The organism is Nocardioides bruguierae (assembly GCF_023656415.1).
Taxonomy (GTDB): domain Bacteria; phylum Actinomycetota; class Actinomycetes; order Propionibacteriales; family Nocardioidaceae; genus Nocardioides; species Nocardioides bruguierae.
The window spans coordinates 1-57,172 of the sequence record NZ_JAMOIL010000005.1; the positions used below are offsets into that span (position 1 = coordinate 1).

A 57,172-nucleotide genomic window follows, 5' to 3' on the forward strand; every position below is an offset into this window, starting at 1 on the left:
GGCCCTCCCGTGGGAGGTCCGGGCGCCGCGCTGCTCGGTGCTCGTTGCTCGGTGCTCGTCGCTCGGTGGGTTACTCCGCCGGGCTCTCGTCGGAGCGGATGTCGATGCGCCAGCCGGTGAGGCGGGCGGCGAGGCGGGCGTTCTGGCCCTCCTTGCCGATCGCCAGGGAGAGCTGGAAGTCGGGCACGACCACCCGGGCCGAGCGGGTCGCGGCGTCGACGACCTCCACCGAGGAGACGCGCGCCGGGGACAGCGCGCTGGCCACGAAGACCGCGGGGTCCTCGGAGTGGTCGACGATGTCGATCTTCTCCCCGCCGAGCTCGGACATCACGTTCCGCACGCGCTGCCCCATGGGGCCGATGCAGGCGCCCTTGGGGTTGACGCCCGAGACGGTGCTGCCGACCGCGATCTTCGTGCGGTGGCCGGCCTCGCGGGCGATGGCGGCGATCTCGACGGTGCCGTCGGCGATCTCCGGCACCTCGAGCGCGAAGAGCTTCTTCACCAGGTTCGGGTGCGAGCGCGACAGCGTCACCTGCGGGCCGCGCATGCCCTTGCGGACGCTGACGACGAGGCACTTGATCCGGTCGCCGTGGCGGTAGGCCTCCCCCGGCACCCGCTCGCCGACCGGGAGCAGCGCCTCGAGCCGACCCAGGTCGACGAGCACGTCGTCGGGGTTGCGGCCCTGCTGGATGATGCCGGAGACGATGTCGCCCTCCTTGCCGGAGAACTCACCGAACTTGATGTCGTCCTCGGCGTCGCGCAGCCGCTGGAGCATGATCTGCTTCGCGGTCGTCGCGGCGATCCGGCCGAAGCCGGCCGGGGTGTCGTCGAACTCGCCGATCTTGTTGTCGTCGTCGTCCAGCTCGGCCGCGAGGACGCTGACGTGCCCGGTCTTGCGGTCCAGCTCGACGCGGGCCTGCTCGTAGGCACCGGGCGACTTCTGGTAGGCGGTCAGCAGCGCCTGCTCGATCGCCTCCACGAGCACGTCGAGCGGGATCTCCTTCTCCCGCTCCAGCGTGCGCAGGATGCTCATGTCGATGTCCATCAGGCGTCCTCCTCCGTGCGGTTGAACTCGATCTGGACGAGGGCCTTGGTCACCTCGTCGAACGCGACGGTGCGGGCGCTGCCGGAGACCTCCAGCTCGGCACCGGCGTCGTCGCTGCCGGTGAGCCGACCGGTGACCGTCGTGCCGTCGGCGAGGACGACCTTCACCAGGCGTCCGACGTTGCGGCGCCAGTGGCGCGGCAGGGTCAGCGGACGGTCCACCCCGCGCGAGGTGACCTCCAGCGTGTAGGGCTGCTCCCCCATGACGGTGCTCGCCTCGTCGTCCAGCACCGCGGAGATGGCGCGGGTGGCGTCGGCGACGTCGTCCAGGGTCAGCCCGCCGTCGGTGTCGACGGCGACGCGCAGCAGGCGGCGCTTACCGGCCGGGCTCAGCTCCACGGCCTCCACGTCCAGCCCCAGGTCCGACAGAGGCCCGGTGATCGCGGCCTCCACCCTGTCCCTGGTGGTGTCCTGACGGTTGCTCACGACCGTGCGACCTCCGGTGTTCTCTTGTGGGGCGGTACTGCGTGCGGCGGCCGGCTCGAGCCGGCCCCGCGTGCGGCATCAGACTAACGCGCTTTGCGCGGCCTGCCACGTCGCCGCCGACGGCGGGCGGGTCCGCGACCGCGGGTACCCTCCCCGCGTGCCCGCTCCCCTGCTCGACCGACGGTCCCTGCTCGCCGCGGCCGCCCGCCTCGGCGTGGGACTGGCCGGCGCGGCCGCCCTCACCTCGTGCGGCACCCTGCCCGGCAGCAACCGGACCGCCGGCGGCACGGCGAGCCCGACCACGACGTCCTCGGCCGGGGGCATCACCGCGGGGAGGGACGCGGACGTCGAGCGCGTGGCCGAGGCGACGACGCTGCTGAGCGGGCTCGCGTCCGCAGGCCGTGCCACGCTCGGCACCCTGCCGTCCGCCGACCGGGCGGCCGCCCGGCGCCTCGTGCGCCTGCACGACGCCCAGGTCGCGCGCCTCTCGTCCGAGGAGACACCGGCGACGACCCCGGCGACCACCCCGGACGCCCCCGCGGGCCGGCGCAGCCTCGGGCGGCTGCGGCGGCAGGAGGCGTCCGCGCAGCGCGACCTGCTCGCGCTGGCGACCGCTGCCGACAGCGGCGCCCTGGCCCGCCTGCTGGCCGGGCTCGCCGCGGGGCTCTCGCAGGCCGCCGTCCTCGATCCTCTCGGCGGGCCGGCCTCGGTGCCGTCGTCGGCCGCCGTGCCGGACCTGACCGGTACCGCCGCGGACGACCTCCTCGCCCAGGACGGGGTCGACGCGCTCCAGGCCGCCCTGGCCGCCGAGCACGCCGCCATCTGGGTCCTGGCCTCGCTGGGCGCCGCGACCTCGGTGAGCACGCAGCCCACCCAGTACCTGGCGCTCCAGGCCGCCTCGGCCGCGCACCGCGACCGCCGCGACGACCTCGAGGACGCCCTGCGGAGCCTCGACGTGGACCCCGTCGGCTCCGCCGCGGCCTACGACCTGCCGTCCCTGCGGACCCCCGCCCGGGTGCGGACCGCGGCCCGCGACCTGGAGTCGGCGACCGCCGAGGCCTACGGGTACCTGACGGCCGTGACCACCGGGAGCCTGCGCCGCTGGGCGGCGGGAGTCGTGGCGGACGCCTCCGTGACGTCGCTCGTCATCGGCCCGGCGGCCGGCGCCCGCCCCACGGGCCTGCTGGCCTGAGCGCCCCCGCGTCGCGGGACGCCTCCGGACGCACGAGACCGCGGTGTCGGCCGGGAGGGCCCGAGATCCTCCCGGCCGACGACCGCGGTCGTCGCTCTCCTGCCCCCTCTCCTGCCGAGGGGAACCCCGGACGGTGCCTCAGGTTCCTGCGTTGCAGGACCGTGCACCGGCCGGGCCCCGAGGGGGCATCAGTGCGTCACGCCCGGTAGGCGGTCCACATCTGGCTCATGCGGGTCGACTGACCGGCGGTGAACTCCAGGTAGCAGGAGTCGTAGGAGTAGTCCATGAAGTTGTGGATCGGGTCGGTGCCGGGCAGCGAGCAGGAGTCGCGCCCCTCGGGGCAGCCGGTGGTCGAGCTGGACTGGGCCGGGGTGTCCTCGACCTCGTCGTTGGTGGTCGTGCAGCCGCCCTGGAACGTGTGGTAGAGCCCGAGCCAGTGGCCGGCCTCGTGGGTGGCCGTCTCGCCCTCGCTGTAGTTCGCGCTGGAGCCGCCGGGCAGCGAGTCGAAGTGGACCCGGATGCCGTCGATCGCACCGTTGCGGGCGTAGTCCCACGGGAAGGTGGCGATGCCGAGATAGTCGAAGTCGACGAGCCACATGTTGAGCGCGTTCGCCCCGCCCTGGCGGGTCTGCTTGCGGTAGGTCGAGGACTGCTTGTCCTGGTGCCAGCGCGTGTTGTCGTAGCGGTCGATGCCGGCGAGGGTGAAGGTGAACCCGGTGTCCGTGGCGCTCGCGGACTTCTGGCCGCCGTAGGAGCCGTTGAGGACGTCGATCTGCGCGGCGATCTGCGCGTCGGTGACGTCCCCGTTGCCCTTGCTGTCCCGCATGACGTGGACGTAGACCGGGATGTCGCCCGAGGCGGTGGCCGCGGCGGCGGCGGTGAGGTCCTGCGTCTTGCGCGCGGCCTTCAGCTGCTTGGTGAAGCGGCTCTCGATGCGGGCCTGCTCGGCGGCGCTGATCTCACGGTGGTCGACGCCGGTGTGCGAGCCGCGCGCGGCCTCGGTGCCGTCGGCGGCACCCTCGATGCAGGCCTCGGACGAGGCGGAGGCACCGGTCGCCGCGGGGACGGCGGCCTGGGCCGGCGCGGCCAGCATGCTGCTGGTGAGCGCGGCGGCGGTGAGGGAGAGCGCGGCACCGGTCGCGAGGCGCGCGATCCGGGTGCGGGCGGGCAGGTGGGGCATGGTCCAGGGCCTCGTCTTCTTCTCCGCGGACGCATGCCTCCTGTGGCATGCCTGTCCGAGTCCTGTGGTCGCCCAGCGCGACCGTGGGGAGCAGCGTGCAGGACGACGTCCGCCAAAAGTGCGGTATGCCTGGTGCATCTTCTTCCCCTGCAGGAACCTGCAGAAATTCCGTCCAACCATCCCGGACGAGACGGGAGATCTGGCGGTCCGGTGTCACGTAGCGTCTCGTCCGTGACCTCCCGCGCGGCGCTCGTCGACGTCTTCGGCACGGTGCTCACGGTCGACCTCGAGCACTGCGCGCGGTCGCTCGTCGCGTCCTGCGGGCTGGGCGTGGAGGACCTGCTCACAGTGCTCCTCCCCCGCGCCGGGGACCTGATGACGGGGCGTCTCGCGCCGCTCCACCTCTTCGAGGCCGTGCTCGCCGGAGCGGGCAGGGACGTGGCGCAGGCATCCGGCCTCGTCGTCCGGGACGCGGCTCTGCTCGTGGAGCACGCCGTCGTGCACCACGACACCGTGCCCTTCCTGACCGCGCTGCGACAACGAGGCGTGCGCACCGCGCTCGTGAGCAACTGCGCACCGAACGCGCGCACGCTCCTCGAGGCCACCGGCCTGGACGACCTGGTCGACGCCGTCGTCCTCTCGTGCGAGGTGGGCAGCGCCAAGCCGGACGCCGGCATCTACCGTGCGGCCCTGACGGCGCTCGACGTGCCTGCCGGCGACGCCCTGCTCGTCGACGACCAGGCCGGCTACTGCGAGGGCGCGCGGGAGGTCGGCATCGACGCGGTGCGGATCACCCGGGGCCAGCCGCCTCGCCCCGGCGAGGTCGCGTCCCTGCTCGAGGTGCTCGACCTGTTCTGAGTCGGCGGGCGGTCACGACCAGTCGGCGACGATGTCGCGCAGGTCGGCGAGCGAGTGCGCCACCGCGTCCGGTGTGCCCTCGGTGTGGCCGACCTGCTCGGCCGGGATGCGGCTGTGGGGCACGTGCACGGCACGCAGGCCGGCGTTCTGGGCGCCCCAGACGTCGTCGAACAGCCGGTCCCCCACGTAGACGCAGCGGGCCGGGTCGGTGGCGCCGACCGCGTCGAGGGCGGCTGCGAAGGCCCGGGGGTCGGGCTTGGTCCAGGTCAGCTCGCTGGAGTAGACGTCGCCGTCGAGCAGGTCGAGGACGCCGTCGCGCGCGAAGAAGCCGCGGTGCCACTCCCGCGGCCACAGGGTGTTGGACAGGACGCCGACCTTGATGCCCTGCTCCCGCAGCCATGACCACAGCGGGCCGACGTCGGGATCGGTCAGCGTGTGCGGCTCCCAGAACTCCTGGTAGGCCGCGAGCAGTGCCGGGTCGTGGTCGAGGCCGGCCTCGTCGAAGAGGTCGGCCACCGTGGCGGCGCGCTGCTCGTCGCGGGTGCGGCCCCACACGATGGGCCCGGCGGCGTGCAGGCGGGCGGCCGCGTCGGCGTGGGCGGCCAGCGCCGCCGGCGTCCCGTCGTCGTGGCCGTGGACGTGACGCACCGCCTGCGCCAGCGCCAGCGACTCGGCGTGGAAGTCCACGTCGTGCCAGGCCGTGAGGGTGCCGCCCCAGTCGAAGACGACGGCCTCGATGCCGCCGCCGGTCGCGCTCATGCGCGACCGCCCTCGAGCAGGGAGCCCCCGTCGAGCATGGAACCGGTGTCGAGCATGGAACCGGTGTCGAGGTAGCGCTGGTGCCAGGAGAGCGCCTCGTCGAGCAGGTGCGGCGTGTGCCGGGCCGTGGGCCGCTCGCGACGGGCGCGACCGACGTAGTCGCGCAGCTGGTCGCGGAAGTCGGGGTGGGCGCACCTCTCGATCACCACGTCGGCGCGGGCCGAGGGCGAGAGGCCGCGCAGGTCGGCCAGGCCCTGCTCGGTGACCAGCACGTGCACGTCGTGCTCGGTGTGGTCGACGTGGCTGGCGAACGGCACGATCGAGGAGATGGCGCCGCCCTTGGCCGTGGAGGGGCTGACGAAGAAGTTCAGGTAGGCGTTGCGGGCGAAGTCGCCGGAGCCGCCGATGCCGTTCATGATGCTCGAGCCCATCACGTGCGTGGAGTTCACGTTGCCGTAGACGTCCGCCTCGATCATCCCGTTGATCGCGATGACGCCGAGCCGGCGCACGAGCTCGGGGTGGTTGGAGATCTCCTCGCTGCGCAGCAGGATGCGGCCCTTGTAGGCGCCGACGTCGCTCATGAACCGCTGCACCCCGGTCGGCGAGAGCCCGAACGAGGTGGCCGAGACGCCGGTGAGGGTGCCGGAGTCGAGCAGGTCGAGCAGGCCGTCCTGGATGACCTCGGTGAACGAGGTCAGGTTCTCGAACTCGCTGTCCGCCAGCCCGGCCATCACCGCGTTCGCCACGTTGCCGACGCCGGACTGCAGCGGCAGCAGGGTGGCCGGCATGCGGCCGGCGCGGACCTCGTGGCGCAGGAAGTCCACCAGGTGCTCGGCCATGGCGCGGTCGTCATCGCCGGGCACCGAGAGCGGGCTGTTGCGGTCCGGGGCGTCGGTCTCGACGACGGCGACGACCTTGTCGGGGTCGACGCGCAGGTAGGGGTCGCCAATGCGCTGCATCGGGTGCGTGAGCTGCAGGGGCGCGCGGAACGGGGGCAGGCGGGTCCCGTAGTAGACGTCGTGGAAGCCCTCGAGGTCGCGGGGCTGCCAGTGGTTGACCTCGAGGATCACCTTGTCCGCCTGGTCGAGCCACGTCTTGTTGTTGCCCACCGAGGAGGACGGCACCAGCAGCCCGTTCGGCAGCACCGCCGCGACCTCGACGACCGCCACGTCGAGGTGGCCGTAGAAGCCGAACCACATGTGCTGGGCCGAGTGCGAGAGGTGGGCGTCGACGTACTCGACCTCGCCGGCGTTGATCTCGCGGCGCAGGGTCGGGTCGGAGTTGTAGGGCAGCCGCTTGGAGATCCCGTGCGCCTCGGCCAGCACTCCGTCGGCCTCGGGCGCGGTGGACGCCCCCGACCACAGGCCCACCCGGAACTCCTCCCCCGCCTCCCGGGCTGCGTGCATCCGGGCGGCCAGCGCGGAGGGCACGGCCTTGGGGTAGCCGGCACCGGTGAAGCCGGAGATGCCGACGTTGTCGCCGGGGCGGATCAGTGCCGCGGCCTCCTCGGCCGTGGCGGTGCGGCCTGCGAGCCGGGGACAGGTGATCCGGGACGTGACAGGTGTCGGCACGGTCACAGTCTGCTCCTGCAGGCGGTGACCGTGCCGACGGGGTCCATCAGGCGGTGCGCACCAGGTCGACCAGGTGGGCGACCACGTGGTCGGCCGCGAGCGCCTGCTTCTCGCCGGACTTCCGGTCGCGGACCTCGACGGTGCCGTCGGTGGCCAGGTTCTTGCCCACCACGACGATCGTCGGGACGCCGATGAGCTCGGCGTCCTTGAACTTCACACCGGGGCTGATCTTGCCGGTGCGGTCGTCGTAGAGGACCTCGACGCCGGCCTGGGACAGCTCGGTGGCGATCCGGTCGGCCGCGGCGAAGATCGCCTCGTCCTTGCCGGCGGCGACCAGGTGGACGTCGGCGGGGGCGACGTGGCGGGGCCAGCACAGACCGATCTCGTCCAGGGTGCCCTCGGCGATGGCGCCGACAGCGCGGCTGACGCCGATGCCGTAGGAGCCCATCGTGACGGTGACGAGCTTGCCGTTCTCGTCGAGCACCTTGAGGTCGAGCGCCTCGGCGTACTTGCGGCCGAGCTGGAAGACGTGGCCCATCTCGATGCCGCGGGCCAGCTCCAGCGGGCCGGAGCCGTCGGGGGCGGGGTCGCCGGCCTTGACCTCGGCGGCCTCGATGGTGCCGTCGGCGGTGAAGTCGCGGCCGGCCACCAGGTCCAGGACGTGCTGGCCGGGGCTGTTGGCGCCGGTGACCCAGCGGGTGCCCTCGACCACGCGCGGGTCGACGAGGTAGCGGATGCCCGACTCGGACTCCTCGCCCAGGATCGTCCTGCCGTCGTAGGCGGGGCCGATGTAGCCCTTGACCAGGGCGGGGAACTCCTTGAGCTCCTCGTCCGTCATGGGCTCGACCTCGATGGGCTCCAGCTGGCCCTCGAGCCGCTTCTGGTCGACCTCGCGGTCGCCCGGCAGGCCGATGGCCAGCGGCTCCTTGGTGCCGTCCGGGTGCTTGAGCATGAGCAGCACGTTCTTGAGCGTGTCGCCGGCCGCCCAGGGACGGTCCTCGCGCGGGTGGGCCGCGTTGAGGTGGTCGACCAGCGTGGCGATGGTCGGGGTGTCGGGGGTGTCCTCGGCGTGCGCGGCGGGCGCGTCGTCGAAGGGCACGGGCTCGGGGGCCAGCGTGGTGACGGCCTCCACGTTCGCCGCGTACCCGCCGGGGCTGCGCACGTAGGTGTCCTCGCCGACGTCCGCCTTGGCCAGGAACTCCTCCGAGCGCGAGCCACCCATGGCGCCCGAGGTCGCCTTGACGATCGCGTAGTCGAAGCCGAGCCGGTCGAAGATCCGCACGTAGGCGTCGCGGTGCGCCTGGTAGCTGGCCTCGAGGCCGGCGTCGTCGACGTCGAAGGAGTAGGAGTCCTTCATGACGAACTCGCGGCCGCGCAGGATGCCGGCGCGGGGGCGCGCCTCGTCGCGGTACTTGTTCTGGATCTGGTAGATCGAGAGCGGCAGGTCCTTGTACGAGGAGTACAGGTCCTTGACGGTGAGGGTGAACATCTCCTCGTGCGTGGGCCCGAGCAGGTAGTCGGCGCCCTTGCGGTCGACGACGCGGAAGAGCGAGTCGCCGTACTCCGTCCAGCGGTTCGTGGCCTCGTAGGGCTCGCGGGGCAGCAGCGCGGGGAACGTCAGCTCCTGGGCGCCGATGGCGTCCATCTCCTCGCGGACGATCGCCTCGACCTTGCGCAGCACCTTCAGGCCCAGCGGGAGCCACGTGTAGATGCCCGGCGCCGCACGGCGGACGTAGCCGGCGCGCACGAGCAGCTTGTGGCTCGGCACCTCCGCGTCCGCCGGGTCCTCCCGGAGGGTCCGCAGGAACAGGCTGGACATGCGCATGATCATGGCGCTGAGACTACGGCCCGGGTCGGGCTCGTTCCCACTCGGTTACCCGTCCCAGGTGCGGCGGGCGTCGGGGCAGGCCTGTCGCGCCCGCACGCCCGCTGGCAGTCTCGCTCGACACCGGAGGTGCCGGCCTGTCAGGGGGAGACGTGGGACGAGTGGTGCGAGGACGAGCGTCAGGGCCCGGGAGGCCGGCGCGGCTGCTGACCGCGGGCCTGGTGGCAGTGCTGACGACGGCGCTCCTGGTGGGGCTGCCGTCGCCGGTCGCCGGGGACGACGAGCCGCTCGGCATCCCCGTCCACGACCTGCGGCCCGAGCGGCTCGAGCGCGGGCCCGACCGCACCGACGCGCACGTCGAGCTGCGACGGTTCACGATGGGCAGGACCATCCTGCACTTCGAGGGCCGGGCGCGCGTCCTCGTGGGCGCGGCACCCCTCGACCACAGTGAGGTCGCGGTGGTCGCGGTGCGCTCCCACGGCGTGTGGGACAAGTACCGGATCAACCCGAACGGGGGCTTCGCCCGCCTCCCGCTGGTCGGCAGCCCGTGGCGGTTCCGGCTCTCGGACGACGGCAGCACCCTGTGGCGGGTCGTCCACCGGGACCGGTGGCGCGACCGCCACCTCGTCGAGGTCTTCTCCACCGCGGGCGGCAGGCGCGTGGCCTCCCGCTTCTTCCCCGAGTCCTCGTGGGTGCTCGCGGGCGACGGGTCGCGGTACCTGATCAGCACCCCGGAGGGGACCCGGATCTGGAACATCGAGCGGGACACGGTCCGTGCGCACGTCCCGGTGCCGGGGCAGCCCACCTGGGTCCGGTGGAGCGCCGACCGGGTGCTCACCCGGGAGGACACGGGCACGTTCCCCGGCTGCTTCGTGCTCCGCCCGCTCACCGACCCCGAGGTCGAGCTGTGGCGTGAGTGCGAGCGCGGCATCTACGACGTCTCACCGGACGGCGCGCTGGTGCTGACCAAGAACTTCGACGTGGACGGGGAGCCCCGCGAGCTGCGGCTGCACGACGACCACGGCACCCCGCTGGCCGACTTCGACCTGGGCTACGGCTGGATCCACTCCGTGTGGTGGGAGTCGGACGACACGTTCGTCCTGGACGTCTCCGGCATCGAGGCGCGCTCGGCGGTCCGTTGCACCGTCGACGGGTGCGAGCGCGCCGACCGGCTGATGCTCAGCCACGCGTGGTGACCCGGGTCCACCCTCGGTTGCAACCACCTGCCCGTCGGCGGCGTCCTGTCACTGGGAGCCCGGCACCTCGGGCTCCGTCACCGGAGGCATGAACCCCGCTCGGAGGACCGCCGTGCACCACTCACCGCTCGCCACCCTGCTCACTGCCCCGCGCCTGCGCCGCGGCCTGGGAGCCCTCGTCACCGCCCTGCTCGCCGCGCCGCTCGCCGGCGCCGCGGGGCTCCCCTCCGCGTCGGCCGCTGACGCACGCGGCGTCCCGGTCGTGGACGTCCGCCCGCAGCAGCTCGAGCGCGGCGTGGACCAGCGCCTGCCGCACCTCGACGGCAGGTTCCTCGTCATCGGCGGGCAGCGGGTGCGGCTGGTCGGGGACCAGCGGGTCCTCGTCGGGCACGCCGGTGACGGCGAGGACACGCTCGCGGTCGTCGCCACCCGCCGCGACGGCACCTGGCGCACCCTGCGCGTGGACGCGGACGGGCGACGACGCCTCCTGCTGGAGGACGTGCAGCCCGGCACCCTGCGCCTCGTCGAGGGCGGCAGCGCCCTCCTGCGGGAACGCACGAGGAAGGGGGCGACGCAGCTGACCATGTTCGCGACCCGCACCGGCGACCGTCTCGCCCGGCGCTCCGTCGACGGGCTGCCCAGCGTCACCGGCGCCGACCGCACCCGCGTCCTGCTGGCGGACTGGTCGGGCGAGCGCACGCTCCTGTGGCGCTGGCGCGAGGGACGACGGGTCACCACGCTGCTCGACGAGATCGCCTACCGGGTCAGCTTCGAGGCCGGTCGGGTGGCCACCTTCACCGGTGACCCCTACCTGGACGGGTGCAGCGTCGTCCGGCCCCTCGACGACCTCGCGCGGACCCGCTGGCGCTCCTGCCAGGAGCGCGTGGAGTCGTTCAGCCCGGACGGCAGCCGCCTCCTGACGGTCCACATCCTCTCGGACGGGATGGGCCCGACCGAGGTCGACCTGCGGACCGGCCGTGGGCGCCACCTGCTGACCTACGACGTCGGGTACGGCTGGATCTGGACCCTCGGCTGGGAGGGCGACCGCACGTTCGTGGCCGACGTCGACGGACGACGCAAGGCCGCCACGGTGCGGTGCCACGGCGCGTCGTGCGCGCGTGCGAGCGACCTGGAGCCGACGGCCGCGTCCTGAGCAGCCGCCGGCTGTTCCAACCGGGCGTTGCTCAGCCGTCCAGGCCGCGGAAGGTGCGCCAGGTCGAGCGGATCATGGGCCACTGCATGGGCAGCCGCAGCACGGTCGCCACCTGGAGGCGACGGTCGCCGCGGCTGCCCCGGGCCACGGAGTCCTTGGCCATCTTGACGTTCGCCGGATAGACGGCCACGAGCAGCGCGGTGCTGGCCAGGGCGGCCGGCTTCCGGGTGGCCGGCACGGCCATGCCCGCGGCGCACGCGATCTCCGCGACGCCGCTGGCCAGGATGAGCTCGCGGTGCTTGGGCAGCCACGACGGCATCACGGGCTCGAAGACCTCGGGGTGCTTGAGGTGGACGTACCCGCTCACGGCGAAGGCGGCAGCGACGACGGCGGAGGAGCGACTGAGTGCCATGCCTCCGACCTTACTCGCCGGTAACCGATCAGAACATCACGGTGGAGAAACGGCGGGTCTCACGGAACCCGACCCGCTCGTAGGCCTTGCGGGCGGGCGCGTTCCACTCGTTGACGTACAGGCTGACGGTCGGTGCCACGTCCCGACGGACGAGGTCGACGACCGCGGCCATGCCGCGGGTGGCGAGGCCCTCGCCACGGCGCTGCGGGTCGACCCAGACGCCCTGGACCTGCGCGGCCGTCGCGGACGCGCAGGCGACCTCGGCCTTGAAGACCAGCCGGCCGCCCTCGAACTTGGCGAACGACCAGCCGCGCCCCACGAGCTGGGCGACGCGGGCGCGGTACATGTCCGAGCCGCCGCCGGCCTCCGGGGAGACGCCGACCTCCTCGGTGTACATGGCCACGCAGGCCGGGTACAGCAGGTCCATGTCGTGTCGGGTCGTGCGACGGACGCCGGGGTCGGGCTCGACCAGCGGCGCGGAGCCGATCTCCAGGTGCGGCTGCATCCAGCGCAGCTCGCGCGGGCGGCCCCACGCGTGGCCGACCGCCCGCCAGAACGGGTCGACGGCCTCGTGCGGCCCGACGATCGTGGAGACCGTGCGCGACCGGCCGGCGGCGCGCTGCGCGAAGGCACGGGCGTCGTCCGGGGTCGCCTGGATCGGCACCAGGTTCGCGCCCACGTGGCAGGCGGCGACGAGCGAGCCGTCCGCGAACCGGCCCCAGACCTCCCCGCCGAGCCAGCGGGGCTCGAGGTTGGTCGTGCGGGCGCGGTACTCGGCGAAGACGTTGACCACCGGGTCCTGACCGACGAGGTCGAGGAACTCGTCCAGGTCGGCGGGCCCGAGCGGTCGGACCCCGTGGCGGGTGGTCAGCACGGACTCACCCTACGTGCTCCCCGACCTCCCCGGGTCTCACCCCGTGACGGCCGGACCGGTGCGGTCGGCCCGCCTCGTCCGAGCCCTGCCGGCGCCGGTGATGGCGCCGCCCTGACGTCAGCCGACGGTGACGTCGGCGCTGGCACCGTCGACGGACTCCATGCCCTCGGCGATGCGCATGGCCTCCTCGATGAGGGTCTCCACGATCTGCGACTCGGGCACGGTCTTGATGACCTCGCCCTTGACGAAGATCTGGCCCTTGCCGTTGCCGGAGGCGACGCCGAGGTCGGCCTCGCGGGCCTCGCCCGGGCCGTTGACGACGCAGCCCATGACGGCGACGCGCAGGGGCACCTCCATGCCCTCGAGGCCGGCGGTGACCTCCTCGGCGAGCTTGTAGACGTCGACCTGGGCGCGACCGCAGGAGGGGCACGACACGATCTCGAGGCGGCGGGGGCGCAGGTTGAGCGACTCCAGGATCTGCAGGCCCACCTTCACCTCCTCGACCGGCGGCGCGGAGAGCGAGACGCGGATGGTGTCGCCGATGCCCTGGGAGAGCAGCGCGCCGAACGCGGTGGCGGACTTGATGGTGCCCTGGAACGCCGGGCCGGCCTCGGTGACGCCGAGGTGCAGCGGCCAGTCGCCCTCGGCCGCGAGCAGCTCGTAGGCGCGCACCATGACGACCGGGTCGTTGTGCTTGACCGAGATCTTGAAGTCCCGGAAGCCGTGCTCCTCGAAGAGGCTGGCCTCCCACTTCGCGCTCTCCACCAGCGCCTCGGGCGTGGCCTTGCCGTACTTGTCCATGATCCGCTTGTCGAGCGAGCCGGCGTTGACGCCGATCCGGATCGACGTGCCGTGGTCCTTCGCCGCCTGGGCGATCTCCTTGACCTGGTCGTCGAACTTGCGGATGTTGCCGGGGTTGACCCGGACGGCCGCGCAGCCGGCCTCGATCGCCGCGAAGACGTACTTCGGCTGGAAGTGGATGTCCGCGATCACCGGGATCTGCGACTTGGCCGCGATGGCGGGCAGCGCGTCCGCGTCGTCCTGGCTCGGGCACGCGACGCGCACGATGTCGCAGCCGGACGCCGTGAGCTCGGCGATCTGCTGGAGCGTGGAGTTGATGTCGGAGGTGAGCGTCGTCGTCATCGACTGCACCGAGATCGGGTGGTCCGAGCCGACCCCGACCTTCCCGACCTGGATCTGGCGGGTCTGGCGGCGGGGGGCCAGCGTCGGCGGCGGTGCCGACGGCATTCCGAGGCTGACTGCGGTCATGGCAGCCAATCTACCCACCCGTCCCCCGCTCCCCCGCACCCCGTCGGTGGTGGGTGGGGCGAGGGGCGCGGGCGGACGTCATACGGAGCGGAGGCAGTCCCCCTCAGATGCATGACGTCCACCCCGCGGCCATCGGGACGTCATACGGAGCGGAGGCGCACTCCCTCAGATGTATGACGTCCCGGGTCGACTCTCCGGTCGCGTCAGGCGGCCAAGGGTCGGCGGTCGGCGATCGCCCGAGCGATCTGGTCGTAGAACTCGTCAGGAGCGAGGCGAAGACCCAGCAACGGGAGACGCAGGACGGTGTCGCCGGCGAGCGCCAGCGCGTTCTGACGCAACGCATCGGCGACGACGTTCTCTGCCCACTGGTGGTGGATGCCGTCGATCTCGACCACCAGGCCGAGCTCCGGCCAGTAGAGGTCGAGGACGTAGCGGCCGCGAGAGTCCCGGCGCAGGTGCTGTCGCGACGGCTCGGGCAGCCCGCGTCTGCGCAGCTCGCGAGCCACGTCGAGCTCTCCGAGCGAACGGACGCCGTCCAGCAGGTCGTTGACCAGCGCGTGCAGGAGGAGCCGCCGCTTGTCGCGTCGGACGCGCAGCAGCTCCCGAGCGACGTCCTCGACCCGGGCCACCGACTGCTGGACGGCCATCGTCACCACGAGCGACGCCTCCTTGTCGGTGCGCGCCCACAGCCCCGCACGGACCGCGGCCACCGCCGGCCTGGTGCGGGGCGTCCCGGGCGCATCTGCGACATCGCCGGCTGCCCACCGCCGGGTCTGGCGGATGTCGTAGGCGCGCGTTCGTCGGATGCGCGCGCCGCGAGGCACCGACACCCGGACCGACGGGGAGCGGAATCTCTCGAGACCGGACGCCTGCAACGACGCGGCACCATCGAGCACCGCCCGGGGCCCGCCCGACAAGACCGCTGCCCAACGGTGGCCGTCGTCGGTCATCGGTCCGCAGTGAACCGCCACCACCTGGCTGGTCACCCGCCGCCAGCGACCCTGCTTGACCTCACGAACGATCAGCCAGCGTGGCATCCCGAGCGAGTAGGCCTGGCGTCGTCCGAGGGCTCCGCCCTGTGCCTCACCCAGCGCACGTGCTCGGGCCAGGACGGGATCGTCGAAGCGCCATCTGTGCATGCCACCGACCCTGGTACCGATGTCGCCGTCACGGCCGACCATCGATGCGGCCTGTGGAGGACGGCGCGCACCGGCCCTCCTGTGGGTGGTTGCCGGCCCGCGCGCCCGTCCGTCACCACGCGGACGTCATACGGAGCGGACGCAGTCCCCCTCAGATGTATGACGTCCCGCGGCAGCCGAGGAGAAGGCGGAGGGTCAGAGGGACGTCTGCACCGGCGCGACGATGTCGCCGACGATCAGGACGACCCCCATCACGAGGATGGCCGAGCCGACGACGTAGGCGACCGGGAGCAGCTTGGCGGCGTCCACGTAGCCGGGGTCGGGACGGCGGCGGAGCCGGGCGAGGCCGCGGCGCAGGCCCTCCCACAGGGCGGAGGCGATGTGCCCGCCGTCCAGCGGCAGCAGCGGGATGAAGTTGAACAGCCCGATGAAGAAGTTGAACAGCGCCACGAGCGTCACGAGCGAGGCGAGCCGGTCGGCGACCGGGATCGTCTGCGCGGAGGAGACCTCGCCGGCGATGCGGCCACCGCCGACGATCGAGACCGGGCTGTCGATGGCCCGGTCCTCGATGCCCACGATCGCCTTGGCGACGCCCCAGACCTTCACCGGCAGGTGCGCCATCGCCTGGACCACGTCGACGGCCATGCCGCCCATCTGGTCGAGGGTGAACAGCACGCCACCGGTGGTGACCACCAGGTGCTGGGTCGGGGTGATGCCGAGGAAGCCGACCTGGGTGAGGGTCTCGTCGGTCACCGACGTGGGTCGCGCCTGCACGGTGGTGGAGGTCTCGCCGGTCAGCGTCCGGCCGTCGCGCTCGTAGGTGATCACGGCGTCGCCGCCGGAGTTCTCCCGGATCAGGGTGCGCAGCTGCTCCCACGAGGTGATCGCGGTGCCGTTGAAGGCGGTGATGGTGTCCCCGGGCAGCAGCCCCGCCTCGGCGGCGGGGCTGGCGGGGTCGGAGGCGGTGCAGTCGCGCGAGCCGTCCTCGTAGGGGATGACGCACGCGGAGACCGTCTCGACGGTCGGGGCGCCGGCGTCCACCTCGTAGGTGCGCTGGCCGTAGGTGGAGAAGACGAGCAGGAGCAGCACGAAGGCGATGAGCACGTTGACCGTGGGACCGCCGGCCATCACCACGACCTTCTTCCACCACGGCAGGCGGTAGAAGAGCCGGTCGACGTCCTCGGGCTGCACGAGCTCCCACTCGGCGGCGCGGGCGTCGGAGATCAGCTGGGTGAACATGCCGGTGTTGGACTTGCGCACCTTCACCGCGGTCTCGCCCGACGGCAGCGTCTCGATGCTCTCGCCGCCGGCCAGGTGGTCACCGAGGTCGTCGGAGGCCCCGGGCGGCAGCATCCCGACGATCTTGACGTAGCCACCGAGCGGGATCGCCTTGAGGCCGTACTCGGTCTCCCCGATCCGCTTGCTCCAGACCGTGGGCCCGAAGCCGATGAAGTACTGGCTGACCTTGCAGCCGAAGAGCTTGGCGGGCGTGAGGTGGCCCAGCTCGTGCAACCCGATCGAGACCAGGATCGAGAGCACGAACACGACCACCCCGAGGGTGTAGAGCAGGGCGGTCATCAAGCGGCTCCGTGGTTCTTCTCGATCCGGGTGCGTGCCTCCCCACGGGCCCACGCGTCGGCCGCGAGGACGTCGTCGAGGGAAGGCCTGTTCGAGCGTACGTCGTGCGTGGCAAGAACATCGGCCACCACGTCCACGATCTGCGGGAACGAGAGGCGTCCGCCGTGGAACGCGGCCACGCACTCCTCGTTGGCCGCGTTGTAGACGGCAGGGGCGGTGCCGCCCGCGACGCCGGCCTCGCGGGCCAGGCGGACGGCGGGGAAGGCCTCCTCGTCCAGCGGCTCGAAGCGCCAGTCGGCGGCCTTGGTCCAGTCGACGGGAGTCTCGGCGTCGGGCACCCGGTCGGGCCAGCCCAGGCCGAGCGCGATCGGCACGAGCATGGTCGGCAGCCCGATCTGGGCGACGACGGCACCGTCGGTGAACTCGACCATCGAGTGGATGTACTGCTGCGGGTGCACCACCACGTCGATGGCCTCGAACGGCACGTCGAAGAGCAGGTGCGCCTCGATCACCTCCAGGCCCTTGTTCACCAGCGTCGCCGAGTTCGTGGTGATGACGGTGCCCATCGCGAAGTTCGGGTGCGCCAGCGCCTGCGCCGGGGTGACCTCGGCGAGCTGCTCGCGGGTGCGGCCGCGGAACGGGCCGCCCGACGCGGTCACCACCAGGCGCCGCACCTCGGCCGCCGAGCCCGCCCGCAGCGACTGCGCGATGGCCGAGTGCTCGGAGTCGACCGGCACGATCTGCCCCGGCCGCGCCCGCTCCTTGACCAGCGGACCGCCGATGATCAGCGACTCCTTGTTCGCCAGCGCGAGCGTGTTGCCGGCGTCCAGCGCCGCCAGCGTCGGGCGCAGCCCCACGGCGCCGGTGATGCCGTTGAGGACGACGTCGCACTCCTGTGCCGCGGCCTCCACCGAGGCGGACTCCCCCAGCCCGCTGAACGCGGGGGCGAACTCCTCGACCTGGGCGGCGAACAGGTCCGGGTGCGACCCGCCCGCGGTCAGGCCGACGACCCGGAACCGGTCGGGGTTGGCGCGGACGAGGTCCAGCGCCTGCGTCCCGATGGAGCCGGTCGAGCCGAGGACCACCACGTCGCGCCGCTCGGGCGGCGTGGCTCCGCTCGTCGGGGAGTCGGAGGGGGACGGTGTCGCGCTGCTCACGGCCACATCCTGGCAGCCCGGTGGACGTGCCCGCCGACCCGGCATCATCGAGGACGTGACACCCGGCCTGATGATCGTCTGCTTCGTCGTCCTCGTCGCCGTCAGCGCCCTGGCCCCGCGCATCGGGGTGGCCGCTCCCCTGGCGCTGGTCGCCGGCGGCGTGGCGCTCAGCTACGCGCCCGGCGTCGACGTGGTCGAGGTCGACCCCGAGCTGGTGCTCGCCGGCATCCTGCCGCCGCTGCTCTACGCCTCGGCGGTGAACATGCCGACCCTCGACTTCCGCCGCGAGCTGCGCTCGATCACCTGGCTCTCCGTGGTCGTCGTGGTGGTCAGCGCCCTGCTCTGCGGGCTCGTGGTCTCGGCCCTCGTGCCCGGCGTGGGCTTCGCGGCCGGCATGGCCCTGGGCGCCGTGATCAGCCCGACGGACGCGGTGGCCACCTCGATCGTCAAGGAGGCCGGGGTCGCCCCGCGCGTGGTCACGGTGCTGGACGGCGAGGGCCTGCTCAACGACGCCACCGCCCTGGTGCTGCTGCGCTCGGCCGTCGCCGGCGGAGCGCTCACGGTGGGCGGCGTGGCGGGCGACCTGCTGCGGTCGCTGGTCGTCGCCGTGCTGGTCGGCGCGGTCGTGGGCCGGCTGACGCTGCAGGTGCGCAGCCGGATCGCCGACGACACGCTCAACGTCGCGACCTCGTTCGTGGTGCCGTACCTCGCGTTCTTCCCCGCCGAGGAGGCCGGCGCGTCCGGCCTGGTCGCCGCCGTGGTCGCCGGCCTGGTGGTCAGCGCCCGCCGCGTGCACGAGCTGCCCGCCGCCGTCCGCCGCGCCGAGTCGACCAACTGGCACTCGGTCTCGTTCCTGCTCGAGGGCGCCGTGTTCCTGCTGATGGGCCTGCAGACGCGGGGCCTGGTGGAGGACTTCCGCGCCGACTCGCGCACGTGGGTCGACGTGGCGCTGGTCGGCGGCTGCTGCCTCCTGGTGCTGTGGGGCGTGCGGGCGGCGTTCGTGGCCACGCTGGTGGCGCGCGCGGGCACCGAGCACGCCCGCGGACGCGCCCGCACCGAGGCCGTCCGCCGTCACTGGCAGGGACGCCTGGAGCGCACGGTCACCCGCCGGCACGACCCCGCGGCGGCCGAGCGGCGTGCCTCGCGGGTCCGTACCGAGCTGGAGCGCCGGGAGGCCGACCTGCGCTTCTACGCCGACGAGCAGCTGCGCAAGCGCGACGGCGGGGTGCTGTTCTGGGCGGGCCTGCGCGGCGCCGTCACGCTGGCGGCCGCGCAGACGATCCCCGCCGGCACGGCCCACCGGCCGCTGCTGGTGCTCACCGCGTTCGCCCTGGCGGTCGCCACCCTCGTCCTCCAGGGCGGGACGCTCTCCTGGCTGGTCACGAGGCTGGGGGCGCGCGTGGACCGCCGCGACGTGCGCCGCGAGCACGGCACGTCGCTGGCCGAGCTGCTCGCGGGGGTGGCCGACTCCACCACCGGCGACATCGCCGCGAACGGTCTCGACGGCCGCCAGGTGGAGTGGTTGGTGCTCGACCAGGCCCGCGAGGCCTCCCACCCCGAGCGCTACACGCTGTGGGCGGGCGACGACGAGGCCGACCGGCACCGCCGGATCACCGAGTACCGGCGGGTGCGGCAGGCGATCATCGACGACCAGCGCGAGGCGCTGCTCGACGCCCGGGCCAGCGGCCGCTACGACTCGGCGGCCGTGCGGGAGATGCTGCTGCGCCTCGACGCGGGAGAGATGACGGTGGACGGGCTCCAGGGCTGAGCGTCCGCTCGGCCCCCGCTCCCCCCGGGGCGGGCTCCCTCTCGGGGCGGAGCCCGTCCACCGCCGGTACCCCCTACTCGCCGATGTAGCTCATGACGTGCTTGACGCGCGTGTAGTCCTCGAACCCGTACATGGACAGGTCCTTGCCGTAGCCCGAGTGCTTGAACCCGCCGTGGGGCATCTCGGAGAGGAACGGGATGTGGGTGTTGATCCACACCGCCCCGAAGTCGAGACGCCGCGAGACGCGCATGGCCCGGCCGTGGTCGGCGGTCCACACCGAGGAGGCCAGCCCGTACTTGGAGTCGTTGGCCCAGCGCAGCGCCTCGGCCTCGTCGGAGAACTTCTGCACGGTCATCACCGGCCCGAAGATCTCGTTCTGCACCTGCTCGTCGTCCTGCCGCAGCCCCGAGACGACGGTGGGCTCGTAGAAGTAGCCCTCGTCGTACTTGCGGGCGCCGCCGGTGACGATCTCGGCGTGGTCCGGCAGGCGGTCGACCATGCCGGACACGTGCGCCAGCTGGTTGGCGTTGTTCAGGGGCCCGTAGTAGACGCCCTCCTCGTCGGGGCGACCGGTCGGCATCCCCTGCGCGGCCTCGGCCAGGGCGGCCACGAGGTCGTCGTGGATGCCGGGGGCGGCCAGGACGCGGGTCGCGGCCGTGCAGTCCTGGCCGGCGTTGAACAGCCCGGCGCCGGCGATCCCCTCGGCGGTCCTGGCCACGTCCGCGTCGTCGAAGACGATGACGGGCGCCTTGCCGCCGAGCTCGAGGTGGACCTTCTTCAGGTCGGACGAGGCGGCCTCGGCGACCTGCATGCCGGCGCGCACGGAGCCGGTGATGGCCACCATCTGCGGGGTGGGGTGCGAGACCAGCGCCCGGCCGGTGTCGCGGTCGCCGCACACGACGTTCAGCACGCCCGGCGGCAGGAACTCCTGCGCGATCTCGGCCAGCAGGGTGGACGAGGCGGGCGTGGTGTCGCTGGGCTTGAGCACGATCGTGTTGCCGGCCGCCAGCGCGGGCGCGATCTTCCAGATCATCATCATGAGCGGGTAGTTCCAGGGCGTCACCTGGCCCACGACGCCGATCGGCTCGCGCCGCACGAACGAGGTGTGGTCGGTCATGTACTCCCCGGCCGAGCGGCCCTCCAGGATGCGCGCGGCGCCCGCGAAGAACCGGAAGTGGTCGTGGGCGTAGCCCATCTCCTCGTCCATGGTCAGCTGGAACGGCTTGCCGGTGTCGGCGCACTCGACCCGGGCGATCTCCTCGGCCCGCTCCTCGATCGCGTCGGCCAGCTTGAGCAGCGCGCGGGCGCGGTCCTGCGGGGTGGTCTCCCAGCCCCAGCCCTCGAACGCCGCGTCGGCCGCCGCGTAGGCCCGGTCGACGTCCTCGGTGCCCGACATCGGGGCCTGCGCGTACACGCCGCCCGTGGTGGGGTCGATGACGTCGTAGGTCTCGCCGGAGGCGGCGGGCACCAGCTCGCCGTTGATGACGTTGGAGAAGGTCGTGTCGGCCATGCGCCGCAGCCTAGGGATGTATCGGCCCGCCGACAACGGATTCGACAACCGGATCAGTAGTTGTAACCGCCGTGTCACACGGAATCCGTTGCGCCGACCCCATCACGGTCGCGATCAGGTCGCGCCGTGCACCTGCTCGCCGGCCACCCAGGTGCCGACCACCCCGGCCGCGCCGACCTCCTCGACGGGGCCGGCGCACACGTCGCGGTCCAGCAGGACGAGGTCCGCCACCGCCCCGGGCGCGAGCCGACCGGCGTCGTGCCGCCCGTTGAGGCCGGCGCTGCCGGAGGTGTAGGCGGCCAGGGCCACCTCCAGGGGCAGCGCCTGCTCCGGCAGGAAGGGCTCGTGGCCGGCCGGCCCGTCGGCACCGTGCTCGACGCGGTTGACGGCCACGTGCAGCGCCGCGAGGGGGTCCGGGGTGGAGACCGGCCAGTCGGAGCCGGCCGCCAGCGCCGCACCCGCCCGGTGCAGGTCGCCGAACGGGTACTGCCAGGCCGACCGCTCGGGCCCGAGGAAGGGGATCGTCAGCTCGGCCATCTGCTCGTCCAGGCAGGCCCAGAGGGTCTGCATGTTGGCCGTCAGCCCGAGGGCGGCGAAACGCGGCACGTCCTGGGGGTGCACCACCTGCAGGTGCGCCAGGTGGTGGCGCAGCGACCGCCCCGCCTCGTCCAGGGACTCGAAGGCGTCCAGGGCCTCGCGCACCCCGCGGTCACCGATGGCGTGCACGTGCACCTGGAACCCGGCGGCGGCCAGCACCGGCACGGCCGTGCGGAGCACGTGCGGGTCCACGAAGGAGTGCCCCGACCCGGACGTCGGGTGGCCGCAGCGGTCGAGGTAGGGCTCGAGCATGGCGGCGGTGCCGTTCTCGGCGACGCCGTCCTGCATGACCTTCACGCTCGTCGCCCGGAACCGGCCCACCGTGTAGGCGGCCCGCAGCGCGAGCAGGTCGGGCAGCTGCTCGAGGCCGCGCTCGCGGTCCCACCACAGGGCCCCGACGACGTCCGCGGTGAGCGTGCCGGCGCGAGCGGCCCGGACGTAGGCCGGCCCCGGGTCGTCCATGCCCGCGTAGGCGCCGACGATGGCGTCCTGCCAGCCGGTGACCCCGACGGAGTGCAGGTAGCGCTGCGCCTCGGCGAGCGCGGCGTCGTGCTCGCCGGCGTGCGTGGGCGGCAGCAAGCGCGAGACGAGGTGCATCGCGCCCTCGTGCAGGGTGCCGGTGGGGCGACCCTGCGGGTCGCGCTCGATGCGCCCGTCGGCCGGGTCGGGCGTGCGCTCGTCGATCCCGGCCAGCGCCAGGGCGCGGCTGTTGACCCAGGCGCCGTGGTGGTCGCGGTTGGGCAGGAAGACGGGCCGGTCGGGCACGACGGCGTCGAGCAGGTCGGCGGTCGGAGCGCCTCCGGGGAACGCGCTCATCGCCCAGCCGCCGCCCTGCACCCAGGCCGCCTCGGGGTGGGCGAGGGCGTAGTCACCGACCACGCGCTGGTACTCCGCCGCCGTCGAGGCCTCCGAGAGGTCGCAGCGGATGCGCTCGAGGCCGCCCTGCACGGCGTGCACGTGGGCGTCGGTGAAGCCGGGCAGGAGCAGCGCGCCGCCGGCGTCCACCACCGCCACGTCACCGCTGGCGCCGACCTCGCCGGGAGCGGCGACGACCGCCACCCGCCCGTCGACCACGAGGACGTCGGCGGCGCCGCGGTAGCGATGACCGTCGAACACGCGACCGCCGGTGAACAGGGTGCTCGTCATGCCCCGTTCCTACCAGCGCGCCGGGCTCCGGCACGAGAGGCGCGTCAGCCATAACCTCCGCGTAACGCATTCGTCACAACCGAATCCGCACCCATTTGTCGCCATGGCGACGGATTTCGTCGCCCAGGGCTTGCCTTGCGCCCGACCCCTCCGCCACGATGGGCCCATGACGGACTACGAGCACCTCCAGCGCGCCGCCAAGGACCACCTGTGGATGCACTTCACGCAGCACGGTCGGTACGCGACCGAGGACGTGCCCGTGATCGTCCGCGGCGAGGGCGCCTACATCTACGACAGCCACGGGCGGAAGTACCTGGACGGCCTGGCCGGCCTGTTCGTGAACCAGCTGGGCCACGGCCGCACGGAGCTGGCCGACGCCGCTGCCGAGCAGGCCAAGCAGCTGGCCTTCCACCCGCTGTGGTCCTACGCCCACCCGGCCGCGATCGAGCTGGCCGAGAAGGTGGCCGGCTACGCCCCGGGCGACCTGAACCGCGTCTTCTTCACCAGCGGTGGCGGCGAGGCGGTCGAGTCGGCCTGGAAGCTCGCCAAGAACTACTTCAAGCTCACCGGCAAGCCGATGAAGCACAAGGTGATCAGCCGAGCCGTCGCCTACCACGGCACCACCCAGGGGGCGCTCTCGATCACCGGGCTGCCGGGCCTCAAGGCCCCGTTCGAGCCGCTGGTGCCGTCCACCTTCCGGGTGCCGAACACCAACGTCTACCGCGCCCACGAGATCACCGCCGGCCTCATGGACGGCTCCGACCCGGAGGCGTTCGGCCGGTGGGCGGCCGACCAGGTGGGCATCGCGATCGAGAACGAGGGCGCCGAGACCGTCGCGGCCGTCTTCCTCGAGCCCGTGCAGAACGCCGGCGGCTGCTTCCCGCCGCCCCCGGGCTACTGGGAGCGGGTGCGCGAGATCTGCGACGAGCACGACGTGCTGCTGGTCTCCGACGAGGTCATCTGCGCCTACGGCCGCCTGGGCCACATGTTCGGCGCCGAGCGCTTCGGCTACCAGCCCGACATCATCACCTCGGCCAAGGGCCTCACCTCCGGCTACTCCCCGCTCGGCGCGATGATCGCCTCCGACCGGCTGATGGAGCCGTTCCTGCAGGGGACCGAGTCGTTCCTGCACGGCTACACCTTCGGCGGCCACCCGGTCTCCGCGGCCGTCGGCCTGCGCAACCTGCAGCTGTTCGAGGAGGAGAACGTCCTGGAGCACGTGCGCGACAACCGCGACGCCTTCCGCGCCACCCTGGAGAAGCTGCGCGACCTGCCGATCGTCGGCGACGTCCGTGGTGACGGGTTCTTCTACGGCATCGAGCTCGTCAAGGACCAGGCCACCAAGGAGTCCTTCACCGCCGAGGAGTCCGAGCGCATCCTCTACGGGTTCGTCTCCAAGGAGCTGTTCAACCAGGGCCTCTACTGCCGCGCCGACGACCGTGGCGACCCGGTCATCCAGCTCTCCCCGCCGCTGATCTGCGGCCAGGCCGAGTTCGACGACATGGAGCAGGTGCTCCGCGTCGTCCTCGAGAAGGCGTCCGCGATGCTCTGAGCCTCTCCAGGCTCCCCGGCACGGGCCCGGTCCATCCGCCACGATGGGCCGGGCCCGTCCGCGTCTCCCCGCCTCGGCGGGGTCAGGAGTCGAAGCCCAGGCCCGCGCGGTCGAGGCCACGCAGCCACAGGTTGCGCCGGCCGGCGTGGGTGTCGGCGTGGTCGAGGGACCAGCGGGTGAGGTTGATGCCCAGGGCACGCAGCGGCTCGGGCGGGAACGGCAGCGGCTTCTCGCGCACCATCCGCAGGCGGGTCCGCTCGGTGTCGGCGCCGTCGAGGAGGTCCAGGACGACCAGGCCGGCGAAGCGGGTGGCCGCGACGCCCAGGCCGGTGAACCCGAGCGCGTACGAGACCCGACCGCCCAGCGCGGTGCCGTAGAAGGCGTTGAACCGGGTGCAGGTGTCGATCACGCCGCCCCAGCGGTGGGTGAACCGCAGCCCTTCCAGCTGGGGGAAGGTCTCGAAGAAGTGCTCGGCGAGCATCCGGTGCGTCGCCTCGCGCTGCTCCAGCTCGGGGGCGATCCGCGAGCCGTAGTGGTAGACGGCGTCGTAGCCGCCCCACAGGATGCGGTCGTCGCGGGTGAGCCGGTAGTAGTGGAACTGGTTGGCGGCGTCCCCGATGCCCTGCCGCCCCTCCCAGCCGATGGCGGCCTTCTGCTCGGGCGTGAGCGGCTCGGTCATCAGCACGTGGTCGTAGACGGGCACGGTCATGAGGTCGAGGCGACGCAGCAGCGAGGGGAAGGCGTTGGTCGCCAGCACCACGGACCAGGCGCGGACGCCGCCGGTCACGCCGGACCCGGAGGCAGAGGTCCCCACGTGGACGCCGGCACCCCGCCGTTCCAGCGAGACCGCCTTGGTCTGCTCGTGGATGACCACGCCGGCGTCGAGGCACGCCTGCCGCAGCCCCCACGCCAGCCGGGCGGGCTCGACGAGGGCGGTGCCGTCGGGCTCGTGCAGGGCACCCAGGTAGGTCGGCGAGTCGACCATCGCCCGGGTCTCCTCGGCCGACAGCAGCGTGCCGGAGGCCCCGTGGGAGGTCATGGCGTCGTGCAGCTCCGCCAGCTCCTCGACGTGGTGCGGTCGGGTGGCCACCGTGAGCTCCCCGACGAGGGAGAAGTCGCAGTCGATGCCGTGCCGGGCGATGTCGGCGCCCATGTCGGCGAGGTTCTCGGCGCCGAGCCGGTCGAGGGTCGCCAGCTCGTCGGGCCAGCGCTCCAGGCCGTTGCCGAACCCGTGGGTCAGCGAGGCCGAGGCGAAGCCGCCGTTGCGGCCGGACGCCTCGTCCCCGCAGCGTCCGGCCTCGAGCAGCACCACGGAGCGACCCGGGTGCCGTTCCCGGGCCAGCAGCGCGGTCCACAGGCCGGTGTAGCCGCCGCCGACCACCACGAGGTCGGCCTCGGTCTCCCCCACCAGCGGCGCGAGCGCCTCGGGGCGAGCCGGGTCGTCGAGCCAGAACGGCAGCGGGGCGGCGTCCGCGAGCGAGCCCGCGGCCGCCCCGCCACCATCCCGATGACCGTGACGACCGAGGCGACCGGCGCGCCGGCTCATCGACCCGCGCGACGCCGCGCCAGCACGTCGCCGGCGACCACGGCCGCGAGGGCGATGAGGAACATGATCGTGCCGACCACGTTGATCTGGGCCGGGATGCCGCGTTGGGCCGCACCCCACACGAACATCGGGAACGTGACCTCCTGGCCCGCGTTGAGGTTCGTGATGATGAAGTCGTCGAAGGACAGCGAGAACGACAGCAGCGCCGCGGCCAGGATGCCCGGGAAGACCAGCGGGAAGCTGATCCGCCAGAAGGTCTGCCACTCGTTGGCGTAGAGGTCCATCGCCGCCTGCTCCAGCCGCGGGTCGAGACCGGCGAGCCGCGCCTTGACGGTCACCACCACGAACGACAGGCAGAACATGATGTGGGCGATGAGGATCGTCCAGAAGCCCAGCAGGCCGGAGACGCCGCCGTTGACGAACAGGGCCAGCAGCGAGGAGCCCATCACGACCTCGGGGGTGGCCATCGGCAGGAAGATGACGATGTTGGCCGCGGCCCGGCCCCGGAAGCGGTGCCGCACCATCGCGAAGGCCATCAGCGTGCCCAGCAGCGTCGCGACCAGCGTGGCGAGCACGCCGATCTCGATGCTGACGCGCAGCGCCTCGCACATGCCGAGCGGGCCGCAGATGTTGGTCCAGTTGTCGAGGGTGAACCCGTCGAAGCTGTAGGAGTTGCGTGCGGCCGGGTCGTTGAACGACATCAGGATCACGACGAAGACCGGCGTGAACATGTACAGCAGCACCAGCAGGCCGACGAGGAGCACGACGTTGTCGCCGAGCCAGCGGGTGAACCGGCTGCCGGCGGACCGCGGGGCGGTGGCGGTGGCGGAAGGGGTTGCAGTGCTCACACGAGCTCCTCGGTGCCGGCCCGCCGCACGTAGATCGCGACGAGCAGGACGATGGCGGCCATGAGGATCACCGACAGCGACGAGGCCGTGGGGTAGTCACCGGCCGCGAACAGGTCCTGGATCTCGTTGCCGACCATGCGCGTGGTCGGGTTGCCCAGCAGCTCGGAGTTGATGTAGTCACCGGCGGCCGGGATGAACGTCAGCAGCGTGCCGGCCACGAGGCCCGGCATCGACAGGGGCAGCGTGACCTTGCGGAACGCCGTGAACGGTGAGGCGTACAGGTCCGAGGCCGCCTCGAGCAGCCGTCGGTCGACCTTCTCCAGCGAGGCGTAGAGCGGCAGCACCAGGAACGGCAGGAAGTTGTAGGTCAGACCGGTGATCACTGCGAACGGGGTGGCGAGCAGGTGACCCTCCGGGCCGAGCACGTGCAGCCAGCGCAGCAGCGAGACCACGGCCTCGTTGTCGCCGAGGATGTACTGCCACGACAGCGTCCGCACCAGGAAGCTGGTGAAGAACGGCGCGATGACGGCGACCAGCATGAGGTTCTTGAACCGGCCGCCCTTGAACGCGATGGCGTAGGCCAGCGGGTAGCCCATGAGCACGCAGGCGATCGTGGCGATCACGGCGTACTGCAGCGAGCGCAGCAGCTGCGGGCCGTAGTCGACGACCGCGTCGGTGTAGTTCTGCCAGTGCCAGGTCATCGCGTAGCCCAGCTGCAGCGACCCCGAGGGGTCGTACAGGCTGGTGGCGACGAGCGTGACGGTCGGGACGACGAAGAACACGACCAGCCACAGGCCACCGGGCGAGAGCAGGAGGTAGCCGCCGAGGCCGCGCTTGCGGGGCGCGTCGTCCGAGGCCGCGCTCGCTCCCCCGCCGGGCAGGTGGGAGGCCGCGCTCACGACTCGTCCTCCTCCACGCCCGCGCGGGCGTCCTGGGAGGCGTCGAGGCAGAAGGTGTGGTCCGGCGACCAGTGCAGGTCCACGGCGTCGCCCACGACCAGTCGCTCGTGCGCGCCGGTGTTCTGCAGGAACACCGAGAGCTCCTGACCCCAGGGCATGCGCACCACGTACTGGGTGCTCACGCCGACGAAGCTGATGTCGGTCACGACGCCACCGGCCAGCAGGTTGCCCGCGGCGGCGGACGGGGCGGGCGACCCGGCCCGGGTCAGGGTGATCTTCTCCGGGCGGACCCCGACCCACACCTGCGGCGCGTCGGTGGCCAGGCGCGCGCGGGGCGCGGTCAGCCGGGTGCCCTGCACGTCGAGGGCGACGGTCTCGCCACCGCCCTCGACCACGGAGCCGGCGACCAGGTTGGACTGGCCGAGGAAGTTCGCCACGAAGGTGGTGGCGGGGTTCTCGTACAGGTCCTCGGGGGCGCCCATCTGCTCGATGCGGCCCTTGTTCATCACCGCGACGGTGTCGGCCATGGTCATGGCCTCCTCCTGGTCGTGGGTGACGTGCACGAACGTGAGGCCGACCTCGGTCTGGATGTGCTTGAGCTCCAGCTGCATCTGGCGGCGCAGCTTGAGGTCGAGGGCGCCGAGCGGCTCGTCGAGCAGCAGCACCTGGGGCCGGTTGATGAGCGCGCGGGCCAGCGCCACGCGCTGCTGCTGGCCGCCGGAGAGCTGGGCGGGGCGACGCTTGGCCAGGTCCGAGAGCTCGACCAGCTCCAGCATCGCCGCCACCTCGGCGTCCACCTTCTTCTTGCCGCGGCGCTTGAGCCCGAAGGCGACGTTCTCCGCGATGCTCAGGTGCGGGAACAGCGCGTAGGACTGGAAGACGGTGTTGACCGGGCGCTTGTAGGGCTTGAGCCGGCTCACGTCGGAGCCGCCGAGCATGATCTGGCCCGACGTCGGCTCCTCGAGGCCGGCGACCATCCGCAGGGTCGTGGTCTTGCCGCAGCCCGAGGGGCCGAGCAGCGCGAAGAACGAGCCCGAGGGCACGACCAGGTCGAGGTCGTGGACGGCGGTGAACGAGCCGTAGGACTTGCGCAGGCCACGGAGCACCAGGTCGGTGCCGGCGCTGGTGCCCTCGGTGGGCGCGGCGCCGGCGGGGGCCGCGGCGCTCACGCCCCGATCACCTGCGCGAAGTCCTTGTCGTAGGCCTGGCGGGTCGTCTCGTCCAGCTCCATGAAGCCGTAGGCGTTCTTCAGGAAGTCCTCGGACGGGAAGATCAGCTCGTTGTCGACCAGCGACGGGTCGACCTTCTCCATGGCCTCCTGGGCGCCCTCGACGGGGCAGATGTAGTTGACCCACGCGGCCAGGGTCGCGGCGACCTCGGGCTGGTAGTAGTAGTCCATCAGGGCCTCGGCGTTCGCCTTGTGGTCGGCCTTGTTGGGCACCATCATGTTGTCGCTCCACAGCGACAGGCCCTCCTCGGGCACGACCCACTTGATGTCGGGGTTGTCGTACTGCATGGCGATGACGTCGCCGGACCAGGCCTCGCAGGCCACCACGTTGCCCGCGTTGAGGTCGCGGATGTAGTCGTTGCCGGTGAAGCGGCGGATCTGGCCGCTGCCGACGTAGCCCTCGAGCCGGCCGATGGCCGCGGACCACTGCTCGTCGGTGAAGTCCTCGGGGTTCGCCCCCTCGAGCAGCAGCATGAACAGCATGGTGTCGCCCATCTCGGAGAGCAGCGAGACCTTGCCCTTGAGGTCGGTGCGGGTCATCAGCTCCTCGAAGGAGGAGACCTCGCCGGTGTACTTGGCGTTGTAGGCGATGCCCGTCAGGCCGGACTGCCACGGCACGGAGTAGGTGCGGTCGGGGTCCCACGTGGGCGACTGGAGGTCCGTCTTCAGGTTGGACACCACGTTGGGCATGTTGTCCTTGTCGAGCTCCTGCATCCAGCCCAGCCCGATCATCCGGGCGGCCATCCAGTCGGTCATCGTGATGATGTCGCGACCGATCGGCTCGCAGGCGCCGAGCTGGTCCTTGACCTTGCCGAAGAACTCGTTGTTGTCGTTGACGTCGGTGTTGTACGTGACGGTGATGCCCGACTCGGTCTCGAAGCCCTCGAGCGTCGGCATCCGCTTGCCCTTGACGTCGATGTACTCGGGCCAGTTCGAGAAGATCAGCGTCTTCTCGGTGTCGGAGAGGTCGGTGGAGCCACAGGTCTCTTCGGACTGCACCTGGGACTGCGTGCCGCAGGCCGCGAGCAGCGAGGGGGCGCCCAGCGCGAGGGCGCCGACGCCGGCACCACGCAGGAAGTTCCGCCGGCCGATGCCGCGGCCGGCGCGGGGGCCTCCGGCCCGCAGGGCCTCGGCCAGCATCTGCATGCGCATCCGGTCAGTGTCCACTGTGTCCTCCGTGAGGGGCGTTGGTCGCTGCGGTCCGCCGGGCTTCTCCCGGCCGTGATGATGTGGCCTGGGCCACATCTGGCTACGGAATCATAGATCTCGACCCCGACTGAGTGGCGATCCTGGCAGTGCTGGCGCTGCACAACAAGGGAAACCGTCGATAGGAAACACAATCGCAACGAGATCAGTAGGCAACTCGTGGACAGGGGTGGCGTGCCGCTGGAAGACTCCGGGCCGATGAGTCGAGACAAGCGCACCAGCGAGAAGGCCGAGAAGCACGTCGTCATGGACGACGTCTCCAAGGCGATCATCGAGCAGCTCCAGCAGGACGGACGCCGCTCCTACGCCGCCATCGGCAAGGTCGTCGGGCTCTCCGAGGCCGCCGTGCGCCAGCGGGTGCAGCGGCTGACCGAGGCCGGCGTCATGCAGGTCGTGGCGGTCACCGACCCCATGGAGCTCGGCTTCGCGCGCCAGGCCATGGTCGGCATCCGGTGCGCCGGGCCGCTCGAGCCCGTCGCCGACGCCCTGGCGGCGATCGACGCGGTCGACTACGTCGTCATCACCGCCGGCACCTACGACCTCCTCGCCGAGGTCGTGGCCGAGAGCGACGAGGCGCTGCTGGCCCTCATCTCCGGCCAGATCCGCGCGATCGAGGGCGTCACCGGCACCGAGACGTTCATGTACCTCCAGCTGCGCAAGCAGACCTACTCCTGGGGAGTGCGGTGACCGACCCCCGCGGGGGCTCCGCCGGGCTGCGGCCCGGCGTCTCCCTGTGGCACGACACCGCCGAGGACGCGCCGCCCCGCCCCGTCCTGCGGCGACCGGCCCTGCCCGGGGACACCGACGCCGACGTCGCGATCGTCGGCGGCGGCCTCACCGGGCTGTGGACCGCCTACTACCTCCTGGAGGCCGACCCCACCCTGCGCGTGGTCGTGCTGGAGAAGGAGGAGGTCGGGTTCGGCGCCTCGGGGCGCAACGGCGGCTGGTGCTCCGCGCTCTTCCCCGCCTCCCTCGACACGCTGGCCGCCGACCACAGCCGCGAGGCGGCCCTCGCCCAGCACCGCGCCATGCGCGACACCGTCGACGAGGTGCTGCGGGTCGCGGAGGCCGAGGGCATCGACGCCCGGGCCGCCAAGGGCGGCACCATCGACCTGGCCCGCTCCCCCGCCCAGCTGGCCCGGGCGCGCGCCGAGGTCGCCCACGCCCGCACCTGGGGCCGGGACGAGGCGGAGCTGGCGTTCCTCGACGCAGACGCCGCCCGCGGGGTGCTGGCCGCCACCGGCACCCTGGGCGGCACCTGGACGCCCGACTGCGCCGCGGTGCACCCCGTCCGCCTGACCCGGGGCCTGGCCCACGCGGTCGAGGCGCGGGGCGGGACCGTCCACGAGGGCACCGAGGTCACCGCGATCGAGCCCGGAGCGGCCCGCACCCCGCACGGCCGCGTGCGCGCCGAGGTGGTGGTGCGTGCCACCGAGGCCTGGAGCGCGACGCTGCCGGGCAGCCGGCGCGCCGTCATCCCCGTCTACTCGCTGGTAATCGCGACCGAGCCGCTGCCCGCCGAGGTGTGGGCCGAGATCGGCCTGGCCCGCCGCGAGACGTTCACCGACCACCGCCACCTCATCGTCTACGGCCAGCGCACCGCCGACGACCGGCTCGTCTTCGGCGGCCGCGGCGCGCCCTATCACCTGCGCTCGCGGATCGACCCCCGGCACGACGTCGACGAGCGCACGCACCAGCGGCTGTGGGCCACGCTCGTGGAGATGTTCCCGGTGCTGCGCGGGCACCGCGTCACCCACGCCTGGGGCGGTCCGCTCGGCATCCCCCGCGACTGGTGCGCCTCGGTCGGCCTGGACCGCACCACCGGCCTCGCGCACGCGGGCGGCTACGTGGGTGACGGGCTGTCGACGACCAACCTCGCGGGCCGCACGCTGCGCGACCTCGTCCTCGACCACCACACCGACCTGGTGCACCTGCCCTGGGTGGGCCACCGCTCCCCGGCCTGGGAGCCGGAGCCGCTGCGCTGGCTCGGGGTCAACGCCGGCCTGCGGGCCATGACGCTGGCCGACGCCGAGGAGCGGCTCACCGGCCGGCCCTCCCTGGCCGCCCGCCTCGTCGCGCCGCTGCTCGGCTGACCCCACCTCCACCACCGAGCTGCTCTAGGTTGCCTCCCATGAGGAAGCTCGCGCTCGTGCGCCGCCCCGGTCCGCTGCTCGCCGACGGCATCGTCACCCACCTCGAGCGCACGCCGGTCGACCTCGACCTGGCCCGCGCGCAGTGGGACGGCTACGTCGCGGCGCTGCGCGCCGAGGGCTGGGACACCATCGAGGTCGACGCCGCGGACTCCTGCCCGGACGCGGTCTTCGTCGAGGACACCGTGGTCGTCTACGGCACCACCGCCGTGATCGCCCGGCCCGGGCACCCCGCGCGCCGGCCCGAGACCGCCGCCACCGAGTCCGCCCTGCGCGACCTCGGCTACGACGTGGCCTGCATCGACGCCCCGCACACGCTGGACGGCGGCGACGTGCTCAAGCACGACGGCACCGTGTGGGTGGGCCTCGGCGGCCGCACCACGGCCGGCGGTGCCGCCCAGCTCGGGGAGCACCTGCTCCGCGAGGGCGCGCACGTCGTCCCGGTGCCGCTGGCGAAGGTGCTGCACCTGAAGTCGGCCGTCACGGCACTGCCCGACGGCACCGTGCTCGGGTGGGACCCGGTGGTCGACGACGCCGACGTCTGGGAGCACTACCTCTCGGTGCCCGAGGAGCCGGGCGCGCACGTCGTCTGCCTGGACGCCGGCACGGTGCTCATGGCGACCTCCGCACCGCGCACCCGGGCGCTGCTGGAGGAGCGCGGCCTGCGCGTGGTGGCGGTCGACGTCTCCGAGTTCGAGAAGCTCGAGGGCTGCGTGACCTGCCTGTCGGTGCGGCTGCGCGGATAAACCCGTTGCGGCCCGCACCCGGGGTGCCCCACGCTGAGGCCACCGGGTGCGCGCCGTGCCGCCCGCCGTCGAGAGGAGCGTGACATGTCGATGACTGTCTCCGGCCTGCCCACGAGCCAGACCACCTCCTCTCGAAAGAGCACCTGCGTTGAGCACTCCCTCCCACTCCTGGGACGACTTCCCTGACCTGACCCCCGACCCCGGGGACACCGCCGACCGACCGATCGGCACCGAACCCGGCACCGACTCCGGCATCGACCCCGGTATCGACCCCGGTATCGACCCCGGCATCGACCCGGCGTTCGTCTTCGACTTCCACGCCTGCGACGACCTCGCCGAGGGCCAGCGGTTCTCCACCTGGCTGGCCGTCGAGCCGACCTGCCGCGGCCCCGAGCCCCGGCCGGACTGGGTGGTCACCTCCCAGGCGGCCGTCGACACCGACCTCGGCGTCCTCAAGACCGGCAAGGAGGCGGACGCGTTCCTGCTGGAGCGCGCCGTGCCCGGCTCGGACGCGCTCGGCGAGTCCGTCGTCCTGGTCGCCAAGCGGTACCGGGACTCCGACCACCGCTCCTTCCAGCGGGCCTCGACGTACACCGAGGGCCGCCGGGTGCGGAACACGCGCGACATGCGCGCCCTGGCGAAGAAGACCTCGCACGGGCGCGCGGTGGCCGCCGGCCAGTGGGCCATGGCGGAGTGGGACGCCCTCGTCCGGCTGCACGGCCTCGGCTTGCCGGTCCCCTACCCCGTCCAGGTCGACGGCACCGAGCTGCTCATGGAGTGGATCACCGTCGAGGGCGAGGACGGCCCCGAGACCGCGCCCCGGCTCCAGGCCGCCCGCGGCGACCGCGCGCTCCTGGAGGGATGGTGGGAGCAGCTGCGCGAGGCGATGGCCGCGATGGTCGGCGCCGGGCTCGTGCACGGCGACCTCTCCCCCTACAACGCGCTGGTCGCCGGCGAGCGGCTGGTCATCATCGACCTGCCACAGGTCGTCGACCTGGTCGCCAACCCTGCCGGCTTCGACTTCCTCATGCGCGACTGCACGAACATGGCGCGGTGGTTCGCGGCCAAGGGGCTGGAGGTCGACGAGCACGACCTGTTCGACGACCTCATGGCGCACGCGTTCTAGTCGCCGGGCCCCGCTACCCTCCGTCCCATGCCGAAGCTCGCGCTGGTACGACGTCCCGGACCTCTCCTGGCCGACGGCATCGTCACCCGTCGGGCGCGCACCGACATCGACCTCGACCTGGCGCGCGCGCAGTGGGACGGCTACGTGGCGGCGCTGCGCGGGCACGGGTGGCGCACGGTCGAGGTCGCGCCGGCCGACGCCTGCCCGGACGCGGTCTTCGTGGAGGACACGGCGGTCGTCCACGGGGACACGGCGATCATCTGCCGGCCCGGCAACCTGGCCCGGCGTCCGGAGACCTCGGGCACCGAGGCCACGCTGCGCGACCTCGGCTACCGGATCGCGCGGATCGAGGGCCCGGACGCGCTCGAGGGTGGCGACGTCCTGGCCGCCGGCGGGAGGCTGTGGGTCGGGCTGACCACCCGCACCAGTCACGGGGCGCTGGAGCAGATGCGGCGCCACCTCGCGGACGAGGGCGCCGACCTGGTGGGCGTGCCGCTCAGCAAGGTGCTGCACCTGAAGTCCACCCTCACGGCCCTGCCGGACGGGACGTTCCTCGGCTGGGAGGCGGGCATCGACGACCCCGCCTCCTGGCCGGGGCTCGTCGCGGCCCCCGAGGCCGAGGGGGCGTGCGTGGTCTGCCTCGGCACCGACACGGTGCTCCTGTCCGCGGCCGCGTCACGCACCCGGGCCCTGCTGGAGGGTCGCGGCCTCGCGGTCGTCTCGGTCGACATCTCCGAGCTGGAGAAGCTCGAGGGCTGCGTCACCTGCCTGTCCGTCCGCATCGGCTGAGGCATCGGCTGAGCCACCGGCGCGCCCGGGAGGGTGGGCGCCGCGCGGCTAGGGTCCTGCCCCGTGAGACACACCCGCGGCCGCACCGTCGACGTCACCTCCACCGCCGAGCTCGAGCGGCGCCTGGACCGCGGCGCCCGCACCCTCTCCGGCTGGCGGCTGCGCGGCCTCGACCTGCGCCACGTCGGCCATCGCCTGCGGCGGGCCGACGTCTCCGGCGCCACGTTCCTGGGGTACACGTTCGCCGAGGGCGACGCCGAGGCGGTGGACGCCGGCGGCGCCCTCGTCCTGCCGGCGCTGCCCGACGTGCCGGTCGACTGCTACCGCGGCCACCTCTACTCCGCCGAGGAGCTCTTCGACGCCCCCACCTGGGCCGGCAGCCTCGACGGCCGCGCCTACGCGTGGAGCCAGGAGGCGGACCCGGCGATCCTGCCCGAGGACTCCACCACCCCGCCCACGCTCGCCCGGGCCCTGCACGACCACGCGATCGACCTCGCGCTGGGCCGCTGGCGCGAGGGCCGCTCGCTGGTGGGTCTCATGGGCGGCCACCAGGCCACCCGCGGTGACTCCTCCTACGCCGACGCCGCCCGGCTCGGCCTGCTGCTGGCCACCGCACCGGCCAGCGCCGGCCGGCCCGCGCTGTCGGTGACCACCGGCGGTGGTCCCGGGGCGATGGAGGCCGCGAACCTGGGCGCTCGGCTGGGCGGTGGGGGCCGCGCGGCCGGCGAGGACGCGCTGGCCGCCGCGATCGAGCACCTGGCCGTCGTCCCCTCGTACCGGCCGTCCATCGACGCGTGGGCCATGACCGCCCGCGACGTGCTGGCCGACGCACCGGCACCGCCCGAGGCGGGCACGCTGGGCATCCCGACCTGGCACTACGGGCACGAGCCGCCGAACCTGTTCGCCACCGCGATCGCCAAGTACTTCCGCAACGCCACCCGCGAGGCGATCCTGCTGGAGGTCTGCGACGCGGGGATCGTCTTCCTGCCCGGCGCCGGGGGCACCGTGCAGGAGATCTTCCAGGACGCCTGCGAGAACTACTACGCGGACGAGGACTCCGTCGCCCCGATGGTGCTGGTGGGCGAGCGCTACTGGACCGAGGAGATCCCCGCCTGGCCCCTGCTCTCCGCCCTCGCCCGCGGCCGAGCGATGGAGCAGCACGTGCACCTCGTGGACACCGTCGAGGAGGCGGCCGCGCTCCTCACCGACTGACCAGCAGGGTCACACGGCGCTGCGGGAGCGACGCTCGGCCGCGGCACGGGCGCCGACGACGGCCCGGTAGTGCCCGACGAGCGCCTCGTTGACCGCGCGCCAGGTCCGGCCCTCCACGGCCGTCCGGGCCTGGCGACCCATGCGCCGTCGCAGGTCGGGGTCGTCGAGGAGGCGCCCCACGTGAGCCGCCAGCGCCGTGGCGTCGCCGGGGGTGAAGAGCAGGCCGCCGACGCCGTCGGGGACGACGTCCACGGGGCCGCCCTCGCGGGGCGCCACCACCGGGACGCCCGAGGCCAGCGCCTCCTGCGCGGACTGGCAGTAGGTCTCGTGGCGCCCGGTGTGCACGAACACGTCGAGGCTCGCGTGGGCCCGGCTGAGGTCGGCGCCGTGCAGCACCCCGAGGAAGTGGGCGTCGGGCAGCATCGCGCGCAGCCGCTCCTCGTCCGGTCCCCCGCCGACGACCAACAGCCGCAGGCGCGGGTCCGCGTGCAGCGCGACCAGCAGGTCCAGCTCCTTCTCCGCGGCCAGCCGACCGACGTAGCCGACCAGGGCGCGGCCGTCGGGGGCGAGGTCGCGGCGCCACGCCTCGTCCCGGTGCCGGGGGTGGAAGGAGACGGCGTCGACGCCCCGGGGCCACCGGTAGGTCTCGGGGACGTCCAGGGCCTCGAGCTGGGTGAGCGAGGCCGTCGAGGGCGCCAGCGTCCGGTCGACGCGGGTGTGGATGCGGCGGGTCAGCGCGGCCATCGCCCGCCCACCCGCACCGGGGACGTAGCGGTCGGCGAAGCTGACCATGTCGGTCTGGTAGATCGCCACGGACGGGACCCCGCACTGCGCCGCCGCCAGGGCCGCCTGGTGCCCCAGGGTGGCGGGCGAGGCGATGTGCACGACGTCGGGGCGGAAGCGCAGCATGACCTGCCGCAGCCGCCGCCGCGTCTCCAGCCCGAGACGGAAGTTCGGGTACCACGGCAGCGGCGTGGAGAACGCCTGCGTGACCGGGAAGCCGCAGTAGGTGGCCGGCCCGCTGGGGGCGACCAGCTCGGCGACGTGACCCTCCTCGGCGAGGTGCTCGAGCACCCGACGCACCGAGTTGGTCACCCCGTTCACCGCCGGCAGGAACGACTCGGTGACCACCAGCACCCGCAGCCGCTCCTGCCCGCCGGTGCGGGGCAGGACGCGCAGGGTGTCTCGTGCCGAGTCGCGCGGGGTGTCGTGCGGGGACGAGGGGGTGACGGACGCCGTCAGCGTGCTCATGGCCCTCAGGTTCCGAGCCGTGGCCGACCAGGGGTCTACCTCTCGGGGCGATGTCGCCGTCGGGTGGGTGAACAGCGTCCGAACCCGAGCACGGAGCCGGCGGTCACAGCGGCAGGCGCAGCGTCTCCTCGCGACCGACGACCTCGAAGCCCGCGCGGCGCAGGATGGGGGCCGAGGTCTCGACCCGTCCCTTCACCAGGGCCAGGTCCGCTCCCAGCAGCACGCCCCGATCGAGCCGGGACGCGAGCAACGCCCGGTAGACGCCACGCCCGCGTGCGTCCTCGAGCACGCCGCCGCCCCAGAGCCGCGCGGTCGCCGAGCCCCGGGCCAGGCCCGCCACGCCGACGGCGCGCCCCTCCAGGTAGGCGACGAGCTGCCCGGCACCCGTGGCCAGCTCGGCCCGGGCCTCGGCCAGCGACCGCTCGGCGCGCGCGGTGTCGGCCGGGTCGGGCACCTCACCGCCGAACACGGACGCCTCGACCACGCCGAAGTCCCGGGCGGTGGGCAGGTCGTCCACCCAGGAGACGGTGACCCCGGGCCACTCCCCCAGGTCGGCGGCACCGCCCGAGGAGCACCCGGACAGGTCGGCGGCCAGCACGTCGAGCGTCTCGGCCACCTCGGCACCGCGGCGCCGCAGCTCCGGCACGAGGTCGGCGGGCGCGTCCATCCGCGCCTGCACGGCCAGGTGGGTGAGCGCCGGGCGACCGGCGGCGAGGTCGCGCGCAGCGTCCAGGACCTCCTCGAGCACGCCCGCGACCGGGCGCGAGGTGTGCAGCCGAAGCAGCTGGAGCGGCTCGTGGAACCAGTCCGGGTAGGCGACGAGCAGGTGCTCGTCCGTCTCGACGACCCGGGCGTCGTCCGGGTACCAGGTCCACGCGGCGCTCTCGGCGGCGACGCGGCCCAGGTCCAGCGGCACGCGGCTCAGGCCTCCGAGGCGGCGAGCTGGCCGCAGGCGCCGTCGATCTCCTGGCCGCGGGTGTCGCGGACGGTCGCGGGGATGCCGCGTGCCTCGAGACGACGCACGAACTCGGCCTCGTCCTGGGGGTCCGAGGCCGTCCACTTCGAGCCGGGCGTGGGGTTGAGCGGGATGAGGTTGACGTGCACCCAGCCCCAGTCGCGCTCACCGGTCTCGCCGTAGAGGACGTCGGCCAGCAGGTCGGCGCGCCACGCCTGGTCGTTGATGCCGGCCATCATGGCGTACTCGATGGAGACGCGGCGCTTGGTGGCCTGGGCGTACTCCCACGCCGCCTGGACGGTCTCGGCGACCGAGAAGCGGGTGTTGATCGGCACGAGCTCGTTGCGCAGCTCGTCGTCGGGGGCGTGCAGGCTCAGCGCGAGCGTGACCGGCACGTTCTCGTCCTTGAGCTGGCGGATGCGGGGCACCAGGCCGACGGTGGAGACGGTGACGCCGCGGGCCGACATGCCGAGCCCGTCGGGCGCCGGGTCGGTGAGCCGGCGGACGGCACCGACGACGGCCTTGTAGTTGGCCAGCGGCTCGCCCATGCCCATGAACACGACGTTGTTGACGCGGCCGGGGCCACCGGGCACCTCGCCGCGCTCGAGGCTGCGCGCGCCGGCCATGACCTGCTCGACGATCTCGGCGGTGGACATGTTGCGCTGCAGGCCGCCCTGGCCCGTGGCGCAGAACGGGCAGGCCATGCCGCAGCCGGCCTGGGAGGAGACGCACATGGTGGTGCGGCCGGGGTAACGCATGAGGACGGACTCGACCAGCGCCCCGTCGAAGAGCCGCCACAGCGTCTTGCGGGTGGTGCCCTTGTCGGCGGTCTGGGTCCGCAGCTCGGTCATGAGCGAGGGCAGCAGCGTGGAGACCAGCTGGTCGCGCTGACCGGCCGGCAGGTCGGTCATCTGCGCCGGGTCGTCCACGAGCCGGGCGAAGTAGTGGGTCGAGAGCTGCTTGGCGCGGAAGCCGGGCAGGCCGTTGTCCTCCAGCAGCTTCTTGCGGCCGGCCGGGTCGAGGTCGGCCAGGTGGGCCGGCGGCTTGCCCCGGCCCTTCGGCGCCTCGAAGACCAGCGGCAGCTGCTTCTCCCCACCGGTGGGCTGGGGCGGGAGCTTCGCCGCGATCTCGGCGTCGATCGCGGCCTCGCGCTCGGCAGAGGTGGGCAGCGCCGCGAGGTCGGCGTTCTCGTCCGGCGCGGCGGTGTCGGGGGTCTGCTGCTGGTCAGTCATGGCCCGCCCAGTCTCGCACCGTCGTCCACCTGCGGGCGAACCCCCGGACGGCAGCCCGGAGACGGATAGTGCGCGACGTTCCGCACCCGACACGCCGGGGTGTCGGTGCGGAACGTCGCGCACTATCGGACGGTCAGGCCCGGATCAGGCCCGGATCAGGCCCGGATCAGGCCCTGATCAAACCCGGATCAGCACGGGATCAGGCCAGCGGGACGACGTCGGCGGCGCCGAGGCGGGCGGCGTCGGCGGTCGCGTCGTCGGGCATGGTCTGGCTCTCGCGCTCGGCGGCGACCCGCTTGTTGTAGTGGTCGATCTCGAGCGCGGTCTGCTCCTTGCTCCAGCCGAGCACCGGGGCGACCAGCTCGGCGGCCTCCTCGGCCACGCCGGTGCCACGGTCGAAGGTCTCGACCGAGATCCGGGTGCGACGCGTCAGCACGTCGTCCAGGTGCCGGGCACCCTCGTGGCTGGCGGCGTAGACGACCTCGGCGCGCAGGTAGTCCTGCGCACCGGCCAGCGGCTGACCCAGGTCGGGGTCGGCGTCGACCAGCGCGAGCAGCTCGTGCACGAGCGAGCCGTAGCGCTTGAGCAGGTGCTCGATCCACACCTCGTGCAGCCCGTGCCGGCGGGCCAGCACGTGCCGGGAGTTCCACAGGGCCTGGTAGCCCTCGGCCCCCAGCAGCGGGACGTCCTCGGTGGCCGACGCCGGCACGCTGCGGTCGAAGTGGTCGGCCAGGCCGAACACGACCTCGTCGACGGCGTCCTTCGCCATGACGCGGTAGGTCGTGTACTTGCCGCCGGCGACGACGACCAGGCCGGGGGCCGGGTGGCCCACGGCGTGCTCGCGGGAGAGCTTGGACGTGGCCTCGGACTCGCCCTGCAGGAGCGGCCGCAGACCGGCGTAGACGCCCTCGACGTCCTCGCGGGTCAGCGGGGTCTCGAGCACCTCGTTGACGTGGTCGAGCAGGTAGTCGATGTCGGCCTCGGAGGCGGCCGGGTGCGACTTGTCCAGGCTCCAGTCGGTGTCGGTGGTGCCGATGATCCAGTGCCGGCCCCACGGGATGACGAAGAGCACGGACTTCTCGGTGCGCAGGATCATCCCGACCTCGGCGCGGATGCGGTCCTTCGGCACGACCAGGTGCACGCCCTTGGAGGCCCGCACGTGGAACTGCCCGCGGGCGCCGCCCAGGCTCTGGGTCTCGTCGGTCCACACGCCGGTGGCGTTGAGGACCTGCTTGGCGCGGACGGTGATCTTCTCGCCGGACTCCAGGTCGTGGATGACGGCACCGGTGACGCGCTCGCCCTCGCGGACCAGCTCGGTGACGCGGGCGCGGCTGGCCACGTCCGCGCCGTAGGCGGCGGCGGTGCGGGCCAGGAACATCGTGTGCCGGGCGTCGTCGACCTGGGCGTCGTAGTACTGCAGCGCGCCGACGAGGGCGTCCTTCTTCAGCGACGGCACCTTTTTCATCGCCCCGCGACGGGTCAGGTGCTTGTGCATGGGGACGCCGGTCTTGCCGGCGGCGCGCGCCATGACGTCGTACATCATCACGCCGGTGCCGGCGTAGAGCCGCTCCCAGCCCTTGCCCTTCAGCGGGTACAGGAACGGCACCGGGTGGACGAGGTGGGGCGCGAGCTTCTGCAGGAGCAGGCCGCGCTCCTTCAGCGCCTCGGCGACGAGGCGGAAGTCGAGCATCTCCAGGTAGCGCAGGCCGCCGTGGATGAGCTTGGAGGAGCGGCTGGAGGTGCCGGAGGCGAAGTCGCGGGCCTCGACGAGGCCGACGCGCAGGCCGCGGGTGGCCGCGTCGAGCGCGGAGCCGGTGCCGACGACGCCGCCGCCGATGACGAGGATGTCGAGCTCGTCCTCGGCCATGCGGCGCAGGGACTCGGCTCGGAACTCGGGGGACAGTGCTACCGATCGCATGGGTTGAAGTCTTTCTCGCAGGTGCTGCGTCCGGGTCGCTCGCAGGGGTGACGATCCGGTGGAGGGAGGGTGAGGTCGGTGACACCGACCCCGTGATGCTGCTGTGGTGCTGCTGCCGTCGGGCTGCTCCGGGAGTGGAGACGGCTGCGCCCCGGCGTCCCGGGTGGGACGCCGGGGCACGGCCTCAGTCCTCGATGTCGACCCAGTCCAGGGTCCGCTCGACGGCCTTCTTCCACTTGGTGTAGCCGCTGCTGCGCTGCTCCTCGTCCCACTCGGGGCTCCAGCGCTTGGCCTCGGCCCAGTTCTGGCGCAGCTCGTCGGTGTCCTTCCAGAAGCCGACGGCCAGGCCGGCGGCGTAGGCGGCACCCAGGCAGGTGGTCTCGGCGACGACCGGGCGGCTGACCTCGACGCCCAGGACGTCGGCCTGGATCTGCATGCACAGCTCGTTGGCGGTCACGCCGCCGTCGACCTTGAGCACCTCGAGCTTGACGCCGGAGTCGGCCTCCATCGCCTCCGCGACGTCGCGGGACTGGTAGCAGATCGCCTCCAGCGTCGCGCGCGCCACGTGGGCGTTGGTGTTGTAGCGCGAGAGGCCGACGATCGCGCCGCGGGCGTCGGAGCGCCAGTACGGAGCGAACAAGCCGGAGAAGGCGGGGACGAAGTAGACGCCGCCGTTGTCCTCGACCTGGCGGGCCAGGGCCTCGGACTGGGAGGCGCCGGAGATGATCCCCAGCTGGTCGCGCAGCCACTGCACGGCCGAGCCGGTGACGGCGATCGAGCCCTCGAGGGCGTAGACCGGCTTCTCGTCGCCGAACCGGTAGGCCACCGTGGTGAGCAGGCCCGACTTCGAGCGCACGGGCTCGGTGCCGGTGTTGAGCAGCATGAAGTTGCCGGTGCCGTAGGTGTTCTTGGCCTCGCCCGGGGCGAAGCAGACCTGGCCCACGGTGGCGGCCTGCTGGTCACCGAGGATGCCGGTGAGCGCGACGTCGCCGCCGAAGGGGCCCTGCGGGTCGGTCGTGCCGTAGCCCTCGGGCTCGGAGGAGGACTTGATCTCCGGGAGCATCGAGCGCGGGATGTCGAAGACCTCCAGCAGCTCGGTGTCCCACTCGCAGGTCTCCAGGTCCATCAGCATGGTGCGGCTGGCGTTGGTGACATCGGTGATGTGGGAGCCGCCGGCGGTGCCGCCGGTCAGGTTCCAGATCAGCCAGGAGTCGGTGGTGCCGAAGATGGCGTCGCCGGCCTCGGCGGCCGCGCGCAGGCCGTCCACGTTCTCGAGCAGCCACTTGATCTTGCCGCCGGCGAAGTACGGGCTCGGGGTGAGGCCGGTGCGCTCACGGATGAGGTCGCCGTGGCCCTCGCGCTCCAGGCGGTTGGCGATCGCGTCGGTGCGCGTGTCCTGCCAGACGATGGCGTTGTAGTAGGGGCGGCCGGTCCTCCGGTCCCACACCACGGTGGTCTCGCGCTGGTTGGTGATGCCCACGGCGGCGAGGTCGGCGGCGGTCACGCCCGCCTTGGACATCGCGGTCTGGATGACGGAGCGGGTGCGCTCCCAGATCTCCACCGGGTCGTGCTCGACCCAGCCGGCCTTCGGCATGATCTGGGTGTGCTCGAGCTGGTGGCGAGCCACCTCCTGACCGGCGTGGTCGAAGATCATGAAGCGGGTGCTGGTGGTGCCCTGGTCGACGGCTCCGACGTAGGTCGTCATGAGCTGCTCCTTCCGTGCCGGGCTGCGGTGCCCGGCTGCCTGGGTGTGTCTGGCGTTCGTGGTGGTGGTGGGGCTGCCTGCCCCGACTCTGGTGGACGCGGGGACCGGTTGGCCAGGTCCCCCGGTGGGGCTCAGCGAGCCGGGACGGGCTCGCCGACGCGGCGGTCGCTCTCGTCCTCGCCGGCGACCGGGCCGTCGAGCTCGTCGCTCGGCTCGTCCGGGTCGGTGAGGTTGCGCTCGATGAGCAGCTTGAACAGGCCGCCGCCGATGAGGCCGCCCGCGATCGGGGCGACGATCGGGAGCCAGAAGTACAAGGTGCCGTTCTGGTCGCGCATCGCGCCGCCGTAGCCGGTGATCAGCGAGGCCAGGCGCGGGCCGAGGTCGCGCGCCGGGTTGATGGCGTAGCCGGCGTTGGCGCCCCACGCCATGCCGATCGCGACCACGAGCAGGCCGACCAGGAGCGGGCCCATGTTGGCCATGGGCGGGTTGTTCCACGCGGTGGTCAGCGCGAAGATCACGAACACCAGGATGGCGGTGCCCACGACCTGGTCGAAGAACGCGGTGGTGAGGGTGACGTCGGCGCCACCGTTGCCGGGCAGCGTGGAGAAGATGCCCTGGGTGGCGATGGTGTGGCCCGGGTCGACGGCGTCGATCAGGTCGGCGTAGGTGAAGCGGACGATGAGCGCCGCGATGAAGGCGCCCACGAGCTGGGCGGCCGAGTACGGCAGCACCTTGCGCCACGGGAACCCCTTGTAGGTGGCCAGCGCGATGGTGACGGCCGGGTTCAGGTGGGCGCCGGAGATGCGCGCCGAGACGTAGACGCCGAGCGTGACGCCCAGGCCCCAGGCCCAGGCGATCGAGTTGTGGTCCCCGTTCGCGCCGTCGGTGCTGGTGACGACCTGTGCCACCACCCCGCAGCCGAAGAGGATGAGGATGGCGGTGCCGGCGAGCTCGGCACTCAGCTCCCCGATGAACTGACGCTTGTTCTTCACAACGTGTTCCTTCCCAGTCGGTGGCGCGACGACCGACGCAGGAGGCAGTCGTGACGCCTGACACAGACTGCTTGGTGACGTCCGACACGGACACCCCTGACGTTCGACATCGCCGAACGTTGGTCCGACCATGTCGAACGCTCCCCTGTGACGATGATTAAGGTGGTGTCTCGTGAGCATCCAGTCCGTCGTCCGCAGCGCCACGGTGCTGCACCTGCTGGGAGCGGCGCCCGAGGGCCTTCCGCTCGCCGACCTGGCGGCCGGCACCGACCTGGCCAAGTCGACGGTGCACGGCCTGCTGCGCACCCTGGTCGAGGTGGGCTTCGTCGAGCAGGACCCCGACACGGGCCGGTACCGGCTGGGCAGCGGCATCGAGGACCTGGGCACCGCCGTGGACCCCCACCTGCTGCGCTCGCGGGCGATGAACGGCGCCGACAGCCTGGCCGCGCGGACGGGACTGGAGGTCCGGCTGGGCGTCCTGGCCGGGGACAGCGTGGAGCTGGTGCACCACGTCTTCCGTCCCGACAACTCCCCGCAGCGGCTGCGCACCGGTGAGCTGCTGCCCCTGCACGCGACGGCCGCCGGCCTCGTCCTGCTGGCCTTCTCCCCCGTCAGCACCGTGCGGCGCCGCATCGAGCTGTCCTCGTGGACGGCCCGCACCCCCACCACCCGCGCGGCGCTCGCCCAGCTCGTCCGCGCCGCCCAGCGTCGCGGGTGGGCGGTGGCCGACGAGACCCTGCGCCCCGGCCGCGCCGGCCTGGCCGCGCCCGTCCGGCAGCGCGCCGGCGTCGCGGCCGGGGCACTCTCGGTCGTCGGCCCCCGAGAGGAGGTGCTGACCCCGGCGGGCGAGCCCCGACCGGGCCTGGCCGACCTGGTCGTGGCGGCCGCCGACGGTGTCTCCGAGACCCTCCGGGAGCGTCGTTGAGCACCGCCCCCGCCGTCGTCCGCGCCCACGCGGGGCGCTTCGTCGCCGCCGTCGACCAGGGCACCACCAGCACCCGCTGCCTCGTCTTCGACCACGGCGGACGGGTCGTCTCCGCCGCCCAGAGCGAGCACCGGCAGTCCTTCCCGCGCCCGGGGTGGGCCGAGGTCGACGCCCTGGAGATCTGGCGGAGCACCCAGCGCGTGGTCAACCTGGCGCTGGCGCGGGCGGGCATCGGCGCCGAGGACGTCGCGGCGCTCGGCCTCGCCAACCAGCGCGAGACCACGGTCGTGTGGGACCGGCGCACCGGCCGCCCCGTGGCCCCGGCGATCACCTGGCAGGACACCCGGGCGACCGACGTCGCGGCCCAGGTAGCCGCCGGCCCCGACGGCGTCCTCGTCGAGGAGATCACCGGTCTGAGGCCCGCGGGCTACTTCTCCGCGCCGCGGCTGCACTGGCTGCTGGAGCACGTGCCGGGCCTGGAGCGGCGCGCCCGCGCCGGCGAGGTCCTCTTCGGCACCATGGAGACCTGGCTCGCCTGGAACATCACCGGTGGCGGGGACGGCGGGGTGCACGTCACCGACGTGACGAACGCGCACCGCACGCTGCTGGTCGACGAGCGGACCCTGGAGTGGGACCCCCGGCTGCTGGAGGTCTTCGGCGTGCCCGCCGCGATGCTCCCGGCGGTGCGCCCGAACGTCGGGGTGGTGGGCACGTGCCGCACCCTGCTCCCGGGAGTGCCGCTGGCGGGAGCGTTCGGCGACCAGCAGGCGGCCCTCTTCGGCCAGGCGTGCTTCGACCGGGGTCAGTCCAAGTGCACCTACGGCACCGGTGCGTTCCTGCTGGCCAACACGGGCGGCTCGCCGGTGCGCGCCGGCGTCACGGAGTCGGGCCTGCTCAGCACGGTGGCCTACCAGCTGGACGGCGAGGAGCCGCAGTACGCGGTGGAGGCCTCGATCGCCTACGCCGGCGCGCTCGTGTCGTGGTTCCGGGACTCGCTCGGGCTCCTGCGCACCGCCCCCGAGGTCGAGACGCTGGCCCGCCAGGTCGAGGACAACGGCGGCTGCTACGTCGTCCCCGCGTTCGCCGGCCTCTTCTCACCGCTGTGGGACCCCGACGCCCGCGGCGTGGTGGCCGGTCTGACGTCCTACGTGACCAAGGCGCACCTGGCACGGGCGGTGCTCGAGGCCACGGCCTGGCAGACCTACGACGTGGTGGAGGCGCTGGCCACCGGCCCGGGCCTCACCCTCGACCGGCTCCGCGTCGACGGCGGCATGACCGCCAACAACCTGCTGATGCAGACGATCGCCGACGTGCTGGACGTACCGGTGGACCGACCGCTGGTGGCGGAGTCGGTCTCCCGGGGGGCCGCCTACGCCGCCGGGCTCGCAGTCGGCTTCTGGCCCGACCTCGACGTGCTGAGGGGCACGTGGCGTCGGGCCGCCTCGTGGACGCCGGAGATGTCGGCGGACCGTCGACGTCGCGAGCTGGCGGGCTGGCGGCGCGCGGTCGAGCGCACGCTGGGCTGGGTCGTCCCGGACGAGGCCGAGGGGACTCCCCCGCTGCTGCTGTGAGCGCCGGCGCCGAGCCCCGGCGTCGCTGGTCAGTGCGTGAACAGGTACCAGAGCGTCAGCCCGGTGACGCCGCCGACGACCAGGGCCGTCGAGGCGATCCCGAGGAGCATGTACCGCGCGAACCGGCGGGTCACCGGGGGCACCAGCAGGGCGATGGGCACCGCCAGGGCCAGGAGCACGAACGGGAACGCCGACTCGGCCGTGCTCCGGTCGGTCACCGCGGCGAGCACCGCGGCGTAGACCCCCGGCACCAGCAGGACGAAGACGAGCCCGGTGAAGAACCCCACCAGGGCGGAGAACGTCGGGTGCCCCCGCCGCCACCAGCCCGCGTGCGGGTCGTGCGCCGGCGAGGCGGGTGCCGCCTGGGCCGACTCCGGCAACGGTGCCTCGGTCGTGGACATGCCGTCATCCTCCCACGCCCGGACCCCCGCGGGCACGCCCCGCGCTGTCGGGTGGCTGTCGGGGGCCTGTGGCTCTGCGCGGAGGGGCCGCTCGATCCGCTCAGAGAGCCAGCACGCGCAGGTCCGGCATCGCCCAGCCGCCCCACCGCGCGAGGGGGCGGGCTGCCCCGTCAGGGCTGCCTCGAGGACCGTCCAGGCCGTGCCGTGGCCGACGAGGACGAGGTCGCGGCCCGGGTGCTCGGCCCGCAACGCCTCGACGGTGCCGAGGACGCGCTCGGTCATGGCCGCGACCGGCTCCCAGCCGGGCAGCACGGCCTGCTCCGGGGCGGCCAGGGCCGCCGCCACGACGGTCGGCAGGTCCTCGACCCAGGTGCGGCCGCGCTGCTCCACGAGGGACGGCAGCACGCCGACGTCCCCGTCGGTGAGCAGCTGCGCCGTCTCGACGGTCTTCCGCTCGGGCGAGCACCCCCAGAACGCGTCACCGGAGACCGCGCCGGCGACGCGCGCTCGCAGCGACCAGACCTCGTCGAACCCCGCGGGGTCGAGCTCCCAGGACGCCGCCGGCGCCGCCGGGTCGACCAGGGGACGTCCGTGCCGGACGAGGGCGAGGACCACGGCTGCTCCCCCGCGGCTCAGCGGTAGACGAGGTGGTGCAGCAGCAGCCAGATGGGCGCGATGGTGGCCAGCAGGGAGTCCAGCCGGTCCATCAGGCCACCGTGGCCGGGGATGACCTGGCTCATGTCCTTGATGCCGAGGTCCCGCTTCATCACCGACTCGCACAGGTCGCCGAGCGTGGCCATGACCGCGGCGATGACGCCGAGGAGGATGCCGACCCACCAGTCGCCCTCGAGCAGCAGGACGACGAGCGCGATGCCGGAGCCGATGGTGAAGACCAGCGAGCCGACGAAGCCCTCCCAGGACTTCTTCGGGGAGATGACCGGCGCCATCGGGTGCCGACCGAACAGGACGCCGGCGGTGTAGCCGCCGATGTCGGAGGCGATCGTGACCAGGATGAACACGATGATGCCCCGCACGCCCAGGTCGTCCAGGCCGCCGCCGCTGCGGCCGCCCTCGGCCAGCAGCAGCGCCACGAACGACCCCAGGAGCGGCACGTAGACCAGGGTGAACAGGGCCGCCGTGGCGTTCTGGACGTAGCCCTCGATGCCGCGGCGCAGCAGCCACAGCATGATCACCAGGCCGGTCACCGCCGTGGCGGTGACGAGGGCATCGCTGCCCCACAGGAACGCGACGACCACCATCACCACGCCGCCGATCATGATGGGCTCGCGCGGCAGGTCGATGCCCTTGACGGAGAAGCCCTGCCCGAGCTCCCACACCGCCACCACCACCGCGGCGGCGACGATCAGCATGAACGCCGCCTTCCAGAACAGCAGCGTCACGGCGATGGCCGCGAGGAGCACGATCGCGGAGGCGAACGCGGCCTTGAGGTCGCGGCCGGCGCGGCCGTGGTCCTTCGCGGGGGTGGAGGCGGGTGGGGTCTGACTCATGAGCAGCGGCAGCGGGAGGTCCTCAGACCTCCAGCAGCTCGGCCTCCTTGGCCTTCAGCATCTCGTCGATGGAGTCGACGTGGCCCTTGGTGAGCGCGTCGAGCTGCTTCTCGGCGGCGGCCACCTCGTCGGCGCCGGCCTCGCCGTCCTTGTCGAGCTTCTCCAGGGCCTGCTTGGCCGAGCGGCGGGTGTTGCGGACCGCCACGCGACCCTCCTCCGCCTTGGTGCGCGCGACCTTCACGTACTCCTTGCGGCGCTCCTCGGTGAGCTCGGGGAAGACGCAGCGGATGAGCTTGCCGTCGTCCGCCGGGTTCACGCCGAGGTCGGAGTCGCGGATGGCCTTCTCGATGTTCTTCATCGCGCCCTGGTCGAACGGGGAGATGAGGATGACCCGCGGCTCGGGGGCCGTGAAGGAGGCCAGCTGCTGGAGCGGGGTGGGCGCGCCGTAGTAGTCGACCACGATCTTGCTGAACATCGAGGGGTGCGCGCGGCCGGCGCGGATTGCGGCGAACTCCTCGCGGGTCGCCCCGACGGACTTGTCCATCTTGTCCTCGGCCTCGAGGAGGGTCTCGTCGATCACGGGTGCTCCTTGCTCACGTTGGTCTCGCGCGGACATCCCGCGCTGCTGGTCTGGTGGTGCCGGCGCGGTCTCGTGGCCCGCGCTGCGGCGGCGGGCCCCGCCCGCCGGTGGTGGACGCCGGTGGAGCGTCCGCTCAGGCGGACACGACCCGCGTCCCGATCTTCTCACCCTTGAGCACGCGGGGGATGTTGCCCTCGGGCTCCATGCCGAAGACGACCATCGGCAGCGCGTTCTCGGCGCACAGGGTGAACGCGGTCTGGTCGACGACCTCGAGCCCGCGGCTGATGCACTCCTCGAAGGAGATCTCGTCGAACTTCCTCGCCTCGGGGTTCTTGCGCGGGTCGGAGTCGTAGACCCCGTCCACGCCCGACTTGGCGAAGAAGACGGCGTCGCACTTGGACTCCAGGGCCCGCTGCACGGCGACGGTGTCGGTGGAGAAGAAGGGCATGCCCATGCCGGCGCCGAAGATGACGACGCGGCCCTTCTCCATGTGCCGGATGGCGCGGCGCGGGATGTAGGGCTCGGCGACCTGGCCCATCGTGATCGCGGTCTGGACGCGGGTCTCGACGCCGAGCTTCTCCAGGAAGTCCTGGAGGGCGAGGCAGTTCATCACGATGCCGAGCATGCCCATGTAGTCGGCGCGGACGCGGTCCATGCCGCGGTGCTGCAGCTCCGCGCCACGGAAGAAGTTGCCGCCACCGGTGACGACGGCGACCTGGACGCCGGAGCGAGCCACCTCGGCCACGTCCCGGGCGATCTTGGCGACGACGTCGGGGTCGACGCCGACGCTGCCGCCGCCGAAGACCTCGCCGGACAGCTTGAGCAGGACGCGCTGGTACTCGGGCAAGAAGATCTCCAGGTCGTTCTCGGGGGTGCTGCTGAGGGCTCTGCTGAGGTGCTGGTGGTGCTGCCGGGCGGCTGCCGCTCGCGGGCGCACCGCGGCGACGGGTCCGCCGCCCGATCGCCCAACCTAGCCGATGAACGCCGCGAGCCGGCACTCCGGGGCGGGTGCCCCGGGGTGCCGGCTCGCGAGCGTGCTGAGGGTGCGGCGGGTCAGGCGCCGACCTCGAAGCGCGCGAAGGCCTTGACCTCGGTGCCGGCGGCGTCGAGGACCTGCTTCACGGACTTCTTGTTCTCGGTGACCGAGGGCTGCTCGAGCAGCACGATCTCCTTGAAGAAGCCACCGAGGCGACCCTCGGTGATCTTCGCGATGGCAGCCTCGGGCTTGCCCTCCTCGCGCGACTTCGCCTCGGCGATGGCGCGCTCCTTCTCGACGATGTCGCCGGGGACCTCGTCGCGGGTGAGGTACTGCGGGCGCATCGCGGCGATCTGCATCGCGGCGCTGCGCGCGGCCTCGGCGTCACCGGTGTAGGAGACGAGGACGCCCACGGCGGGCGGCAGGTCGGCGGCACGCTTGTGCATGTAGGCCACGACCGGGCCGTCGAAGTAGGCGACCTGGCCGAGCTCGATCTTCTCGCCGATGGTGATGGCGAGGTTCTCGACGACGGCGCCGACGGTGGAGCCGTCCAGCTCGACGGCCTTGAGGGCCTCGGCGTCGGAGGCCTGCGCGGCAGCGGCGGCGTCGGCGATCTTCTGGGCGGCCTCGATGAAGGGCTCGCCCTTGGCGACGAAGTCGGTCTCGCACTTGAGCTCGACCAGCGAGCCGCCGGAGGTGGCGACCAGGCCGGCGGAGGCCTCGCGCTCGGCGCCGCGGGCGGCGGCCTTGGCCGCACCCTTGACGCGGAGGAGCTCGACGGCCTTGTCGAAGTCGCCGTCGGTCTCGGTGAGCGCCTTCTTGCAGTCCATCATCCCGGCGCTGGTCAGCTCGCGGAGCTTCTTGACGTCGGCCGCGGTGAAGTTAGCCATGTCTGGGGATCCCGTCCTTTGGAGAGTGGGTGAGGGGGTGGAAGACGTGGGAGCGAGCACCGCCGCCCGCGGGCGTACCCCCACGGGCGGCGGATGGTCGACTCAGGCCTTGGCGTCCTCGGCGACCTCGGTCGCCTGCTCGCCCTCAGCGGAGGCGCCGGTGGCCTCGGAGGCGGCCTCGCCGGCCGGGGCCTCCGTGGCGGTCTCGGCGGCCTTGTCGGCGTCGCCGGAGAGGAGCTCGCGCTCCCACTCGGCCAGGGGCTCCTCGGTGGTGCCGGAGGACTTGCCACCGGAACGGGCGATGAGGCCCTCGGCGACGGCGTCGGCCACGACGCGCGTCAGCAGCCCGACGGCGCGGATGGCGTCGTCGTTGCCCGGGATCGGGAAGTCGACCTCGTCGGGGTCGCAGTTGGTGTCCAGGATGCCGATGATCGGGATCCGGAGCTTGCGAGCCTCCTCGACGGCGAGGTGCTCCTTCTTGGTGTCGACGATCCAGACGGCGGAGGGCGTCTTGGACATCTCGCGAATACCACCGAGGGTCTTCTCGAGCTTGTCACGCTCCCGCTTCATCTGGAGGAGCTCCTTCTTCGTGCGGCCGGAGCCGGCCACGTCGTCGAAGTCGATCTCGTCGAGCTCCTTGAGGCGCTGGATGCGCTGGTGCACCGTCTGGAAGTTGGTGAGCATGCCGCCGAGCCAACGCTGGTTGACGTAGGGCATGCCGACGCGCGTCGCCTGCTCGGCGATGGCCTCCTGGGCCTGCTTCTTCGTGCCGACGAACATCACGGTGCCGCCCTTGGCGACGGTCTCCTTGATGAACGCGAACGAGCGGTCGATGTAGGACAGCGACTGCTGCAGGTCGATGATGTAGATGCCGTTGCGCTCGGTCATGATGAAGCGCTTCATCTTGGGGTTCCAGCGACGGGTCTGGTGCCCGAAGTGGACGCCGCTCTCGAGGAGCTGGCGCATGGTCACGACTGCCATGATGTTCTCTCCTGTGGGCCCGTCCGCGTGAGTGCGACCTTGCTCAGCCCTCTCGCGAGGGCCAGGACGCACCGGGGGCGGGCCCGGTCGTTGTTGGTTGTCGTGCGGCGGCGTGCGCCTCCGCACCCTGACGCCCGCGTGCCGTCCCACCTCCCCGCTGCTGCGGTGAGGACCGAGGTCCGGCACCCGTGCCGGACGACCCCGGTCGGGGTCGCGCGTGCGCGGTGTGCGGGCGTGCGATGTCAGCCCTGGTGGGCTGCGGCGTCAAGAGTACGCCAGCGGGGTCCGTGACACGAATCGCGTGACCTGGCGCGACGACGGGCCAGCACGCGTCCACAGCCCGGGTCGGTGGCGGCCTCGTCCCCAGGTCGTCGGAGCCGTCCCCGCACCCTCTCCACGGACGCCCACCATCGAGGACATGCTCCCACGACACCGCGCCCGCACGCCCGCTCTCTCCGCCCTCGCCGCGCTGGCCCTGGTCCCCGCGTCGACCGAGGTCGTCCCCGCCGGAGAGGCCGTGTGGCCCGTGGCGCCGGCCTCGGTGGTGCACGCGTTCGAGGCACCGTCCTCCGCGTGGGGCCCGGGGCACCGCGGCGTCGACCTCGCCGGTACCTCCGGGCAGGTCGTCCGGGCAGCGCTGGCCGGTCGGGTCGTGCACGCCGGCCCCATCGCCGGACGCGGCGTGGTGGTCGTCTCGCACGGGGCCACCCGCACCACCTACGAGCCGGTGACCCCGGGCGTCCGGGTCGGCGACGACGTCGCGGCGGGTGACGCCCTGGGCACGCTCGAGCTGCTCGGCTCGCACTGCCTGCCCGCCGCGTGCCTGCACTGGGGCCTGATCGAGGGGCCGGTCGAGGGGCAGGCCGAGGGGCAGGACGGCGGCGACGTCTACCGGGACCCGCTCACGCTGCTGGGCGGCGCTCCCGTCCGGCTGCTGCCGCTGACAGGTCTGGCGGGCGCGAGCACTGCCGTCGCGCGCGCTGCGGCACCCACGCCCGCTCCCGTCGGGCGCGCCTGGACCCCGCCCGTCGGGCCGGGCCCCGCCCCCTGGCTGCCCTGACGGGTCGCGCCCCCCCCACCCCACCCCGGGCCGCTCAGGCGCGGGGGTGCGCCTGACGGTAGGCCCGACGCAGCCGGTCGGTGCTCACGTGCGTGTAGACCTGCGTCGTCGCCAGGGAGGCGTGCCCGAGCAGCTCCTGGACGGCGCGCAGGTCCGCCCCGCCCTCGAGCAGGTGGGTCGCGGCGGAGTGCCGCAGGCCGTGGGGCCCCACGTCGGGTGCGCCCGGCACCTGCTGGACCCGGCGGTGCACCAGCGTCCGCACCGCACGCTGGTCGAGCCGACCGCCACGGGCGCCGAGCAGCAGCGCCGGACCCGAGGACGGCGTGGCCAGCGAGGAGCGGCCGTGGCGCAGCCAGGCGTCCAGGGCGGCCGCCGCCGGGGCCCCGAACGGGACGCTGCGCTCCTTGCCGCCCTTGCCCAGGACGCGCAGCACCCTGCGGTCGTGGTCGACGTCGTCGAGGTCCAGCCCGACCAGCTCGCCGACCCGCACCCCCGTGGCGTAGAGCAGCTCCAGGGCGCAGACGTCGCGCAGGCCCAGGGCGCTGCCGTCGTCCGCGGCCTCGACAGCCGCCCGCAGGAGCGACTCGACCTCGTCGGCCCGCAGGACGGCCGGCAGGGTGCGGTGGGCCCGCGGGCTGGCCAGGGTCGCGCCGGGGTCGGCCGGGGCGCGTCCGCTGCGGGCGAGCCACCCGGTGAACACCCGAGCGGCGGTGGCCCGGCGGGCCACCGTGGTGCGTGCTCCCCCGCGCGTCTGCTGGAGCGCGAGCCAGCTGCGCAGGGCGCGCAGGTCGAGCTCCTCCGGCCGGTCGATGCCCAGCCGGTGAGCGTGCACGAGCAGGGACGAGACGTCCCCCGTGTAGGCCCGGACGGTGTGGGGGCTCAGGTCGCGCTCGAGCCGGAGGTGGTCCTCGTAGTCACCGAGGACCCTGATCCACGTCTCGGGGAGCAGGTCCTCCGCGGCCTCCTGCCCACCCGCGTCCGCCGCCTCCTGGGTCACGCCGAGGAGTCTAGGAGCCCGTCGTCGGGAGCATCGGCGTCCTTGCCGGTGAGTCGGAACCCGGCCCCGTCCTGCTCGAGCAGGCCGCAGCGCACGAGACGCCCCAGCGCCGAGGTGACGCCGAGCGTGCTGACCCCGGCGGTGCGTGCCACGTGCGCCAGCTCGGCGGCACCCGAGAACGGCACCGCGTCCAGGACCTGCCGCTCGCGCACGGTGAGCCTGTCGCGCAGGGTCTGGGGCGAGCGCTCGGGCTCGACCAGGTGCTGGCCCGCGCGGCCGAGGACCTCCAGGACGTCGGCACCGTCGGTGACCAGGCTCGCCTCGCCCTCGCGCAGCAACCGGTGGGTGCCGCGGGAGGCCTCCGAGGTGACCGGGCCGGGCAGTGCCACCAGGTGCCGCCCCAGCCGGGTCGCCCAGTGCGCGGTGGAGAGGGCTCCGCTGCGCAGGGCGGCCTCGACCACCAGGGTCCCGTCCGTGAGGGCCGCGATCAGCCGGTTGCGCGAGAGGAAGCGGATGCGGCTGGGCGGCATGCCCGGCGCGGTCTCGGAGACGACGACGTGCTCGGCGGCGATGGCGTCGATGTAGCGCTCGTGCGCCTGGGGGTAGCCGCGGTCCACGCCGCAGGCCAGCACCGCCGCGGTCCGCCCCGCGGGTGCCGCGAGCGCACCGCGGTGGGCGGCGATGTCCACGCCGAACGCGGCGCCGGAGACGACGGGCAGGCCGGCCCGGGCGACGTCGTGCGAGATCCGGGCGGCCTGGTCCGTCCCGTACGTGGTCGCCGAGCGGGCGCCCACCACCGCCAGTCCGGTGGCGAGGTCGTGCAGCCGCACCGGGCCCCGCGCCCACAGCCCCAGCGGCACGCCGCCGCGCTGGTGGGCGGAGCCCGCCCAGGCGAGGCCGTCGAGGCCTGCCGGCCACTCTGCGTCGCCGGGCACCACGAACCGGATGCCCGTCCGCTCCGCCCGCTCCAGCGCCCGTTCCGCGTCGGAGGCGGCCGCCCGGACGCGGGCATCGTCGGCGAGACCGCCCTCGGCAGTGCCGTCGAGCACCTGGCGGTAGAGCTCGGCCGCGCCCACGAGGGCCACGCCGGCGGCGACCCGCAGGTCGCCCGGCTCGGCGAGCAGGGCCAGGGCGGCCCGGTCGCGACGGTCGCGCTCGAGGTCCGCGGGGTCGGCGGGGTCGGCCCGGTGAGCGGCACGGTGAGCGGCGGCCGGTCGCGGGGGCACGGCGGTGCGAGCGCCGTCCAGCGAGGCGAACGGCAGGGGTGACTGCGTGCTCATCCGGCCACGCTCCCGGCGCCGTCGGGGCGGCGCAGGGTGGCCTCGAGCAGCGGCGCGCCCCGACGCAGCTGCAGGGCCACGTCCACCTCGGAGGACCCGGGCGGGCCCTCGCCGCCGCGCAGGTCGTGCACCGTCCAGGCCAGGCGGTGCACCCGCACCGCCCCGCGGCTGGTGAGCCGGCCGTCGGCGACGGCCGTGTGCAGCCGCTCCTCCGCCTCCGGCCCCAGCGGCCACTCCTCCCGCAGGACGGCGCCCGGCACGTGCCCGTTCAGCCGCCAGCCGAGCCCGGCGTAACGCCGGGCCTGCCGCTCCCGCGCTGCCGCCACGCGGGCGCGGACGGCCGCGGAGGACTCCGCCACCGCGAACCGGTCCCGGCGCTCGTGCGGGGCGAGCGGCTGCACGTGCCGGGTGATGTCGATGCGGTCGCTGACCGGGCCGGTCACCTTCGCCCGGTACTCGCGCCGGGCCACCGGCTTGCAGGAGCACTGGTCCAGCGCCGGGTCCGGGTGGTAGTCCCCGCAGGGGCAGGGGTTCGACGCCAGGACCACCAGCCCGCGCGCCGGGAGCGTGACCAGCTCCTCGGCGCGCGCGACCGTGATCTCCCCGTTCTCCAAGGGCTCGCGCAGCGCCTCGATGACGTCGGAGCGGAACAGCGGGAACTCGTCGAGCAGGAGCACGCCGGCGTGGGCCTTCGACAGCTCCCCCGGGCGCACCTGGCCCGAGCCGCCGCCCACGATGCTGGCCTTGCTGGCGTCGTGGTGCGGCGCGGCGTAGGGCGGGCGCCGGAGCAGGCCGCCGGAGGTGTCCAGCGCCCCGGCGAGGGAGTGGATCGCGGTGAGCTCCAGCGCCTCCTCGTCGGTGAGGTCGGGCAGGATCGTGGGCAGCCGCTCGGCGAGGGTCGTCTTGCCTGCGCCCTTGGGCCCCGAGAGCAGCAGGTGGTGCCCACCGGCCGCGGCCACCTCGAGGGCGTAGCGGGCGTCGGCCATGCCGAGGACGTCGGCGAGGTCGACCTCCTCGTGCCGGGTCGAGCCGCGCCAGGCGAGCACGGACGCTCCCGCGCTGGAGGCGACCGGTGCCGCCTCGGGCACCTCCTCCCCCAGCAGCACGGCCACGACCTGCCTCAGGGAGCGCAGCCCCAGCACGGTGGTGCCGGGCACCAGCCTTGCCTCCGCGGCCTGGGGCTCGGGCACGTAGACGGTGTGGATGCCGGCCTCGCGGGCCGCCAGCACCATCGGCAGCACCCCGGCCACCGGCCGCAGCCCACCGTCGAGGGTCAGCTCGCCGACGAACAGCGTGCCGTCGAGCGCGGCCGGGCGCAGCGACCCGTTCGCGGCGAGGACCGACAGCGCCATGGCGAGGTCGTAGTGGGTGCCCCGCTTGCGCAGGTCGGCCGGCGACAGCAGGACGGTGATCCGCTTCGTGGCCGGCCAGGGCAGGCCCGAGTTGATGATCGCCATGCGGCAGCGGTCGCGGGCCTCCGAGAGCGCCTGGTCGGGGCGGCCGACCAGCGTGGTGCCGACCTGGCCCGGCGAGACGTCGGACTGCACGTGCACGACGTGCCCCAGCGCGCCGTGCAACGAGACGGTGCGAGCGGTGGCGAACGGCATCAGACCAGCCCCCGCACGTGCTCGACGAGGGCCGGACCCCGGCGTGGGCGCCGGACCGCCACCAGGTCGACCCGCAGCGCCGGGGCACGCACGCCCCGGGCCTCCTGCCAGGCCTCCCCCAGCCGCACGAGCCGGCCCAGCTTCTCGCTGGTCACCGCCTCGTGCGGGGTGCCTCCGGTGGCGCCGGCGCGGGTCTTCACCTCGCAGACCACCAGGTCGTCGCCGTCGCGCAGGACGAGGTCGATCTCGCCCTCGGGGCAGCGCCAGTTGCGGTCGAGCAGGTGCATGCCCGCCTCGGTCAGGTGGGCGGCCGCCACCCGCTCCCCG

50 protein-coding genes (1 of these 50 cut by a window edge) are annotated in these 57,172 nt (G+C 73.2%); 15 read left to right on the forward strand and 35 right to left on the reverse strand.

Features of this window, described 5'->3' with window-relative positions; translation table 11 throughout:
* Window positions 1–70: 70 nt before the first annotated feature.
* Window positions 71–1,045 (reverse strand): transcription termination factor NusA, encoded by a 975-nt coding sequence (nusA, locus tag M8330_RS04715; protein ID WP_250826401.1) that lies wholly within the window; start codon window positions 1,043–1,045, stop codon window positions 71–73.
* The gene (gene rimP / locus M8330_RS04720; RefSeq protein WP_250056559.1) at window positions 1,045–1,530 is read right to left on the reverse strand and encodes a ribosome maturation factor RimP; all 486 of its coding nucleotides are present in this window, start codon (window positions 1,528–1,530) and stop codon (window positions 1,045–1,047) included. Before rimP ends, nusA begins: the two co-directional genes overlap by 1 nt.
* Before the next feature lie 157 nt (window positions 1,531–1,687).
* Here rimP and M8330_RS04725 point away from each other — a divergent pair, with 157 nt between their 5' ends.
* A complete protein-coding gene (locus tag M8330_RS04725; protein WP_250826402.1) occupies window positions 1,688–2,722 on the forward strand; it encodes a DUF4439 domain-containing protein in 1,035 nt (344 codons plus the stop codon).
* Window positions 2,723–2,918: 196 nt separating this feature from the next.
* Here the strand turns inward: M8330_RS04725 and M8330_RS04730 are convergent, their stop codons facing one another.
* Entirely contained in the window at window positions 2,919–3,902 is a 984-nt protein-coding gene (locus M8330_RS04730) for a zinc metalloprotease (protein ID WP_250826403.1), read from the reverse strand.
* Window positions 3,903–4,133: 231 nt separating this feature from the next.
* Between M8330_RS04730 and M8330_RS04735 the strand changes: the two genes are divergently transcribed.
* Window positions 4,134–4,760, forward strand: coding sequence for an HAD family hydrolase (locus M8330_RS04735; protein WP_250826404.1), 627 nt, complete (start codon window positions 4,134–4,136; stop codon window positions 4,758–4,760).
* A 12-nt stretch (window positions 4,761–4,772) separates the two neighbouring features.
* On the opposite strand, the gene M8330_RS04740 is transcribed toward M8330_RS04735, so the two are convergent.
* Genes M8330_RS04740 through M8330_RS04750 form a run of 3 tightly spaced genes read right to left on the reverse strand, consistent with a single transcriptional unit; the run spans window position 4,773 to window position 8,921 of the window.
* Window positions 4,773–5,519: an HAD family hydrolase gene (locus M8330_RS04740; RefSeq protein WP_250826405.1), complete on the reverse strand. Its 747-nt coding sequence runs from the start codon at window positions 5,517–5,519 to the stop codon at window positions 4,773–4,775.
* Window positions 5,516–7,090: a succinyl-CoA:acetate CoA-transferase ScpC gene (gene scpC, locus M8330_RS04745; protein ID WP_250826406.1), complete on the reverse strand. Its 1,575-nt coding sequence runs from the start codon at window positions 7,088–7,090 to the stop codon at window positions 5,516–5,518. The genes M8330_RS04740 and scpC overlap by 4 nt, the downstream gene beginning before the upstream one ends.
* A 46-nt stretch (window positions 7,091–7,136) precedes the next feature.
* Entirely contained in the window at window positions 7,137–8,921 is a 1,785-nt protein-coding gene (locus M8330_RS04750; protein WP_250826407.1) for a proline--tRNA ligase, read from the reverse strand.
* 215 nt (window positions 8,922–9,136) lie between these two features.
* Here M8330_RS04750 and M8330_RS04755 point away from each other — a divergent pair, with 215 nt between their 5' ends.
* Both M8330_RS04755 and M8330_RS04760 read left to right on the forward strand, forming a co-directional pair.
* The gene (locus M8330_RS04755) at window positions 9,137–10,111 is read left to right on the forward strand and encodes a YncE family protein (protein WP_250826408.1); all 975 of its coding nucleotides are present in this window, start codon (window positions 9,137–9,139) and stop codon (window positions 10,109–10,111) included.
* Window positions 10,112–10,223: 112 nt separating this feature from the next.
* On the forward strand, window positions 10,224–11,264 hold the full coding sequence (locus M8330_RS04760; RefSeq protein WP_250056572.1) for a hypothetical protein: 1,041 nt from the start codon (window positions 10,224–10,226) through the stop codon (window positions 11,262–11,264).
* Between the two features lie 31 nt (window positions 11,265–11,295).
* Here M8330_RS04760 and M8330_RS04765 read toward each other — a convergent pair whose 3' ends face one another.
* The 6 genes from M8330_RS04765 to dxr all read right to left on the reverse strand — a co-directional run bounded on the left by M8330_RS04765 (window position 11,296) and on the right by dxr (window position 17,624).
* Entirely contained in the window at window positions 11,296–11,676 is a 381-nt protein-coding gene (locus M8330_RS04765; protein ID WP_250056574.1) for a DoxX family protein, read from the reverse strand.
* Window positions 11,677–11,704: 28 nt separating this feature from the next.
* Window positions 11,705–12,550, reverse strand: a complete 846-nt coding sequence (locus M8330_RS04770; protein ID WP_250056577.1) for a GNAT family N-acetyltransferase — start codon at window positions 12,548–12,550, stop codon at window positions 11,705–11,707.
* Between the two features lie 117 nt (window positions 12,551–12,667).
* Window positions 12,668–13,819 carry a flavodoxin-dependent (E)-4-hydroxy-3-methylbut-2-enyl-diphosphate synthase gene (gene ispG, locus M8330_RS04775; RefSeq protein ID WP_250056578.1) on the reverse strand — a complete coding sequence of 384 codons (1,152 nt, stop codon included), beginning with the start codon at window positions 13,817–13,819 and terminating at the stop codon, window positions 12,668–12,670.
* A 203-nt stretch (window positions 13,820–14,022) separates the two neighbouring features.
* Window positions 14,023–15,000, reverse strand: a complete 978-nt coding sequence (locus M8330_RS04780) for an endonuclease domain-containing protein (RefSeq protein ID WP_250826409.1) — start codon at window positions 14,998–15,000, stop codon at window positions 14,023–14,025.
* 153 nt (window positions 15,001–15,153) lie between these two features.
* On the reverse strand, window positions 15,154–16,536 hold the full coding sequence (locus tag M8330_RS04785) for a M50 family metallopeptidase (protein WP_250056583.1): 1,383 nt from the start codon (window positions 16,534–16,536) through the stop codon (window positions 15,154–15,156).
* Complete coding sequence (dxr, locus tag M8330_RS04790; protein WP_250056620.1) at window positions 16,536–17,624, reverse strand: 1-deoxy-D-xylulose-5-phosphate reductoisomerase; 1,089 nt, start codon at window positions 17,622–17,624, stop codon at window positions 16,536–16,538. Before dxr ends, M8330_RS04785 begins: the two co-directional genes overlap by 1 nt.
* 124 nt (window positions 17,625–17,748) lie before the next feature.
* Between dxr and M8330_RS04795 the strand changes: the two genes are divergently transcribed.
* Window positions 17,749–19,461: a cation:proton antiporter gene (locus M8330_RS04795; protein ID WP_250826410.1), complete on the forward strand. Its 1,713-nt coding sequence runs from the start codon at window positions 17,749–17,751 to the stop codon at window positions 19,459–19,461.
* 73 nt (window positions 19,462–19,534) lie between these two features.
* On the opposite strand, the gene M8330_RS04800 is transcribed toward M8330_RS04795, so the two are convergent.
* Entirely contained in the window at window positions 19,535–20,971 is a 1,437-nt protein-coding gene (locus M8330_RS04800; protein WP_250056587.1) for a gamma-aminobutyraldehyde dehydrogenase, read from the reverse strand.
* A gap of 114 nt (window positions 20,972–21,085) precedes the next feature.
* Window positions 21,086–22,714, reverse strand: coding sequence for an amidohydrolase (locus M8330_RS04805; RefSeq protein WP_250826411.1), 1,629 nt, complete (start codon window positions 22,712–22,714; stop codon window positions 21,086–21,088).
* A 166-nt stretch (window positions 22,715–22,880) separates the two neighbouring features.
* Here M8330_RS04805 and M8330_RS04810 point away from each other — a divergent pair, with 166 nt between their 5' ends.
* Entirely contained in the window at window positions 22,881–24,266 is a 1,386-nt protein-coding gene (locus M8330_RS04810) for an aspartate aminotransferase family protein (protein ID WP_250826412.1), read from the forward strand.
* 82 nt (window positions 24,267–24,348) lie between these two features.
* Here M8330_RS04810 and M8330_RS04815 read toward each other — a convergent pair whose 3' ends face one another.
* Genes M8330_RS04815 through M8330_RS04835 form a run of 5 tightly spaced genes read right to left on the reverse strand, consistent with a single transcriptional unit; the run spans window position 24,349 to window position 29,939 of the window.
* Window positions 24,349–25,812: an NAD(P)/FAD-dependent oxidoreductase gene (locus tag M8330_RS04815; protein WP_250826413.1), complete on the reverse strand. Its 1,464-nt coding sequence runs from the start codon at window positions 25,810–25,812 to the stop codon at window positions 24,349–24,351.
* On the reverse strand, window positions 25,809–26,660 hold the full coding sequence (locus M8330_RS04820; RefSeq protein ID WP_250826414.1) for an ABC transporter permease: 852 nt from the start codon (window positions 26,658–26,660) through the stop codon (window positions 25,809–25,811). The genes M8330_RS04815 and M8330_RS04820 overlap by 4 nt, the downstream gene beginning before the upstream one ends.
* On the reverse strand, window positions 26,657–27,559 hold the full coding sequence (locus tag M8330_RS04825; protein ID WP_250826415.1) for an ABC transporter permease: 903 nt from the start codon (window positions 27,557–27,559) through the stop codon (window positions 26,657–26,659). Before M8330_RS04825 ends, M8330_RS04820 begins: the two co-directional genes overlap by 4 nt.
* Complete coding sequence (locus tag M8330_RS04830) at window positions 27,556–28,728, reverse strand: ABC transporter ATP-binding protein (protein ID WP_250826416.1); 1,173 nt, start codon at window positions 28,726–28,728, stop codon at window positions 27,556–27,558. The genes M8330_RS04825 and M8330_RS04830 overlap by 4 nt, the downstream gene beginning before the upstream one ends.
* Window positions 28,725–29,939 (reverse strand): polyamine ABC transporter substrate-binding protein, encoded by a 1,215-nt coding sequence (locus tag M8330_RS04835; RefSeq protein ID WP_250826417.1) that lies wholly within the window; start codon window positions 29,937–29,939, stop codon window positions 28,725–28,727. The genes M8330_RS04830 and M8330_RS04835 overlap by 4 nt, the downstream gene beginning before the upstream one ends.
* A gap of 252 nt (window positions 29,940–30,191) precedes the next feature.
* Between M8330_RS04835 and M8330_RS04840 the strand changes: the two genes are divergently transcribed.
* The 6 genes from M8330_RS04840 (at window position 30,192) to M8330_RS04865 (ending at window position 36,016) form a co-directional block, all read left to right on the forward strand.
* Window positions 30,192–30,680 (forward strand): Lrp/AsnC family transcriptional regulator, encoded by a 489-nt coding sequence (locus tag M8330_RS04840; protein WP_250056603.1) that lies wholly within the window; start codon window positions 30,192–30,194, stop codon window positions 30,678–30,680.
* Entirely contained in the window at window positions 30,677–32,086 is a 1,410-nt protein-coding gene (locus M8330_RS04845; protein WP_250826418.1) for an NAD(P)/FAD-dependent oxidoreductase, read from the forward strand. Before M8330_RS04840 ends, M8330_RS04845 begins: the two co-directional genes overlap by 4 nt.
* 38 nt (window positions 32,087–32,124) lie before the next feature.
* Window positions 32,125–32,889, forward strand: a complete 765-nt coding sequence (gene ddaH / locus M8330_RS04850; RefSeq protein WP_250826419.1) for a dimethylargininase — start codon at window positions 32,125–32,127, stop codon at window positions 32,887–32,889.
* A 148-nt stretch (window positions 32,890–33,037) separates the two neighbouring features.
* On the forward strand, window positions 33,038–34,015 hold the full coding sequence (locus tag M8330_RS04855) for a serine protein kinase RIO (RefSeq protein WP_250826420.1): 978 nt from the start codon (window positions 33,038–33,040) through the stop codon (window positions 34,013–34,015).
* A gap of 27 nt (window positions 34,016–34,042) precedes the next feature.
* Window positions 34,043–34,804: a dimethylargininase gene (ddaH, locus tag M8330_RS04860; RefSeq protein ID WP_250826421.1), complete on the forward strand. Its 762-nt coding sequence runs from the start codon at window positions 34,043–34,045 to the stop codon at window positions 34,802–34,804.
* A gap of 63 nt (window positions 34,805–34,867) precedes the next feature.
* Complete coding sequence (locus M8330_RS04865) at window positions 34,868–36,016, forward strand: LOG family protein (RefSeq protein ID WP_250826422.1); 1,149 nt, start codon at window positions 34,868–34,870, stop codon at window positions 36,014–36,016.
* 9 nt (window positions 36,017–36,025) lie between these two features.
* On the opposite strand, the gene M8330_RS04870 is transcribed toward M8330_RS04865, so the two are convergent.
* From M8330_RS04870 to M8330_RS04895, 6 genes are all read right to left on the reverse strand, one after another.
* On the reverse strand, window positions 36,026–37,267 hold the full coding sequence (locus M8330_RS04870) for a glycosyltransferase family 4 protein (RefSeq protein WP_250826423.1): 1,242 nt from the start codon (window positions 37,265–37,267) through the stop codon (window positions 36,026–36,028).
* Between the two features lie 103 nt (window positions 37,268–37,370).
* Complete coding sequence (locus tag M8330_RS04875) at window positions 37,371–38,183, reverse strand: GNAT family N-acetyltransferase (RefSeq protein WP_250826424.1); 813 nt, start codon at window positions 38,181–38,183, stop codon at window positions 37,371–37,373.
* 5 nt (window positions 38,184–38,188) lie between these two features.
* The gene (rlmN, locus tag M8330_RS04880) at window positions 38,189–39,454 is read right to left on the reverse strand and encodes a dual-specificity RNA methyltransferase RlmN (protein WP_250826425.1); all 1,266 of its coding nucleotides are present in this window, start codon (window positions 39,452–39,454) and stop codon (window positions 38,189–38,191) included.
* A 199-nt stretch (window positions 39,455–39,653) separates the two neighbouring features.
* Window positions 39,654–41,372, reverse strand: coding sequence for a glycerol-3-phosphate dehydrogenase/oxidase (locus M8330_RS04885; protein WP_250055720.1), 1,719 nt, complete (start codon window positions 41,370–41,372; stop codon window positions 39,654–39,656).
* Between the two features lie 184 nt (window positions 41,373–41,556).
* On the reverse strand, window positions 41,557–43,077 hold the full coding sequence (gene glpK / locus M8330_RS04890) for a glycerol kinase GlpK (RefSeq protein ID WP_250055718.1): 1,521 nt from the start codon (window positions 43,075–43,077) through the stop codon (window positions 41,557–41,559).
* A 131-nt stretch (window positions 43,078–43,208) separates the two neighbouring features.
* The gene (locus M8330_RS04895) at window positions 43,209–44,069 is read right to left on the reverse strand and encodes an MIP/aquaporin family protein (RefSeq protein WP_250826426.1); all 861 of its coding nucleotides are present in this window, start codon (window positions 44,067–44,069) and stop codon (window positions 43,209–43,211) included.
* Between the two features lie 172 nt (window positions 44,070–44,241).
* Here M8330_RS04895 and M8330_RS04900 point away from each other — a divergent pair, with 172 nt between their 5' ends.
* Entirely contained in the window at window positions 44,242–44,994 is a 753-nt protein-coding gene (locus M8330_RS04900) for an IclR family transcriptional regulator (RefSeq protein ID WP_250826427.1), read from the forward strand.
* A complete protein-coding gene (gene glpK, locus M8330_RS04905; protein WP_250826428.1) occupies window positions 44,991–46,565 on the forward strand; it encodes a glycerol kinase GlpK in 1,575 nt (524 codons plus the stop codon). Before M8330_RS04900 ends, glpK (M8330_RS04905) begins: the two co-directional genes overlap by 4 nt.
* A gap of 29 nt (window positions 46,566–46,594) precedes the next feature.
* On the opposite strand, the gene M8330_RS04910 is transcribed toward glpK (M8330_RS04905), so the two are convergent.
* The 6 genes from M8330_RS04910 to rpsB form a co-directional block, all read right to left on the reverse strand.
* Complete coding sequence (locus M8330_RS04910; RefSeq protein WP_250826429.1) at window positions 46,595–47,581, reverse strand: histidine phosphatase family protein; 987 nt, start codon at window positions 47,579–47,581, stop codon at window positions 46,595–46,597.
* 17 nt (window positions 47,582–47,598) lie between these two features.
* Window positions 47,599–48,474 (reverse strand): phosphatidate cytidylyltransferase, encoded by an 876-nt coding sequence (locus tag M8330_RS04915; RefSeq protein WP_250826430.1) that lies wholly within the window; start codon window positions 48,472–48,474, stop codon window positions 47,599–47,601.
* A 22-nt stretch (window positions 48,475–48,496) separates the two neighbouring features.
* Window positions 48,497–49,051 carry a ribosome recycling factor gene (gene frr, locus M8330_RS04920; RefSeq protein ID WP_250055738.1) on the reverse strand — a complete coding sequence of 185 codons (555 nt, stop codon included), beginning with the start codon at window positions 49,049–49,051 and terminating at the stop codon, window positions 48,497–48,499.
* 136 nt (window positions 49,052–49,187) lie between these two features.
* Window positions 49,188–49,901, reverse strand: coding sequence for a UMP kinase (gene pyrH / locus M8330_RS04925; RefSeq protein WP_250826431.1), 714 nt, complete (start codon window positions 49,899–49,901; stop codon window positions 49,188–49,190).
* A gap of 206 nt (window positions 49,902–50,107) precedes the next feature.
* Entirely contained in the window at window positions 50,108–50,920 is an 813-nt protein-coding gene (tsf, locus tag M8330_RS04930) for a translation elongation factor Ts (RefSeq protein WP_250055709.1), read from the reverse strand.
* A 102-nt stretch (window positions 50,921–51,022) separates the two neighbouring features.
* Window positions 51,023–51,901: a 30S ribosomal protein S2 gene (gene rpsB / locus M8330_RS04935; RefSeq protein WP_250826432.1), complete on the reverse strand. Its 879-nt coding sequence runs from the start codon at window positions 51,899–51,901 to the stop codon at window positions 51,023–51,025.
* Window positions 51,902–52,319: 418 nt separating this feature from the next.
* On the opposite strand from rpsB, the gene M8330_RS04940 reads away from it, so the two are divergent.
* Window positions 52,320–52,961, forward strand: a complete 642-nt coding sequence (locus tag M8330_RS04940) for a peptidoglycan DD-metalloendopeptidase family protein (protein WP_250826433.1) — start codon at window positions 52,320–52,322, stop codon at window positions 52,959–52,961.
* Window positions 52,962–52,995: 34 nt separating this feature from the next.
* Here M8330_RS04940 and M8330_RS04945 read toward each other — a convergent pair whose 3' ends face one another.
* The 4 genes in view from M8330_RS04945 to M8330_RS04960 are tightly spaced (each overlapping or abutting the next) and all read right to left on the reverse strand, a layout consistent with a single transcriptional unit that may run on beyond the window.
* Window positions 52,996–53,958 carry a tyrosine recombinase XerC gene (locus M8330_RS04945; protein WP_250826434.1) on the reverse strand — a complete coding sequence of 321 codons (963 nt, stop codon included), beginning with the start codon at window positions 53,956–53,958 and terminating at the stop codon, window positions 52,996–52,998.
* Window positions 53,955–55,238: a DNA-processing protein DprA gene (gene dprA / locus M8330_RS04950; protein WP_250055701.1), complete on the reverse strand. Its 1,284-nt coding sequence runs from the start codon at window positions 55,236–55,238 to the stop codon at window positions 53,955–53,957. Before dprA ends, M8330_RS04945 begins: the two co-directional genes overlap by 4 nt.
* Window positions 55,235–56,845 carry a YifB family Mg chelatase-like AAA ATPase gene (locus M8330_RS04955; RefSeq protein WP_250826435.1) on the reverse strand — a complete coding sequence of 537 codons (1,611 nt, stop codon included), beginning with the start codon at window positions 56,843–56,845 and terminating at the stop codon, window positions 55,235–55,237. Before M8330_RS04955 ends, dprA begins: the two co-directional genes overlap by 4 nt.
* Window positions 56,845–57,172, reverse strand: the 3' portion of a protein-coding gene (locus M8330_RS04960) for a YraN family protein (protein ID WP_250055697.1). Its footprint extends 62 nt past the window's final position; 328 of the gene's 390 nt are visible here — the last part of the coding sequence; the start codon falls outside the window, past its right edge; its stop codon occupies window positions 56,845–56,847. Before M8330_RS04960 ends, M8330_RS04955 begins: the two co-directional genes overlap by 1 nt.

Excerpts from the sequence above, each read along its gene's own strand:
- nusA (WP_250826401.1), bottom strand. The coding sequence starts at position 1,045 with ATGGACATCGACATGAGCATCCTGCGCACGCTGGAGCGGGAGAAGGAG.
- M8330_RS04730 (WP_250826403.1), bottom strand. The coding sequence starts at position 3,902 with ATGCCCCACCTGCCCGCCCGCACCCGGATCGCGCGCCTCGCGACCGGT.
- M8330_RS04740 (WP_250826405.1), bottom strand. The coding sequence starts at position 5,519 with ATGAGCGCGACCGGCGGCGGCATCGAGGCCGTCGTCTTCGACTGGGGC.
- M8330_RS04750 (WP_250826407.1), bottom strand. The coding sequence starts at position 8,921 with ATGATCATGCGCATGTCCAGCCTGTTCCTGCGGACCCTCCGGGAGGAC.
- M8330_RS04765 (WP_250056574.1), bottom strand. The coding sequence starts at position 11,676 with ATGGCACTCAGTCGCTCCTCCGCCGTCGTCGCTGCCGCCTTCGCCGTG.
- ispG (WP_250056578.1), bottom strand. The coding sequence starts at position 13,819 with ATGACCGCAGTCAGCCTCGGAATGCCGTCGGCACCGCCGCCGACGCTG.
- M8330_RS04780 (WP_250826409.1), bottom strand. The coding sequence starts at position 15,000 with ATGGTCGGCCGTGACGGCGACATCGGTACCAGGGTCGGTGGCATGCAC.
- M8330_RS04785 (WP_250056583.1), bottom strand. The coding sequence starts at position 16,536 with ATGACCGCCCTGCTCTACACCCTCGGGGTGGTCGTGTTCGTGCTCTCG.
- M8330_RS04800 (WP_250056587.1), bottom strand. The coding sequence starts at position 20,971 with ATGGCCGACACGACCTTCTCCAACGTCATCAACGGCGAGCTGGTGCCC.
- M8330_RS04805 (WP_250826411.1), bottom strand. The coding sequence starts at position 22,714 with ATGACGAGCACCCTGTTCACCGGCGGTCGCGTGTTCGACGGTCATCGC.
- M8330_RS04810 (WP_250826412.1), top strand. The coding sequence starts at position 22,881 with ATGACGGACTACGAGCACCTCCAGCGCGCCGCCAAGGACCACCTGTGG.
- M8330_RS04815 (WP_250826413.1), bottom strand. The coding sequence starts at position 25,812 with ATGAGCCGGCGCGCCGGTCGCCTCGGTCGTCACGGTCATCGGGATGGT.
- M8330_RS04835 (WP_250826417.1), bottom strand. The coding sequence starts at position 29,939 with ATGCGCATGCAGATGCTGGCCGAGGCCCTGCGGGCCGGAGGCCCCCGC.
- M8330_RS04840 (WP_250056603.1), top strand. The coding sequence starts at position 30,192 with ATGAGTCGAGACAAGCGCACCAGCGAGAAGGCCGAGAAGCACGTCGTC.
- ddaH (WP_250826419.1), top strand. The coding sequence starts at position 32,125 with ATGAGGAAGCTCGCGCTCGTGCGCCGCCCCGGTCCGCTGCTCGCCGAC.
- ddaH (WP_250826421.1), top strand. The coding sequence starts at position 34,043 with ATGCCGAAGCTCGCGCTGGTACGACGTCCCGGACCTCTCCTGGCCGAC.
- M8330_RS04870 (WP_250826423.1), bottom strand. The coding sequence starts at position 37,267 with ATGAGCACGCTGACGGCGTCCGTCACCCCCTCGTCCCCGCACGACACC.
- rlmN (WP_250826425.1), bottom strand. The coding sequence starts at position 39,454 with ATGACTGACCAGCAGCAGACCCCCGACACCGCCGCGCCGGACGAGAAC.
- M8330_RS04885 (WP_250055720.1), bottom strand. The coding sequence starts at position 41,372 with ATGCGATCGGTAGCACTGTCCCCCGAGTTCCGAGCCGAGTCCCTGCGC.
- glpK (WP_250055718.1), bottom strand. The coding sequence starts at position 43,077 with ATGACGACCTACGTCGGAGCCGTCGACCAGGGCACCACCAGCACCCGC.
- M8330_RS04915 (WP_250826430.1), bottom strand. The coding sequence starts at position 48,474 with ATGAGTCAGACCCCACCCGCCTCCACCCCCGCGAAGGACCACGGCCGC.
- tsf (WP_250055709.1), bottom strand. The coding sequence starts at position 50,920 with ATGGCTAACTTCACCGCGGCCGACGTCAAGAAGCTCCGCGAGCTGACC.
- rpsB (WP_250826432.1), bottom strand. The coding sequence starts at position 51,901 with ATGGCAGTCGTGACCATGCGCCAGCTCCTCGAGAGCGGCGTCCACTTC.
- M8330_RS04940 (WP_250826433.1), top strand. The coding sequence starts at position 52,320 with ATGCTCCCACGACACCGCGCCCGCACGCCCGCTCTCTCCGCCCTCGCC.
- dprA (WP_250055701.1), bottom strand. The coding sequence starts at position 55,238 with ATGAGCACGCAGTCACCCCTGCCGTTCGCCTCGCTGGACGGCGCTCGC.
- M8330_RS04955 (WP_250826435.1), bottom strand. The coding sequence starts at position 56,845 with ATGCCGTTCGCCACCGCTCGCACCGTCTCGTTGCACGGCGCGCTGGGG.